General features: G+C 35.8%; 54 protein-coding genes (2 of these 54 running past the window's edge). 17 read left to right on the top strand and 37 right to left on the bottom strand.

All coding sequences use genetic code 11. The annotated features are described in order from the left end of the window. From ctaG to coxB, 5 genes are all read right to left on the bottom strand, one after another. Positions 1–196, bottom strand: partial view of a cytochrome c oxidase assembly factor CtaG gene (gene ctaG, locus NST00_RS14770; RefSeq protein WP_016837536.1) — the 5' portion only. 737 nt of this gene lie to the left of the window's left edge; the window shows 196 of its 933 coding nt (coding positions 1–196); the start codon lies at positions 194–196; its stop codon lies beyond the left edge, outside the window. Between the two features lie 174 nt (positions 197–370). Further along, positions 371–712 carry a cytochrome C oxidase subunit IV family protein gene (locus tag NST00_RS14765; RefSeq protein WP_016837537.1) on the bottom strand — a complete coding sequence of 114 codons (342 nt, stop codon included), beginning with the start codon at positions 710–712 and terminating at the stop codon, positions 371–373. A 1-nt stretch (position 713) separates the two neighbouring features. Continuing rightward, positions 714–1340: a cytochrome (ubi)quinol oxidase subunit III gene (locus tag NST00_RS14760; protein WP_026019003.1), complete on the bottom strand. Its 627-nt coding sequence runs from the start codon at positions 1338–1340 to the stop codon at positions 714–716. Next, complete coding sequence (locus NST00_RS14755) at positions 1337–3229, bottom strand: cytochrome c oxidase subunit I (protein WP_016837539.1); 1893 nt, start codon at positions 3227–3229, stop codon at positions 1337–1339. The genes NST00_RS14760 and NST00_RS14755 overlap by 4 nt, the downstream gene beginning before the upstream one ends. Before the next feature lie 45 nt (positions 3230–3274). After that, a complete protein-coding gene (gene coxB / locus NST00_RS14750) occupies positions 3275–4351 on the bottom strand; it encodes a cytochrome c oxidase subunit II (protein ID WP_016837540.1) in 1077 nt (358 codons plus the stop codon). An 806-nt stretch (positions 4352–5157) separates the two neighbouring features. Between coxB and NST00_RS14745 the strand changes: the two genes are divergently transcribed. Then, entirely contained in the window at positions 5158–6087 is a 930-nt protein-coding gene (locus NST00_RS14745) for a COX15/CtaA family protein (protein WP_016837541.1), read from the top strand. Positions 6088–6313: 226 nt separating this feature from the next. On the opposite strand, the gene pyc is transcribed toward NST00_RS14745, so the two are convergent. From pyc to NST00_RS14730, 3 genes are read right to left on the bottom strand one after another with little or no spacing between them, the layout of a single operon-like run. Then, on the bottom strand, positions 6314–9751 hold the full coding sequence (pyc, locus tag NST00_RS14740; RefSeq protein WP_016837542.1) for a pyruvate carboxylase: 3438 nt from the start codon (positions 9749–9751) through the stop codon (positions 6314–6316). Next, positions 9748–10935: an FtsW/RodA/SpoVE family cell cycle protein gene (locus tag NST00_RS14735; protein ID WP_016837543.1), complete on the bottom strand. Its 1188-nt coding sequence runs from the start codon at positions 10933–10935 to the stop codon at positions 9748–9750. Before NST00_RS14735 ends, pyc begins: the two co-directional genes overlap by 4 nt. 54 nt (positions 10936–10989) lie before the next feature. Further along, the gene (locus NST00_RS14730; protein ID WP_016837544.1) at positions 10990–11277 is read right to left on the bottom strand and encodes a YlaN family protein; all 288 of its coding nucleotides are present in this window, start codon (positions 11275–11277) and stop codon (positions 10990–10992) included. A gap of 178 nt (positions 11278–11455) precedes the next feature. Here NST00_RS14730 and NST00_RS14725 point away from each other — a divergent pair, with 178 nt between their 5' ends. Further along, a complete protein-coding gene (locus NST00_RS14725) occupies positions 11456–11956 on the top strand; it encodes a hypothetical protein (protein ID WP_016837545.1) in 501 nt (166 codons plus the stop codon). Positions 11957–11966: 10 nt separating this feature from the next. Beyond that, a complete protein-coding gene (locus NST00_RS14720) occupies positions 11967–12170 on the top strand; it encodes a YlaI family protein (protein ID WP_016837546.1) in 204 nt (67 codons plus the stop codon). Between the two features lie 97 nt (positions 12171–12267). Here NST00_RS14720 and NST00_RS14715 read toward each other — a convergent pair whose 3' ends face one another. From NST00_RS14715 to typA, 5 genes are all read right to left on the bottom strand, one after another. Further along, positions 12268–13062 carry an ABC transporter permease gene (locus NST00_RS14715; RefSeq protein ID WP_016837547.1) on the bottom strand — a complete coding sequence of 265 codons (795 nt, stop codon included), beginning with the start codon at positions 13060–13062 and terminating at the stop codon, positions 12268–12270. Beyond that, positions 13052–13816: an ABC transporter ATP-binding protein gene (locus tag NST00_RS14710; RefSeq protein WP_016837548.1), complete on the bottom strand. Its 765-nt coding sequence runs from the start codon at positions 13814–13816 to the stop codon at positions 13052–13054. The genes NST00_RS14715 and NST00_RS14710 overlap by 11 nt, the downstream gene beginning before the upstream one ends. Position 13817: 1 nt before the next feature. Beyond that, positions 13818–14807, bottom strand: coding sequence for an ABC transporter substrate-binding protein (locus NST00_RS14705; protein ID WP_339288941.1), 990 nt, complete (start codon positions 14805–14807; stop codon positions 13818–13820). Between the two features lie 578 nt (positions 14808–15385). Further along, positions 15386–15751, bottom strand: a complete 366-nt coding sequence (locus NST00_RS14700) for a YlaH-like family protein (protein WP_016837559.1) — start codon at positions 15749–15751, stop codon at positions 15386–15388. A 35-nt stretch (positions 15752–15786) separates the two neighbouring features. After that, a complete protein-coding gene (typA, locus tag NST00_RS14695; RefSeq protein ID WP_016837560.1) occupies positions 15787–17634 on the bottom strand; it encodes a translational GTPase TypA in 1848 nt (615 codons plus the stop codon). 126 nt (positions 17635–17760) lie between these two features. Here typA and NST00_RS14690 point away from each other — a divergent pair, with 126 nt between their 5' ends. After that, the gene (locus NST00_RS14690) at positions 17761–17946 is read left to right on the top strand and encodes a DUF5325 family protein (protein WP_016837561.1); all 186 of its coding nucleotides are present in this window, start codon (positions 17761–17763) and stop codon (positions 17944–17946) included. Between the two features lie 171 nt (positions 17947–18117). Here NST00_RS14690 and NST00_RS14685 read toward each other — a convergent pair whose 3' ends face one another. Both NST00_RS14685 and NST00_RS14680 read right to left on the bottom strand, forming a co-directional pair. Continuing rightward, positions 18118–18909 carry an inositol monophosphatase family protein gene (locus tag NST00_RS14685; RefSeq protein WP_096550562.1) on the bottom strand — a complete coding sequence of 264 codons (792 nt, stop codon included), beginning with the start codon at positions 18907–18909 and terminating at the stop codon, positions 18118–18120. Between the two features lie 339 nt (positions 18910–19248). Beyond that, complete coding sequence (locus NST00_RS14680; protein ID WP_016837563.1) at positions 19249–19446, bottom strand: hypothetical protein; 198 nt, start codon at positions 19444–19446, stop codon at positions 19249–19251. Between the two features lie 118 nt (positions 19447–19564). On the opposite strand from NST00_RS14680, the gene NST00_RS14675 reads away from it, so the two are divergent. Next, positions 19565–20194: a YktB family protein gene (locus NST00_RS14675; protein ID WP_016837564.1), complete on the top strand. Its 630-nt coding sequence runs from the start codon at positions 19565–19567 to the stop codon at positions 20192–20194. 222 nt (positions 20195–20416) lie between these two features. Here the strand turns inward: NST00_RS14675 and NST00_RS14670 are convergent, their stop codons facing one another. Further along, the gene (locus tag NST00_RS14670) at positions 20417–20707 is read right to left on the bottom strand and encodes a UPF0223 family protein (protein ID WP_340710298.1); all 291 of its coding nucleotides are present in this window, start codon (positions 20705–20707) and stop codon (positions 20417–20419) included. Positions 20708–20731: 24 nt separating this feature from the next. After that, positions 20732–21691, bottom strand: coding sequence for an NAD(P)H-dependent flavin oxidoreductase (locus tag NST00_RS14665; protein ID WP_026019005.1), 960 nt, complete (start codon positions 21689–21691; stop codon positions 20732–20734). A gap of 145 nt (positions 21692–21836) precedes the next feature. On the opposite strand from NST00_RS14665, the gene NST00_RS14660 reads away from it, so the two are divergent. Further along, positions 21837–23306 (top strand): aminotransferase class I/II-fold pyridoxal phosphate-dependent enzyme, encoded by a 1470-nt coding sequence (locus NST00_RS14660; RefSeq protein WP_016837567.1) that lies wholly within the window; start codon positions 21837–21839, stop codon positions 23304–23306. Between the two features lie 175 nt (positions 23307–23481). Then, entirely contained in the window at positions 23482–24993 is a 1512-nt protein-coding gene (locus NST00_RS14655; protein ID WP_340710297.1) for an IS1182 family transposase, read from the top strand. 101 nt (positions 24994–25094) lie between these two features. Here NST00_RS14655 and NST00_RS14650 read toward each other — a convergent pair whose 3' ends face one another. The 8 genes from NST00_RS14650 to pdhA form a co-directional block, all read right to left on the bottom strand. After that, positions 25095–25772, bottom strand: coding sequence for an LrgB family protein (locus NST00_RS14650; RefSeq protein WP_016837568.1), 678 nt, complete (start codon positions 25770–25772; stop codon positions 25095–25097). Beyond that, complete coding sequence (locus NST00_RS14645) at positions 25747–26202, bottom strand: CidA/LrgA family protein (protein WP_016837569.1); 456 nt, start codon at positions 26200–26202, stop codon at positions 25747–25749. The genes NST00_RS14650 and NST00_RS14645 overlap by 26 nt, the downstream gene beginning before the upstream one ends. A gap of 16 nt (positions 26203–26218) precedes the next feature. Further along, complete coding sequence (locus NST00_RS14640) at positions 26219–26386, bottom strand: hypothetical protein (protein ID WP_016837570.1); 168 nt, start codon at positions 26384–26386, stop codon at positions 26219–26221. Positions 26387–26777: 391 nt separating this feature from the next. Further along, positions 26778–29852: an efflux RND transporter permease subunit gene (locus NST00_RS14635; RefSeq protein WP_016837571.1), complete on the bottom strand. Its 3075-nt coding sequence runs from the start codon at positions 29850–29852 to the stop codon at positions 26778–26780. A 207-nt stretch (positions 29853–30059) separates the two neighbouring features. Beyond that, positions 30060–31472, bottom strand: a complete 1413-nt coding sequence (gene lpdA, locus NST00_RS14630; RefSeq protein WP_016838298.1) for a dihydrolipoyl dehydrogenase — start codon at positions 31470–31472, stop codon at positions 30060–30062. A 3-nt stretch (positions 31473–31475) separates the two neighbouring features. Continuing rightward, positions 31476–32792 carry a dihydrolipoamide acetyltransferase family protein gene (locus NST00_RS14625; RefSeq protein ID WP_096550558.1) on the bottom strand — a complete coding sequence of 439 codons (1317 nt, stop codon included), beginning with the start codon at positions 32790–32792 and terminating at the stop codon, positions 31476–31478. A gap of 20 nt (positions 32793–32812) precedes the next feature. Continuing rightward, positions 32813–33790, bottom strand: coding sequence for an alpha-ketoacid dehydrogenase subunit beta (locus NST00_RS14620; RefSeq protein ID WP_016838296.1), 978 nt, complete (start codon positions 33788–33790; stop codon positions 32813–32815). A 3-nt stretch (positions 33791–33793) separates the two neighbouring features. Then, complete coding sequence (pdhA, locus tag NST00_RS14615; RefSeq protein WP_016838295.1) at positions 33794–34897, bottom strand: pyruvate dehydrogenase (acetyl-transferring) E1 component subunit alpha; 1104 nt, start codon at positions 34895–34897, stop codon at positions 33794–33796. Positions 34898–35274: 377 nt separating this feature from the next. Between pdhA and def the strand changes: the two genes are divergently transcribed. Further along, entirely contained in the window at positions 35275–35829 is a 555-nt protein-coding gene (def, locus tag NST00_RS14610; RefSeq protein WP_340710294.1) for a peptide deformylase, read from the top strand. A gap of 115 nt (positions 35830–35944) precedes the next feature. On the opposite strand, the gene NST00_RS14605 is transcribed toward def, so the two are convergent. After that, entirely contained in the window at positions 35945–36715 is a 771-nt protein-coding gene (locus NST00_RS14605) for a Cof-type HAD-IIB family hydrolase (protein ID WP_096550556.1), read from the bottom strand. A 447-nt stretch (positions 36716–37162) separates the two neighbouring features. On the opposite strand from NST00_RS14605, the gene NST00_RS14600 reads away from it, so the two are divergent. From NST00_RS14600 to NST00_RS14590, 3 genes are all read left to right on the top strand, one after another. Continuing rightward, on the top strand, positions 37163–37372 hold the full coding sequence (locus NST00_RS14600) for a DNA-dependent RNA polymerase subunit epsilon (RefSeq protein ID WP_016838289.1): 210 nt from the start codon (positions 37163–37165) through the stop codon (positions 37370–37372). Positions 37373–37377: 5 nt separating this feature from the next. Then, positions 37378–39042 carry a ribonuclease J1 gene (rnjA, locus tag NST00_RS14595; RefSeq protein WP_016838287.1) on the top strand — a complete coding sequence of 555 codons (1665 nt, stop codon included), beginning with the start codon at positions 37378–37380 and terminating at the stop codon, positions 39040–39042. Between the two features lie 987 nt (positions 39043–40029). Beyond that, positions 40030–40689: a potassium channel family protein gene (locus NST00_RS14590; RefSeq protein WP_016838285.1), complete on the top strand. Its 660-nt coding sequence runs from the start codon at positions 40030–40032 to the stop codon at positions 40687–40689. 123 nt (positions 40690–40812) lie between these two features. Here the strand turns inward: NST00_RS14590 and NST00_RS14585 are convergent, their stop codons facing one another. Together NST00_RS14585 and NST00_RS14580 are read right to left on the bottom strand one after the other, a co-directional pair. Then, positions 40813–41256 carry a TlpA family protein disulfide reductase gene (locus NST00_RS14585; protein ID WP_096550555.1) on the bottom strand — a complete coding sequence of 148 codons (444 nt, stop codon included), beginning with the start codon at positions 41254–41256 and terminating at the stop codon, positions 40813–40815. A 41-nt stretch (positions 41257–41297) separates the two neighbouring features. Then, positions 41298–41840 carry a peroxiredoxin gene (locus tag NST00_RS14580; protein WP_168412870.1) on the bottom strand — a complete coding sequence of 181 codons (543 nt, stop codon included), beginning with the start codon at positions 41838–41840 and terminating at the stop codon, positions 41298–41300. Positions 41841–42142: 302 nt separating this feature from the next. Here NST00_RS14580 and NST00_RS14575 point away from each other — a divergent pair, with 302 nt between their 5' ends. Genes NST00_RS14575 through NST00_RS14555 form a run of 5 tightly spaced genes read left to right on the top strand, consistent with a single transcriptional unit; the run spans position 42143 to position 46479 of the window. Next, positions 42143–42685: a helix-turn-helix domain-containing protein gene (locus tag NST00_RS14575; protein WP_016838282.1), complete on the top strand. Its 543-nt coding sequence runs from the start codon at positions 42143–42145 to the stop codon at positions 42683–42685. A gap of 18 nt (positions 42686–42703) precedes the next feature. Beyond that, positions 42704–43804, top strand: coding sequence for an ABC transporter ATP-binding protein (locus NST00_RS14570; protein ID WP_016838281.1), 1101 nt, complete (start codon positions 42704–42706; stop codon positions 43802–43804). Beyond that, positions 43797–44603: an ABC transporter permease gene (locus NST00_RS14565; RefSeq protein WP_016838280.1), complete on the top strand. Its 807-nt coding sequence runs from the start codon at positions 43797–43799 to the stop codon at positions 44601–44603. The genes NST00_RS14570 and NST00_RS14565 overlap by 8 nt, the downstream gene beginning before the upstream one ends. Next, positions 44603–45406: an ABC transporter permease gene (locus NST00_RS14560; protein ID WP_016838279.1), complete on the top strand. Its 804-nt coding sequence runs from the start codon at positions 44603–44605 to the stop codon at positions 45404–45406. The genes NST00_RS14565 and NST00_RS14560 overlap by 1 nt, the downstream gene beginning before the upstream one ends. Next, the gene (locus NST00_RS14555; protein WP_016838278.1) at positions 45403–46479 is read left to right on the top strand and encodes an ABC transporter substrate-binding protein; all 1077 of its coding nucleotides are present in this window, start codon (positions 45403–45405) and stop codon (positions 46477–46479) included. The genes NST00_RS14560 and NST00_RS14555 overlap by 4 nt, the downstream gene beginning before the upstream one ends. Before the next feature lie 111 nt (positions 46480–46590). On the opposite strand, the gene NST00_RS14550 is transcribed toward NST00_RS14555, so the two are convergent. Continuing rightward, complete coding sequence (locus tag NST00_RS14550; protein WP_340710291.1) at positions 46591–47043, bottom strand: GNAT family N-acetyltransferase; 453 nt, start codon at positions 47041–47043, stop codon at positions 46591–46593. A 307-nt stretch (positions 47044–47350) separates the two neighbouring features. On the opposite strand from NST00_RS14550, the gene NST00_RS14545 reads away from it, so the two are divergent. Then, the gene (locus NST00_RS14545; protein WP_026019072.1) at positions 47351–48553 is read left to right on the top strand and encodes an MFS transporter; all 1203 of its coding nucleotides are present in this window, start codon (positions 47351–47353) and stop codon (positions 48551–48553) included. A gap of 116 nt (positions 48554–48669) precedes the next feature. On the opposite strand, the gene NST00_RS14540 is transcribed toward NST00_RS14545, so the two are convergent. The 8 genes from NST00_RS14540 to NST00_RS14505 form a co-directional block, all read right to left on the bottom strand. Then, positions 48670–49560 carry a LysR family transcriptional regulator gene (locus NST00_RS14540; protein WP_096550548.1) on the bottom strand — a complete coding sequence of 297 codons (891 nt, stop codon included), beginning with the start codon at positions 49558–49560 and terminating at the stop codon, positions 48670–48672. Positions 49561–49650: 90 nt separating this feature from the next. Further along, on the bottom strand, positions 49651–50097 hold the full coding sequence (gene cbpB / locus NST00_RS14535) for a cyclic-di-AMP-binding protein CbpB (RefSeq protein WP_016838274.1): 447 nt from the start codon (positions 50095–50097) through the stop codon (positions 49651–49653). Between the two features lie 110 nt (positions 50098–50207). Beyond that, on the bottom strand, positions 50208–50456 hold the full coding sequence (locus NST00_RS14530; RefSeq protein ID WP_232019915.1) for a short-chain dehydrogenase: 249 nt from the start codon (positions 50454–50456) through the stop codon (positions 50208–50210). 79 nt (positions 50457–50535) lie between these two features. Continuing rightward, positions 50536–51303: a 2,4-dienoyl-CoA reductase gene (gene fadH, locus NST00_RS14525; protein ID WP_168412448.1), complete on the bottom strand. Its 768-nt coding sequence runs from the start codon at positions 51301–51303 to the stop codon at positions 50536–50538. A gap of 394 nt (positions 51304–51697) precedes the next feature. Next, positions 51698–53338 carry a putative bifunctional diguanylate cyclase/phosphodiesterase gene (locus tag NST00_RS14520; protein ID WP_016838271.1) on the bottom strand — a complete coding sequence of 547 codons (1641 nt, stop codon included), beginning with the start codon at positions 53336–53338 and terminating at the stop codon, positions 51698–51700. A 97-nt stretch (positions 53339–53435) separates the two neighbouring features. Further along, complete coding sequence (locus tag NST00_RS14515; protein WP_340710288.1) at positions 53436–55613, bottom strand: RNA degradosome polyphosphate kinase; 2178 nt, start codon at positions 55611–55613, stop codon at positions 53436–53438. Beyond that, positions 55613–57160 carry a Ppx/GppA family phosphatase gene (locus tag NST00_RS14510; protein ID WP_168412447.1) on the bottom strand — a complete coding sequence of 516 codons (1548 nt, stop codon included), beginning with the start codon at positions 57158–57160 and terminating at the stop codon, positions 55613–55615. Before NST00_RS14510 ends, NST00_RS14515 begins: the two co-directional genes overlap by 1 nt. 176 nt (positions 57161–57336) lie before the next feature. Next, positions 57337–57671, bottom strand: the end of a protein-coding gene (locus tag NST00_RS14505; RefSeq protein ID WP_016838268.1) for a chemotaxis protein. It continues 568 nt past the right edge of the window; 335 of the gene's 903 nt are visible here — the last part of the coding sequence; its start codon lies beyond the right edge, outside the window; its stop codon occupies positions 57337–57339.

The following is a 57671-nucleotide window of genomic DNA, read 5'->3' as shown; positions in this document are numbered from 1 at the left end:
GCGATCCTTTTATTACATATAAAAGCACGATTCCTAAAACAAAGTAAATCGCCTCTCGTTTCTTCAATGGTTCACTCTCTTTAAAATCACTTCTCCAACGAATTGTAATGAGAAAATAGACAATGACTAAAAAAATCAATGTCCCAATCATATATGGGCTCCACAAAGCTTGAAACCCAAATATACTTAAAGGCATATTATCGCTCCTTAAAACCAAGTAGTAAAAATAGCAAAGTTCTATTGACATTATATCATTATTTCACTATACGAAATGTAATAAAAAGGCCATCTTTTTGAAGAAAATATGATATTTTTCAAAAGTAAATATATGTAAGAATGGCTGCCTAGAAATTCTAGACAGCCATTTTCATTACCACCAAATAATTGTGTTAAATGCCAAGAAGAATGTGAATGCAATGACAGCTCCTACCCATACAAAAGTGGAGATTACACCGATAAAAGGTGCATGTTTATCATCCATATGCATGAAGGAATATAGTTGTAATACAACTTGAATACCAGCTAATAGTAAGATCACTGGTTTAATAAAAGTTGGTGCAAAGTCAGCAACAACTGTTGCAAATGCAACGAATGTTAAGAAAATCATAATCGCAAAATTAATAACTTGCTTGCGCATTTGTACTGCGCTTTTTCTGCGATCAAATTCGTATTGGGACTGGCTTCTACCTTGAATCTCAGTATCGTGACTCATATTATCCTAACACCCCCATGAGGTATACTACCGTAAAGATGAATACCCAAACAACGTCAATAAAGTGCCAATAAATGGACGCTACAAAGTATTTAGGTGCGTTGTATAGATTCAGACCACGACTAGCATTACGGACGATTAAGCAGATCATCCAAACTAATCCGATAATTACGTGAAGACCGTGCGTTCCTACAAGTGTAAAGAATGCTGAAGAGAACGCAGATTGAGTATAACCAAAACCAATGTGTACATAGTGATAGAACTCATAAATTTCAAGGGCAAGGAAGCCAAGTCCAAGAAGAACTGTTACTCCAGTCCAAAGTTGAACCCCTTTGAAATTATAGTTTTTCAAATGATACATCGCATATACAGAAGTTAATGATGATGTTAAAAGGAACATCGTCATCACAAAGGCCAATGGTAATTCAAATAGTTCTTGAGATGTGAACTGCATACCTGCTGGACCTTTGTTTCTCAAAGAAATGTATGTTGCAAATAAACTTGCGAATAACACAATATCGCTACAAATGAAAATCCAAATACCTACGTACTTATTTTTACCTTCATGTGTTGCTTGTTCTGGGTGTTCTGGCCAAGTTTGAGGGGTGAATTTAGTATTTAACATTATTTATTTCCCCCTTTTCCATAAAGCTCATTTTCAATTTCAATAATTTCTTCTGCATGTAAGTGATATCCTAAATCATCTTTTACTGAACGAACAATCATTGCAAGTACAGTAATACCAAGTCCAATTACCATTACTGGTACTGACCAAGATTCTCCATCTGGATGATATAATGCACCAAATGCAGCGACGAATAATCCGATTGACATAATAAGCGGTAAAATTGAGTTATTTGGCATATGAACATCGCCAAGTGGCTCTGCATATGTCATGCCTTCAGGATTTCCTTCTTGTTTTTCAATCCAATATGGGTCAAATCCACGAACAAGTGGAGTTTGTTTAAAGTTATAGAATGGAATAGGAGTTTTTAATGCCCATTCTAAAGAACGTCCATCTCCCCAGTAGTCGCGGCAGTTTAATGGTTCAGATTTAATTGATAACAACATGTTTAGAACCATTAACACTACACCAATTGCCATCATAATCGCACCGATGGATGAAATGAAGTTGAATAAATCCCAACCTTGACCTTCCATGTAAGTGAATACGCGGCGTGGCATACCCATTAATCCAAGGAAGTGCTGTACAAAGAATGTTAAATGGAATCCGATAAAGAAAATCCAGAATGTCCAATAACCTAATTTTTCGCTCATTGCACGGTTGAAGAATAACGGCCAATAGAAGTGGAATGATGCAAAGATTGCCGTTACGATACCACCAACGATTACGTAGTGGAAGTGTGCAACGATAAAGTATGAATCGTGTAATTGATAGTCAAGTGGTGCAGTTGCCTGCATTACACCTGTTACCCCACCAGCAACGAAAGATGGGATAAATCCTAAAGCGTAAATCATTGGTACAGTAACTTTAATAGAACCGCCCCAAATTGTCAGAATCCAGTTAAATACTTTCATACCTGTAGGAACAGCAATCGCCATTGTTGCAACTGCGAAAATAGCGTTAGCTGTTGCACCAAGACCAGTTGTAAACATGTGGTGAGCCCAAACCATGAATCCTAAGAAACCGATTAAGATTGTCGCGAATACCATTGAAGAGTATCCAAATAAACGTTTACGAGCAAATACCGGAATAATTTCAGAGAATAATCCGAATGCTGGTAAAACTAAGATATACACTTCAGGGTGACCGAAAATCCAGAATAAGTGCTCCCAAATAATCGTATTACCACCCATTGTATGATCGAAGAAGTTTGCATCGAACATACGGTCAACTAACATCAAGAATAACCCTACAGTAAGTGGAGGGAATGCGAATAAAATTAATGTACTAGAGATTAGCGATGTCCAAGTAAATAAAGGCATACGCATAAATGTCATACCTGGTGCACGCATAGTGATAATAGTAACAATGAAGTTAATACCAGAAATTAATGTACCTGCACCAGAAATCTGTAAACCTAATACATAGAAGTCAATACCATGTCCAGGTGAATATAAAGATAATGATGCATATGAAGTCCAACCAGCATCAGGTGCTCCACCCATAAAGAATGATAAGTGCAAGAATGTAGCACCTAAGAAGAATAACCAAAATCCTAATGAGTTCAGGAATGGGAATGCTACGTCACGAGCACCAATTTGTAAAGGTACAACCATGTTCATAAAGCCGAATAATAGTGGTGTTGCTGCTAAAAAGAGCATTGTTGTACCGTGCATTGTTAATAACTCATTGAAAGTACCGGCAGAAATAAAGTCGCTATTTGGAAACATTAGTTGAATACGCATTAAAAGCGCTTCAAAACCTGCGATAGCAAAGAATAATAGCCCAGAGAATAGGTACAATACCGCAAGTTTTTTATGGTCAACAGTTGTTAAATAGTCCCAAATAACCGCACCCACGCCCTTTTTCTTTGTGACTGCTACTGAGCTCACAACTTTAACCTCCTTAATTAATCTCTATCTATATCTTTTAAATGATTATTTTTCAACTGATAAGCTCATTAAGTAATCAGCTACAGCACTTACTTCCTCATCAGTTAATTCTTTATACATGTCAGTCATTAAGTTGCCTGGTTTATATTTTTCAGGATTTTTAATCCATGCTTCTACATTCTCTTTTGTATGCTCTAAGATACCTGCAACACGGTTGCGATCACCAAATGTTGTTAAGTTTGGACCCATTGCTCCAGCAGGGCTAACTGCAGAAACTGCGTGACAACCTAAGCAGTTTTGAGCAAATACTGCTTCACCTAAATCTGTTGAATCAGTAGAAGCTGTTTGACCTTCTGTAGCTTGCATAGCAGCTACCCAAGCATCAAAGTCTTGACGATTTAATGATTTTACTTTGAAATCCATTAATGCGTGAGAAGGACCGCAAAGTTCAGCACATTTTCCGTACCATACACCTTCTCCACCATTTAAGCCTGCAGATTCTTTATCGAATACTAGATAGAATTTATTTACGTTTTCAACGTTAGTATCGATTTTTCCGCCGATTGCAGGAATCCAGAATGAGTGTTTAACGTCAGCTGCTTTTAAGTTGAAGTAAACCTTTTCATTTGTTGGAACAACTAGTTCTTGAGCAGTGACAATACCATATTCAGGATATTCAAATTCCCACCAATATAATTTTGCAGTAACATTTACTGTTAGCGCAGTTGGATTACCTTCCTCATCCACTTCATCCATAGCAGATACATCGGCAAATTTATAAGTAGCCAAAATAGTTGGAACAGATAAAATTAATAAAAGAATAATTGGGATAACTGTCCAAATTACTTCTAAAGTGTGGCTACCTTCCACTTGTTTTGGCATGTAATCTTCGCCGAGTTTAGAGCGACGGAATTTCGCGAAAGTAAGTAAATAAAGAACTGAAACTACTATAACTACTAACGTCATGATGCTTGTAGCTAGTAATAGTAGATTAAATTGCTCTTTTCCGACAGCACCAGATGGTCGAAGTGTTGAAATATACTCTTCACCACAGCCCGATAAAATAATAGCAAATGCTGCTAATAACGGGAAAAGAGACCATTTTTTAAGCCCTTTCTTCATAGCTTAATTAAACCCCTCTTTCTTTTGATTGTCTTGTCTAACAGGACATTATGGCTCTATCTATTTGAATTCTTTATTGAAGAAAGAATCCCTGATGGTATAAAACTGTTAATTAATGAGTGAAATTTTTACTGTAATTCATATCATCAATCAAACTAATACAACATATACTTAGTATAAACAGTACTTAATCTAATAATGGTGCTTAATAAGTGCAAAAACCGCTATTTAGCAGTTTATACATAAAAATGAAACAATAACCATATTAACATACAATTTTCATTAGATGAATGACATTTTTTTAAAATAAAAATTTAAATATAACTCCATGCATTTATTACATACATGTCCTAATGAAAACACAGTTTCCCCATGAGCTCCATTTTCACTAGCTCTGAGTTTACTATGACGATCATTATATTGGCAAGAAAATTCAATGCCTCAAAATTTCAGCCCGCTATTATTTCCCTCCTTTTTTTCCTTTCAAAATTGTAAGCTTTACTTACTAAATTCTACTATATCGAACTTTGTGCCAAATTTCTAGATTATAAGGTGAATTTTGTGTGAAACACCAAGTTCAATGACCTTAATTTCTACTTTACTACAAAGCATATTATAAGGAACTATCAATTAATAGTATTTTTGTGAAATCTTTTTCACATTTCTGTGAACAGTTTGTGAAATTTCATATCAATTATTTCGTGCGAATTCTTTGAAGTTGTCTTTTTTGTATGAATTCGCTATCATCATAAAAGCATAGCTTTTTTCATGCAATTTTTACAGAGTATAAAAGTAGGTGTCAATTAATGCAACACAGGTATTATTGGATATTAAAATGGGTTGCAGTAGCTACTACCCTTGGTATGTTGCTTATTCTATTAGGGGGAGCTCTCGTAACAAAAACGGATAGCGGTTTAGGCTGTGGTCGAAATTGGCCAGATTGTAACGGATCATTGATTCCGAAAGAAATTACTACTGAAGTGTTGATTGAGTTTTCCCATCGCTTTGTTACCGGGGCAGTCTCCATCCTAGTTTTAATATTAGTTTTTTGGACATGGAGATCTCTCAGTCACGTTAAGGAAGTTAAATTTTTAGGATTTCTAGCAATCTTTTTCCTTGTATTGCAAGCATTAATTGGTGCTGCCCAAGTACTTTGGGGACAAGGCGATTTTATTTTAGCCCTGCACTTTGGTATTTCCCTTATTTCCTTTGCAGCCGTAATGTTGCTCGCAATGATTGTTTTCGAAGTCGATCAGAAATTTGATGCTGATCGGGTTATTATTCGTAGAAAATTAAAGTGGCATACCATTGGTGTTACCCTTTATTCATACATAGTAATATATACCGGAGCGCTAGTTAGACATACAGGATCAAGTTTAACATGCCCTAGTTGGCCGTTTTGCTATAACGATAAACCATTTAGTTTACCTAGCAAAATGTATGAATGGGTGCACATGGGGCATCGTTTAGCCGCATTATTAATTTTCATTTGGATTTTATATATTATGATTCATGCCTTTAAACATTATAAAGATCAACGGGTTATTTATTGGGGCTGGATTATCGCGTTTATTCTTGTTGCTTTGCAAATTATTGCAGGCATGTTCATTATCTTGACTCAATTAAATTTAGTCGTGTCCTTACTGCATTCATTGTTTATTACACTATTGTTCGGACTGTTATGTTATATGATTTTATTAGTTGCCCGTAGTTCTTATAACGAAAATAAAAGATAATTTTCATGTGGATTGTTCTCTTAATGAGAGGCAATCCATTTTTATTTCATTACTATTGAATCGAATCTTCAAATCCTTAAAGATATTCCCCAAGCAATAATTGCTATACTACTATATTTCTTACGCTCTAGAGAATTTATCAACCAAATATTAAAAAAAAATGAGCGAATTAGAAAACATATCGCTTTCTAAATTCGCTCCATTTATGAAATTTCATATTCTTACATTATTCAAGTTCAATTAATAAGTCACCAGTTGAAATGGCATCGCCTGGTTTCGCGTAAATTTCTTTTATAACCCCATCGTTAGGTGCTTGTACAGTCGTTTCCATCTTCATTGCTTCTGTAATTAATAAATGATCTCCACGTTTTACACGACTACCATTTGATACAAGAACTTTTAATACCGTTCCAGGCATTGTTGCACCAATTTGATTCGGATTATTCGGATCTGCCTTAATAGCAATTGTTCCATCTGCTTCAACCGTTAAATCTTCAACTACGACTTCACGAGGTTGACCGTTAAATTCGAAGTAAATAACTCTCGTTCCATCGTGTTCTGCTTCACCAATCGATACTAATTTAATAATAAGTGTTTTTCCTTTTTCAATTTCTACTTCAATTTCCTCTCCGATTCTTAAACCATATAGGAATGAAGGCGTATCTAAAGCAGAAAGGTTGCCATATTTTTCAACAGCTTTAAAGTAATCTTCAACTACTTTTGGATAAAGTGCATAGGAGATAACATCTTTTTTCGTTAACGATTTGTTAACTTTTTTCTCCAGTTCTTCTTTCAATTTGTCAAAATCAACTGGTTCTAATAATTCACCAGGTCGAACTGTAATCGGTTTTCGATCTTTTAATATTACTTTTTGTAGTTCTTCAGGGAAACCACCGTGAGGCTGACCTAAATATCCTTGGAAAAATTCAACTACAGAATCAGGGAAATCAATCGTTTTTCCTTTTTCTAAAATGTTTTCCTCATTTAAATCATTTTGAACCATGAATAATGCCATGTCGCCAACAACTTTAGATGATGGCGTTACTTTAACGATGTCGCCAAATAATAAGTTAACACGAGAGTACATCTTTTTCACTTCATCCCAGCGATCAGCAAGGCCAACTGCTTTCGCTTGTTGCTGTAGGTTACTATACTGACCACCAGGCATTTCATGAACATAAATTTCTGAATGCGGGCTTTTCATGCCGCTCTCAAAATCTCGATAAAACTCTCGAACATCTTGCCAATAATAGGATAATTGCTCAAGAGAATCGATATCCGCACGTACTTGTCGATTTGAGCCGCTCATGGCATAATAAAGTGTATTTGCACTAGGCTGAGATGTTAAACCTGCCATGGAACTTAATGCCGTATCAACAATATCAACACCCGCTTCAATAGCTTTTGCATATGTGTAAATTCCATTGCCGCTCGTGTCATGAGTATGCAAATGGATTGGCAAGTCTACAGCTTCTTTTAGTTCAGAAATAAGCACATAAGCAGCTTCTGGCTTCAATAATCCCGCCATATCTTTGATGGCTAAAATATGTGCTCCAGCTCGCTCCAATTCCTTCGACATTTCTTTATAGTATTGAATTGTATATTTCGAACGAGTTGGATCTAAAATATCGCCAGTATAACAGATCGCAGCTTCTGCGATTTTGCCTGTGTTTCGAACTTCATCGATGGCAATTTCCATACCTTTAATCCAGTTTAAGCTATCGAAAATTCGGAATACGTCAATTCCTGCATTTGCAGCTTCTTTAATAAATTCGCGAATTAAGTTATCTGGATAGTTTGTATAACCTACCGCATTAGCACCACGGAACAACATTTGGAATAATATATTCGGAATTTGTTCACGGAGTTTCACAAGTCTTTCCCATGGATCTTCTTTTAAGAAGCGGTAACTCACGTCAAATGTTGCGCCACCCCAAAGTTCTAATGAGAAGAAATTATGCAACATGCGAGCATTATAATCTGCAATTTGATACATATCTTGGCTGCGAACTCGGGTTGCTAAGAGCGACTGGTGAGCATCACGGAATGTTGTATCCGTTAACAATACATCTTGTTGCTCCTTAATCCAACGAACAACCCCCTCTGGACCTTGTTCGTCTAAAAGTTGTTTTGTTCCCCGTGGTATCTCAGTGTTTTTAATATCCAATTTCGGTTTTGTCGGTTTGACAAAAATCGGTTTCTTCTTTTTCTCAATTCCAGGGAAGCCATTTAATGTTACATCCCCGATATATCTCAATAACTTTGTACCGCGGTCTTTGCGTGTAGCAAAGTTAAATAATTCAGGGGTTGAATCAATAAAACTTGTATCAAAATCACCAGATAAAAACTTCTCATGTAAAACAACATTTGTTAAAAATGGAATGTTCGTTTTTACACCACGAATTCGGAATTCACGCAAGTTTCGATCCATTTTCGCAGCAGCTTCTTTAAATGTTCTACCCCAAGTGGAAATTTTGACAAGCAAAGAATCGTAATAAGGGGTTACAACAGCTCCTTGGAATCCGTTGCCTGCATCTAAGCGCACCCCGAATCCACCGCTTGAACGATAAACCATGATTTTTCCTGTATCCGGCATAAAATTATTTGCTGGATCTTCTGTTGTAACGCGAGATTGAATCGCATGTCCAAATAAAGGAATTTCACTTTGTTCAGGGATTCCGATTTCTTTGGAATGAAGATTGTACCCTTCTGCAATTTTAATTTGCGCATGAACAATATCAATGCCCGTAATCATTTCAGTGATCGTATGTTCTACTTGAATACGCGGATTCACTTCGATGAAATAGAAGTCGTCACCGGAAACTAAAAATTCTACTGTTCCAGCATTCACGTATTCAACGTTTTTCATCAACTTAACTGCAGCTTCACAAATGGAGTTTCTCAAATATTCTGAAAGCGAAATCGATGGCGCAATCTCTACCACTTTTTGATGACGACGCTGAATAGAACAATCACGCTCATATAAATGAACGATATTGCCTGTTTTGTCCCCTAAAATTTGCACTTCTATATGTTTCGGTTTAATAATCGCTTTTTCCACGTATACTTCATCGGAACCAAAAGCAGCCTTTGCTTCTGATTTTGCCCTTTCATAGGCACTCTGTAATTCGTCTTTTGAATGCACCAATCGCATTCCTCGACCGCCACCGCCAAGCGCCGCTTTAATCATCACTGGATAACCTACATCATCTGCAAAGCGCTCTAATTCCTCAAAGGATGAAACAGGGCCATCGCTACCAGGAATAACTGGAATTCCCGCAAGAATTGCTTGTTCCCTTGCTTTCACTTTATCTCCAAAAATTTCTAAATGTCTAGAATTTGGACCGATGAAAATAATACCTTCTTCTTCACAGCGTTTCGCAAATTCAACATTTTCAGCTAAAAAGCCATAACCTGGATGGATGGCGTCTGCTCCTGATTCTTTTGCGATTTCAATGATGCCTTCAATATCTAAATAAGCATCGATTGGACCTTTCCCAACACCAACGATATAGGCTTCATCAGCTTTATAACGATGGTGTGAAGCACGATCCTCTTGAGAATAAATCGCAACTGTCTTAATGTCTAATTCATTGCAAGCTCGTAAAACACGAATTGCAATTTCCCCTCTGTTTGCCACTAATAATTTACGAATTTTTCTCATTGTGTCCCCCTAAGTTTTCTTTTTTCTAGTTTCTCATACATAGAAACATTGATTAATATGCCCATTGCGAAAGATAGAACCAATATAGATGATCCACCGTAACTAATGAATGGCAACGTTACCCCAGTTAATGGAATTAGTCCCGATAAACCACCTAGATTAGTAAAGGTTTGGATGGCAATCCAGCTAGCAATGCCCGCTGATATCATTCTTGCTAAAGGATCTTTCGTAAGCAAAGCAATCAAAATTCCTTTAAATACGATAAATCCTAAACCACCAAGTACAATAATAACGCCTAACAAACCCAATTCTTCCGCAATTACAGCCATTATAAAATCAGTTTGCGGTTCCGGTAAATACCCCAGTTTTTGTACGGATTGACCAAGACCTACACCTTCTAATCCACCAGAACCAATCGCCATATAGCCTCGAATGACTTGAAGGCCTGAACCTTGCTCATACTCAAATGGATTTAAAAAAGCTTTAATTCTCCCAATTCGATTTTCTGTAAAAATTGAATCCCTTTTAAATAACGCTAAAATTCCAATAATGGCTCCACCAAAAAGTGCTAATTCCGCAAAAAATTTAAAAAAGGTTCGTATGCGAATTCCACTTGCGGCAACAACTGCTATAGCGATGCCAGAAATAATAAGCACAGCTCCAATGTCAGTTTCATTTGCCACAAAAAAGATAATCGCAATCCATACTATAATGGGATAAATAATATGGTTTGGGTGTAAGTCTACCATCGGTGTTTTTAAACTTTTGTTATAAAAGGCACCGGCAAAATACAGTATGATTATCAGTTTTGCGAGTTCTGAAGGTTGGAATGACATAATTCCAAATAAATTAATCCAACTTCTTGATCCCGTCTCGGCTTCACCCGTACCAAATAGCAATAGCCAAAACATTAAAGTGATAATTAAGCCAACCATAAACATCATAATTTTTTTCCTACTATAATGTTTATACGGGAAAAAAGCACCGAGAACAAAGGTAAAAAATGCAACCACTAAATTAAATAATTGTTTTTTATAATAATAATCCGGTTCTTTACCGTTGACAATAGCTACCATCATACTGGAACTATAAATCATGACAAGTCCAAATAAACATAGGAACACATATACGAAAAATAATGGATAATCAAAATTTCTAATATAGTATGAAATATATTTTCTCATAGTAAAGACCTCTTTTAGAAAAAAAACTCAAATCAAATCGATTTGAGTCTTCTGTTACTTGTTTGTGTTTGTATATGCTTCATGTAACAAGGACAATTCCTTTTCTAATGTATCCAAAATCTTCCTGCCTTGTTCACGTTCAATCAATCCCAACTTTACGGCGAAATCGATTTCACGGGATAAGCCAAACATTTGTGTATCCAACACTTCTTCATACAAAGGACACTGTGGCATCGTTAAATGGTCCATTTGCACTTTAATTAAACGAGCTATTTTATCTGCATCTTCCAATAACAATTCTAAAGCTTTTTCTTGGAAGGAAGCTTGTGTTTTTTTCTCCATGAGGACGCCCCCATTAATGTGATTTCTTCTATTCTATCTTTATAAAGTTTAGCTTTTAGCACATAAAAATGCAAGTAGCAAACAATAGGTAGAACCGTGATAAATGATTATTTCTTTATTAAGATAGAATCTAGCTGTATACTGATATATGTAAAATAGTTAAGGGGGATATTTAAAAATGGAAAGCATCATTCCAATTAAAGGTAAAGTCAAGTATAAATTAACATTAGATCCATCCGTATGGATTTTTGATGATCGCAGAATTGATTTAAAATCTTATTTCACCAATCCGAAACAAGAAGAAGATGAAGATTTAAAATACTTATTTAACATGGGAAAACACTGGTCCCGTGAAATCATGGAAGGTGCAACATTCCCTCCTACATTAAAAACTGAAAGAAAATTTGACCGCCAAGGTATGAAAACTGGTACATTCGGAATGGAAATTAAATATTTTTTAAATCACGCTGAAATTGAAAAAGATGCAACTACAATTGTATTTGAATGCAAAGATGGTTCGGAACATGCTTTTCCAATTGAAGAAGCATACAAATTTATTTTTAAATATAGCCAAGATGGTAAGCCGCTAACAGAGGATGGACCTGTTCATTTAATTTTTGGAGATGGTTCAAACGTGGACAATCCTATCAAAAATATTTCCGCTATCCGAGTGGAATAGGATTGAGTGTATGCGTGTCCAATGTGTACTTTGTGATACCATCCACGAACTGGAAGACGACTCACCATTGGCTAAAAAATTAAGAAATCGACCAATACACACATATATGTGTGAAACATGCAATGATCGCATTACAACGAAAACCCTTGAGCGATTAGCAACTGGAAAATTTCGATTTTTCCGCAGCTCATCCAGCATTGATGAAGAATTATAAAAAATATCCAATTAAACAACATATGACCTATTATGAAATTTACTCTATTTTCATAATAGGTCATTCTTTATCAAGAAACAGTGATTCCCTGTTGCTGTTATTCATTTTTAATTAATCTTTTCTCTAACATTTCAACCAATTGATACATGAGTGTTGCAAAAATCGCGATAATGAGCAACGACATTAACACGAGATTGAAATTAAACACTTGGAATCCGTAAATAATTAAATATCCAAGTCCTCGGGAAGAAACAAGGAACTCCCCAACAATAACCCCTACCCAAGAAAGGCCAACGTTTACTTTTAATGTAGAAATGATCGTTGGGAAAGAAGCTGGTAAAATCGCTTCCTTAAACATTTGCCATTTGGTTGCATTAAATGTTTGCAATACTTTTAAGTAATTGGCATCCACATTTCGAAAAGATGTGTAGATTACAATGGTTGAAATGATAACTGAAATGATTGCTCCCATCGTGATGATGGAAGTCATTCCTGGACCAAGCGCTACAATTAATATAGGTCCGAGTGCCACTTTTGGCATGGAATTTAAAACGACGAGATAAGGATCTAAAATTTTTGAAACAGTTGGGAACCACCAAAGTATGGCCGCTAAAATTGTTCCGATCAACGTTCCAAGAATAAACCCAAGAACCGTTTCAAATAAAGTATAGTTTATGTGAATAAATATCGTACCGTCTGATACCATATTCGTTAACAACTTAAATATTCTGGAAGGTGCACTAAATATGAGCGGATCAATCCAGCGTTTAGAAGAAGCCATCTCCCAAAGTACAAAAAATCCTACTAAAATGAAGAGCTGGTAAAACTTGATCCACCGTTTTTCCTTTGCTAACCGTTTTTTATATTGTAAATGAAGTTCTTTAATGTTCAAGATGTTCAAGCTCCTTCCATATTTGTTGGAATAATGGGGAGTAGCTTGAATGACTGCGAGCTTCAAATGGAGTTAACGTTCTAATTTCTTCAGGTATATCAAACACTTTATGAATTTTACCGGGTCTTGCGGAAAATAGATAGATACGGTCACTCATAGCTATAGCTTCACCTATATCGTGCGTAACAAGAATGGCCGTTTTATTATATTGCTTTAACATTTTTGAAACGAGATCCTCAAGCTTTAATTTTGACTGATAATCCAGTGCAGAAAAAGGTTCATCTAATAGCAAAATTTTCGGATCTACCGCAAGCGTCCTGGCTAGCGCCACCCTCTGTCTCATTCCACCAGATAGTTCTCTCGGATATTTTTTCTCCACTGGCGGTAACCCAACATCTTGCAATAATTTCGATGCAATGCTCATATCAACATGTTTGTTTAGTAGTTTTAATCCGAGTGTAATATTCTCTTCAATCGTCTTCCAAGGAAATAAATAATCTTGCTGAAGCATATAGCCAATGGATAACTCTTTATTTCCATACACTTGCTGATTTTCTATGAACACGTTTCCATAGGTCGGTTGAAATAATCCTGCTATTATGGATAACAATGTTGTTTTTCCACAACCACTCGGACCAATAAAGGAAACAAACTCTCCTTCTTCTATCGTTAAATGAATATCCCGTAACGCTTCCGTTGCCGCATCCTTTGAAAAATACGTATGGCTGACATGTTCTACAACTAAGAAGCTCATATTACTTCGAAACCTTCTCTGCGAAAGTTGTATCTACTAGTTTCGAATAATCCATGCGCATCGGAAGTTCCCCTGCTTCATCCATAATGTCTTGCAAGTTATTCCACTCTTCTTCATCTAAAATTGGATCTTTGGCATAGGATTCTTGCTGGCGATAACGTTCTACAACTTGTGCAATCAATTCAATGTCCGTATCTTCAAAGAATGGCTGAATCGCTTTTGCCACCTCTTCTGCAGGTGCTTCATATACATAGTCTTGTGCTTTTTTAATAGCTCTTGTAAATTTCTCTGCCACTTCCGGATTTTTCTTTAAGTAGCTTTCTTTCGCCATAAACACCGTATATGGCACATGGCCGGATTCTGTACCAAAGGATGCAACTACATGGCCAATCCCTTCTTTTTCAAACACACTTGCTGTCGGTTCGAATAGCTGTACGAATTCACCAGTACCGGATGCAAAGGCTGTTGCAATATTGGCAAATTCAATGTTTTGGATTAAATTCAGATCCTTATGTGGATTGATTCCGTGTTTTTCAAGAACAAATTCTCCAACCATTTGCGGCATACCACCTTTACGTTGGCCAAGGAAAGTAGAACCTTTCAACATATCCCATGAAAATTCATCAATTTTCTCTCTAGACACTAAAAACGTACCATCTGTTTGAGTTAATTGAGCAAAGTTTTTTATCGGATCGTTAGCACCTTGAGCTGTCACATATATAGAAGTTTCAGCCCCTACAAGGGCAATATCTATCCCATCAGAAAGAAGTGCAGTCATTGTTTTATCCCCACCAGGGATAGTAGACAACTCTATTTCCAATCCTTCTTCTTCAAAATATCCATTGGAAATCGCAACGTATTGTGGTGCATAGAAAATCGAACGCGTTACTTCCCCTACTTTCACTTTTGTCATCTCTTTTTCTCCACAAGCAGCAAAGATAACCATTATCCCTACCAACATGACAGCAAGACTAATTTTCCACCATTTCATCCCTCTTACCTCCTTATTTCGTAGTTCTTTCAATTATCAAGAGTAGGTTATGCGAAGGAGAAAAGATGTGTGATTACCTAAAGATGGGAGAAAAATTCAATTTTGAGCGGATATTTTCTCCTCTTGAGAGGATAGCACACCGATTTGTGTAGATACGCTCCTTGCTTGTGCGAATACTCTCTTCACTCGTATAGATAGTACACCAGCTCGTGCGGATACTCTCTCTGCTCGTGAAAATATGCTCTCCTCTCGTACAAATAGCATACTCTGGTAGATACTCTCTCCCCCACACATAGAAATTCCTTATTTCTATGAAATCTCTAACTACTTATAATGTTTAACATTTACTCTATTTACCAAAAAAGAGCGAATTGGGAAAACACAATGTTTTCTCAATTCGCTCTTCATCTAAGCTCATTTTTTCTGTGACGTGACAGGGATTCTTCTATTACTTAAAAGACACTGCTACTTGCAAATTAATTCATAGGTATTGTAATTGAATAGCGATAGGATCCCTAATCAATAATAAACTACCTAATATTCTAATGCATCTGGAATCACATTTTTCCACATACAAATTAAGCTTCTTGTTCTTCCTTCTTCTCTCGCCATAAACGAATTTTATAAAGAATTAATACAAGTGCTGCAACAATTAATCCTTCAATCATTGGCAAGAAAATCGCGAAGAATGTCAGAAGAATACAACCTAAAAATAGGAAAATATAAATAATTATATTTTTACCTAAACTAAGTTTTTTCGCAAAGCCGAGTTTATACACTATTGCAGATAAGATGAAAACTAAGAAAAAGATAATATATCCTGCAGTTGTATTGCTTGGAGCACTTTCGTAAACATAACGAGTAATCGGTGACATGCGATTAAACACTCGTTCTGTATCACTAAGTACTGGTGCAGACGCTAATATCAAACTGAAAAGCTTCAATTCGAACAACACCTTTCATACTTTAAAAGAAAGAATTATACTTGTTCAGCGTATTTTTTCTTTTTCGCTACTTTTTCTCTTTCGTTTTTATCTAATATTTGTTTACGTAAACGAATCGATTCTGGTGTTACTTCTAAGTATTCATCATCGTTTAAAAATTCCAATGCTTCTTCCAACGTTAAAATGCGTGGCTTTTTAATCACTGCAGTTTGATCTTTTGTTGCGGAGCGGATATTTGTTTTTTGCTTTTGTTTTGTAATATTCACAGCAAGGTCATTATCTCGGTTATTTTCTCCAACAATCATGCCTTCGTAGATTTCTGTTCCGGGCTCTACAAATAGAGTACCACGATCTTCAATTTGCATCATCCCATAAGTCGTTGCTTTTCCTGTTTCCATTGAAACCAGCGCTCCATTATGGCGTCCGCCAACACGACCAGGAACAACCGGTTGATAGCTATCAAATGAATGGTTAATAATACCATATCCTTTTGTAATGGACATAAATTCCGTTGTATATCCAATTAGACCTCGAGAAGGCACCATGAAAATTAGACGTGTTTGTCCATTTCCGTTATTTGTCATATCCATCATTTCGCCTTTACGATGTCCTAATGATTCAATGACTGCACCCACGTATTCTTCAGGAACATCCACTTGTACTCTCTCAACTGGTTCACATTTGACACCATCGATTTCTTTAATGATTACTTGCGGTTTCGATACTTGTAATTCATATCCTTCACGGCGCATGTTTTCAATTAAAATTGATAAATGTAACTCCCCACGGCCAGAAACGATCCATGCATCTGGAGAATCCGTATCTTCTACACGTAAAGAAACGTCTGTTTCTAATTGTTGTTTTAACCGTTCTTCTAGTTTACGAGCCGTCACAAATTTCCCTTCTCGACCTGCAAATGGAGAATTATTTACAAGGAAAGTCATTTGCAATGTTGGTTCATCAATGTGAAGCGGTGGCAATGCGTCTTGATGATCAATCGGACATACCGTTTCTCCGACGTTAATATCTTCCATTCCTGACACTGCAACAATATCTCCAGCGCTCGCAGATTCAATTTCTTCTCGTTTCAATCCTGAATAACCTAATAATTTCGTAACTCGATATTGCTTTACACTGCCGTCTAATTTCATTAGTGCAACTGATTGGCCAACATGAATTTTTCCTCGGAATATACGGCCTACCCCAATTCGGCCTACGTAATCATTATAATCGAGCATCGTTACTTGGAACTGTAAAGGCTCTTCTGAATTATCAACTGGTGCTGGGATGTGATCTAAAATTGTATCAAATAAACATTGCATATTTTCTTCTTGATTTGCTGGGTCCGGATCAAGACTTGCTGTACCATTGACTGCAGAAGCATATACGACAGGGAAATCTAATTGATTTTCATCGGCACCTAATTCAATTAATAAATCTAATACTTCATCTACGACTTCAAGAGGGCGGGCAGAATCTTTATCAATTTTATTCACCACAACGATTGGCGTTAACTTTTGTTCTAATGCTTTTTTCAAAACGAAGCGAGTTTGAGGCATACATCCTTCAAACGCATCAACAACAAGTAAAACTCCGTCAACCATTCTTAAAATTCGCTCTACTTCGCCGCCGAAATCCGCGTGTCCTGGAGTATCTAAAATATTGATTTTTGTACCTTTATAGTGAACGGCTGTATTTTTTGCTAAAATAGTAATGCCGCGTTCACGCTCTATATCATTCGAGTCCATTACTCGTTCTTCTACATGTTCATTTATTCGAAAAGTTCCAGATTGTTTTAATAATTGATCCACTAATGTTGTTTTTCCGTGGTCAACGTGTGCGATGATTGCAATATTGCGAATATCTTCACGTAATTTCGTCATATTTCCACTCCAATTTCTTTGTTCATAAGATTAACTGTGTTATTATATCACAAGACCGTAAAAAATTGTCCTTTTCTGAAATATTACATTTTTTTAACATTCGGAACATTAAAGGGGGCGCTATGCATGAATAAAGCGAAAATCGTGATGTTTATATTTTCCTTAGCCGCACTTTTGTCAATGATCTCCATCGGTTATGCAATTGCTACGGAAAGCGTTGTAACAATCATTGCAAGTATCATTGCATTATGTGCTGTCATGGGACTTGGATTTCGCATGAAAAAAAAGTTTCGAGAAAAGGGGCTTTTATAAAATAAATGGCCTGACTAAAAAGTTTTGCACTTTTTGGTCAGGCTTAACTATTTTTTATAGTTCTTTCTCTGCTATGGTCACATCAATTGCGTCTCCTCGTCGAATTTATCAGCGACGAAAGCGATAGCGGCAGTCGTAATTAACGCTCATTCTTTTTGTTACCTCAATATCCTATTTTAATTCGATAAATTCATCTAACAACTTTTGATGAATGGATGGATTTGCAATTAAAAATGTATCATTGGACAATAAATTGAATGGTTCACCTTTTAAATTTGTTACAACGGCTCCTACCTCTTGTGCAATCACCATTCCTCCTCCAATATCCCATGGCGCTAATCGCATTGATAGATAAGCATCAAGTTTCCCAGTAACAACTAAAGCGATTTCCATGGCAGCAGAGCCATAAGATCGAGTTCCTCTAACCGTTCGAATGAGATTGGCGATTTTTTCATGATTGATTTTTCCATTTTGAATCACCCAACTTGAATTGATGCCAATAATCGCTTCTTCAATTGTCAAAGGTTCTAATTTGCGAATTGGATGATGGTCAATATACGCTCCTTCTCCTCGTATTGCATATATCAGCTCATTCCGCATGACGTCATATAAATATCCTAGCTTCCCTACTCCATCAACAAAAAAACCAACTGTAATCATGAAATTGCGATGTTGTTTAATAAAGTTCATTGTGCCATCAATCGGGTCAATAATCCAAATGGGGCCATCAAGTGTGACGATTTTGTCGCCCAACCCTTCTTCTCCCATAATTTTATGGGATGGATCTAATTCTTTTATTTTCTTTACAAAAAATTGCTCGATTTGACAATCAATATTTGTCACTAAGTCATTCGCATCTGTCTTCGTTTCTATAATCAATTCCTTCGAAAAGGATTCTCGTATTTGTTCGCCAGCATCATAAATCAATTTTATCGCAAATTCATTTATTTTTTGTAAATCCATTCCACTAACCCTACCTTCTTTATCAGCAATCGAATTCTTCTATTCTAGTATATTATTTACAAAATTCAGAAATTTACTTCGGATAAAATAAACGAAATATTCTAATACTTTAACATTTTAACATGAATTCTTCAAATGGACCCCTGTTTATTTTAGTTGTATATTTCATGTAAAGTCTTTATTTTTTTCATTTTCAAATTGTTATTATATACTTTTTGAGAAGGAAAGAGGGATAGCAGGGAGTAATTTTTTCAAAAATATTAAGGAGTTATATTTTCAAAATAAAAAATCACTTGCTCTACAAATGAAAGCAAGTGACTTTAATGGAAGGGAAAATGTTTACGCATATGCGTGCAGACCATTTAGCTCATCCTGAATTTCTTTTAAACGTTTTTTACATCTTTCCATTTCTTTCGTATCGTTTTCCTGCATCGCGGAATATAAGGAAGCCAACTCATAATCTAATTCTAACCGTAAAACATGTTCATATTGCTTTTCAATATCGACTTTGCGGATGATCTTAACCATTTGTTTCATGAACATCACTTTCCTTTCCCAATTATTTTTTGTCAAAAGGATAAATGCTATTGTTACAAGATTTTTCCCAAAAAACGTGAAAAATAAACATTTGATTCAAAAAGGAGGAAAACAAATCATGGTCGATATAAAATGGACAAATTCCGATTTCAATGTCTTTACCATTGACGGCTTAGATCATCGGATGGATGCACTAAAAACCATCGTACGTCCAAAATTCGAAGCATTAGGTAACCATTTTGCCGGTTATTTCAGCGCTAAAACTGGAGATGAATTTTTTGCCCATATAGCAAAACATGCAAGAAGAACAGTCAATCCGCCTAACGATTCATGGGTAGCATTTGCACCTTACAAACGAGGTTACAAATCACTTCCTCATTTTCAAATTGGGCTTACGCACACCCATTTATTCATTATTGTTGCAATTATTTATGAAGCCCCACAAAAATCTGCCATGGCAGATCGTCTATTAAATTCAATCGATGTTTTTTACGAATTGCCAGATGATTTTATTATTTCAGGGGATCATACATCTTTAGATGCTATTCCGCTAAAAGAAGCATTGAACGGTCAATTGAATGAACTTCTTATTCGTTTAAGAGACGTCAAAAAAGGAGAATTTTTAGTTGGGCGTCATATTCCTCGGGAACAATGCATAAATCTATCTTCGGAAGAGTTTTTAAAAGTCGCTGAAAATACTTTTGAAGCCCTTTTCCCAATTTACGATATCATCATTGGGAAAAATTAGGATTTACAATCGGATATATTTACAGATATAATTTCCTGTTTTGAGGAAAAGTCGATTTTCTGCTATATGTTGTATAATTAATATGCTCAGGACGACTTTAATCATTACATTTTTCTTCCGCTTTTTTTCATCAAATTCATTTATAAACTCCATTAATGATTCATATATTGATGTTTGGGAAAGGAAAAAAGGAGCGTAAATGACCGCTCCTTTTTGTTGTCTTTATCTTCGTTTTTTTTTTGATTCAAGTACAATTGTTTCCCCATTTTCCAGTTTTCTTGCCTGTTTCACTACCGGGTAACTAGCATATCCACTGACCTCTTCAAATTCACGAAACAGTGTTTTTTCTTCTGCTTTCGATGGAACGATTTCTTTAAAACGCCGATACTTTTCTAACATCACTTCTCTTTTAATGCCTTTTTCATATGCTTGTTCAATTCCTTCAAAAAATTTTACTACCGTGATAATTTCTTCCGTTGTCCAATCCGGCGAAATAGGATACGCATATTCCATTGACAGTACCTCTCTTTTTTCTCTTTATCTTCCCCACTTTAATCGAATTTCTTCCGCTTCCCGGATCATTCGATCAATCAGTTCTTTTACGGTTGGTACATCTTTTATTAAACCAGTTACTTGTCCTGCCCAACCGAATCCGTTCTTTGCATCTCCATCGTAAATGAAGCGTTTATTGGCCTTTCCGCTTATGTATTCTTTTAACGCTTCATAAGTAGGGGTTTCCTTTTCAATTTCCAAAATTTTTTCAGTAAATTCACTTTTTAATGCGCGAGCTGGAGTTCCTAATGAGCGTTTGATAACCGTAGTATCTGTTTCTGTACTGTTGATTAGCGCGTCGATATAGGCAGGTGATGCATGCACACACTCTTTTGTCGCAATGAATCGTGTCCCCATTTCGATTCCTTCTGCCCCAAGGGACAATGCTGCCATCAAACCACGGCCATCCCCAATTCCCCCAGAAGCAATTACTGGGATTGAGACGCTATCTACTACTTGCGGAACGAGCACCATTGTCCCCACATCATCTCGACCTAAATGCCCTCCACCTTCTTGTCCTACAACCATCACTGCGTCCGCACCAAGTTCTTCAGCTTTTTGTGCTTGACGGCGTGCCGCTACTAATACTAACTTTTTCACATCAACACCTTCAAGTAATTTGAACATCGGTGCTGGATTTCCTCCAGTCATCGATATAACGGGCACTTTTTCTTCAATGGCTACTTCCACCATTGGCTCATATCCTTTCCCGTAATTGCCAAAAGCAAAATTGACGCCGAAAGGTTTATCCGTTTTCTCTTTCGTTTTTCGAATTTCTTCTCTTAATTGTTCTGGTGTTTCTAAACTGAGAGCAGTAATTTGTCCAAGTCCACCAGCATTAGATACGGCTGCAGCTAAATCTGAGTATGCTAAATAAGCTAAGCCACCTTGTATGATTGGATATTGTATTCCTAATAATTTCGTTACTCTTGTATCCCAATTCAACATTTACATCCCCTTTTCATCATAATTATTTATATAGTTCTTCAATAAAACTTGAATTTCCTTTAATTTTTTATAGCATGTGTAGCCTATAGATGCTATAATTTCTTTGTTTTGAATATTAATTAAAAGCGAGGTGGTACCTGCGTTGTCACAGTTAGAAACTCCTTTGTTCGACGCATTGCTAAAACATCGAAACAGACATCCAATCCAATTCCATATTCCCGGACATAAAAAGGGACAAGGAATGGATCCTGCGTTTCGAGAATTCGTCGGAGACAACGTTTTATCAATTGATTTAATCAATATTGCTCCACTAGATGATTTACATTCACCAAAGGCTGCTATTAAAGAAGCTCAAGAACTTGCTGCACAAGCTTTTGGTGCTGATTATACATTTTTCTCTGTTCAAGGAACTAGTGGTGCTATCATGGCGATGATTATGTCTGTCGTCGGTCCAGGAGATAAAATTTTGGTACCACGAAATGTTCATAAATCAACAATGTCAGCGATTATTCTTTCAGGTGCTATTCCGATATTTATTTATCCTGAAGTGGATGAAGAATTCGGTATCACCCATGGAATCTCAGCAGAATCCGTTGAAAAAGCAATCGAAACATATCCTGATGCAAAGGCTGTACTTGTCATTAATCCAACATATTTTGGTTTTGCTGCTGATTTAAAACGCATTGTGGATATCGCACATACTTCAAATATACCAGTAATCGTTGATGAGGCCCATGGCATTCATTTAAAATTCCATGATGAACTACCAATCTCAGCAATGGAAGCTGGTGCAGACATGGCCGCAACAAGCGTACATAAGCTGGGAGGGTCTTTAACGCAAAGTTCTGTATTAAACGTACGAGAAGGTCTTGTGAGCGTAAGTCGAGTTCAATCAGTGTTATCAATGTTGCAAACGACTTCCACTTCATATCCGCTATTAGCATCCCTCGACTGTGCTAGAAGACAATTAGCAGTTCATGGATATGATTTAATTGACCAAGCCATTCGCCTGGCAAAAGAAGCAAGAAAACGAATTAACAAAATTCCTCACTTAAAAGTTGCTGGAAGAGAAAAATTGCATTCTTCTGCTACATTCGATATGGATCAGACAAAATTGTTAATCAGCGTAAAAGATTTAGGAATTACAGGTCATCAAGCGGAGGAATGGCTTCGTCAAAATGCGAATATTGAAGTAGAGCTATCTGACCTATACAACATCCTTTGTCTTGTAACATTAGGCGATACAAAAAAAGAAATTAATTTGCTAATTAACGCGCTCCAACGTATGTCTCAAACCTTTGATTCTGAAGCTTGCGTGAAAGAAACAGAAGTCAATGTACCGGACATTCCTGCTCTTGCCATGACACCAAGAGATGCCTTTTATTCCAGTACGGAAGTAATTCCTTTTAAAGATTCCGCTGGTTATATTTGTGCTGAATTTATTATGGTATATCCTCCAGGCATTCCAATCTTTATTCCTGGGGAAGTCATTACAGAAGAAAATATAAAGTATATTCAAATGAATATTGAAGCAGGATTGCCGGTCCAAGGTCCAGAAGATGCGAGCCTACAAACCATTCGGGTTATTAAAGAACGCAAACCGATATATTAGTATGCATTAAAAGATGAAAGAGGTTGGGACAAAACCCACCTCTAACTAAAAATAGCCGCTGGCATTTTACACAAGTAAAATGTCGGCGGCTTAATTTTATTGCATCATAAAAGGACACTTTCTGCTAAAATTTAAGTATCTGACCCCAAAAATTTTAGCCAAAGGAAGTGTCCTTATGTTTAAATATTATAACATGAATCAACTAGTTTTGCCTTTAGATTTAGAAGTAAAATTACAAGAAAATGATATTGCCTTCCACATTCATCATTTAGTAGAAAGTATTCCACATGAAGCCTTTGAGCCATTTCTTCGAAATACAGGTTGTCCTGCTTATCATCCACGCATGATGTTAAAAATTATTTTGTGTGCTTATTCTCAATCTGTCTTTTCAGGTCGTAAAATTGAAGCACTATTAAAAGACAGTATTCGCATGATGTGGTTAGCCCAAGGATATGAACCCAGCTATCGTACAATTAACCGTTTCCGTGTTCAACCTGAAGTAAAAGAGTTAATCCGTCAGTGTTTTGTCCAATTCCGTTGCCAACTCGTACAAGAAAAATTGATTGATCAGGAAGCCATTTTTATTGATGGTACAAAGATTGAAGCGAATGCGAATAAGTTTACATTTGTATGGAAAAAATCGATTGAAAAAGAAATCATACCTGAAATTGAACGTGAAAGCGAGGATGAACTATTAATAGAAGAACTCGCTCAAATGGTTCAAAAAGTAGATGATGTGATTACAGAATATGACCAAAAAATTGAAGCATCGTCAGATGCCTCAGAACGAAAAGCATTAAGAAGCAAGCGAAAATATCCGAAGAAAGCATATAAACAGTTAATTGACTTTATCATACGTAAACAGAAGTACCAAAAAGACTTTGAAATCTTTGGTGAACGGAATAGTTATTCCAAAACAGATTCTGATGCGACGTTCATGCGAATGAAAGATGATTATATGAAAAATGGCCAACTGAAGGCGGGATATAATGTACAAATCGCAACAGAAGGTCAATACGCACTAGCCTATGGAATTTATTCTAATCCCACAGACTCGCGTACTCTAATTCCTTTTTTGGATGAGATTGAGAAACATTTTTTTAATTTACCGAAGCATATTGTCGCAGATGCAGGTTATGGTAGTGAACAAAACTATGATGAGATACTTTCGAAACGAAGACGAGAAGCACTGATTACGTATAACATGTACTTGAAAGAGCAAAAGAAAAAGTATAAACAAAACAAATTTAATCCAGACAATTGGCAGTATGACAAGGAAAGTGATACATACACTTGCCCGAATCAGCAACGCCTCGTATTCAAATATGTATCAGTACGTACAGATAAAACAGGTTTCAAACGAGAGTTTAAAATCTATGAGTGTGAAGATTGTTCGGGATGCCCCCTTCGTTCATCTTGCACGAAAGCAAAAGAAGGCAACAATCGAAAACTCATGGTGAATGAGAAGTGGAAAAAACAAAAAGAATATGTAAGAGCGAAGCTTTCAGAAGAGAAAACGAGTTCAATTTATCGTCAACGCAAAATTGACGTAGAACCAGTTTTTGGATTCTTGAAGGCTAATTTGCGTTTCACTCGATTTTCTGTACGTGGAAAATCGAAGGTTGAAAACGAAATAGGTATCGCATTAATGGCCGTGAATTTACGAAAATACACAGCACAGGTATGAGTTAACAAAAGATAGTAGTAAAAAAAGCAAAAAAGGCGAATTTGAGTGAGCTCAAATTCGCCTTTTTCTCGTTTTGAAGCTAGTTATGTCCCAGCCTCTTTTTACATAAAAATATATGCAAATATTGGACATAAAATCGCACCAATTACCGCACTAAGCCCCAAAGATAATGAGCCAATCGACAAATCCAGTTCACTATAATCCACAAGCTTAGACGTTCCAACTCCGTGACTAGCGCTCCCCATCGCAATTCCACGACTAATGGATGATTCAATTTTCCCAATGGAAAACACAACAGAACCAAGTAATGCTCCTGTAAATCCTGCAATCATGACCAATACGGCAGTAAGAGGTGGGATCCCGCCAATTGTTTCACTCACTTGCATTGCTACAGGTGTCGTAATGGATTTTGGTAAAGCTGTTAATATTAATTCTTTATCTAATTTAAAAATAACAAGCAAAGTATAAATACTAATTAAACCACTCACCATGGCTATCAAGATACCAGATAGAATCGTATATTTATATTTCAACACCATTTCCCACTGATTGTATAAAGGATAAGCTAATGCCACAACTGCTGGACCCAGCAAATGTTGTAAATAACGTCCGCCTTCCATATACACTTCGTAAGGAATATTCAATAAAAGCAGTCCTGCAATAATAATAATCGACGAAGTTAAAATTGGCATGAAAAACTGATAAGGGAATCGTTTATGTAATTTCACCATTAATAAAAATATGATAACGGTGCTAATGATGGATATACTTGCTTGCATGATCCATTTCTCCCTTCTCCTTCTTCTCTTTCATTGCTAGCTCTTTTTTCTCAATCCATTGACAAATCAAACTTGTTGTGATTAGTACAAATAGTGTACTAACAATAACGGATGCCATTAATAATGAGCCAGACAAGGAGAAAAGCTCAGGATAATTAATTATGCCAATCATCGGTGGAATAAAGAACAACATCATAAAACCAATTAAAAAGGATGCACCATCTTTTATATAATCTACTTTTATCCATTTTAACTGCAAGCATATAAATAAAAGCACTAACCCTATAACACTAGCTGGCAATGGTAGTTTTGTTAAATTACCAATTAATACACCAGCATAATAAAAAATATACAGAATCAAAATTTGAGCGATTATCCGAACAACTCTCATAGAATCATTAGAAAAAGGAAATCCTTTTTCTAAACTCACCTCCGTATCCGTTATTTTATACCTGTGACAAAATAATGTCTATTCTTTTAAATTTATAAAAATCAAAACTATCTAAATATTGAAGATAAATTCCTAATTTATGAGGATGAATTCTCGAATAAACGGATAAATGCATTTTTACAATGAAGGAGCTGGCATCTTTTTTTTGATGTAATTGCTCCACTAAATAAGAATCTCCTTCTTGTGCAGATAACACTCTAGCTTGTGCAGATTAATACTGCTCTTGTGCATATTCCTTATTTAATTGTGTGGATGTTTCACCTGCTCGTGCGAATAAATCAACCTTTTACATAAATAGCTCTCCTCTTGTGTAGATAACTTATCTGCTTGTGTGGATACATCAGCAGCTTGTGCGGATAGCTCCCCTACTTGTGTGAATGGCTTCCATTCTTGTGTAGATAACCACACATCTCGTGCGGATAACCTTCAAGCTTGTGTGGTTAGCATATAATCTTGTGCGAGTTTCCCCACAATACGTTTCCTCCTCATTATATGGATAAACAGAAAAGCTGTACGAAAGACATTGTATATTGGCTTTCGTACAGCTTTTTCATTTAATCTAGCCGAATCGCTCTTCGATTTTTTCCAAAAAGTCTTGATAATGATTCGTATACAATTGGAACGATAAATAAAGTGAGAACTGTTGAACTAAATAAACCACCGATTACGGTAATGGCTAATCCTTTTGAAATTAAACCGCTTCCTTCTTCCTCAAATATAAGCGGAATTAATGCCCCCATTGTTGCAATAGCCGTCATCAATATCGGTCTTAATCGAGTGCTACCCGCCTCTAATATTGCTTCTCGCATCTTCATTCCGTCATATTCCATATGAACGATGCGGTCCACTAAAACAATCGCATTCGTTACAACAATTCCGATTAACATAAGAAGTCCCATCATCACTGAAACGGATATCGTTTCATCAAAAATCCATAGCAATCCTAAGGCTCCTATCACGGTAAAAGGTAAAGAAAATAAAATGGCAAATGGAGCGAGCCCTTCGCTGAACGTTACTACTAATATAAAATAAACAATCGCCACTGCCGCAAGACATGCAAGACCAAGTTTCACAAAAGCTTCTTCCATATCTTTTGTTACTCCTGCAGCTTCAATCTCAACGCCTTTTGGTAATTTTAATTTCTCAAGCCTTTCTTCCACTTCCGTAGAAGCTTTCGTAATGTCCTTACTTGTAATCGTACCAGAAACTGTTGCATAAAATTTCCCTTTACTTCGCGAAACTGTATTGGCAACCGTTCCTTTTTTCACTTCAACTATATCTCCAATTGTCACAACACTTCCTGTTGGAGTAGAGAGTGGAGTTTGCAACAACGCTTCAAAGTTTTGTGGTATGATTTTATCTTTGCGAATAATAACATTGACGTCTTCTCCATCTTTTTCAATCGTTGTTAATACTTGTTCCGGCATATGAGGATTTAATAAATAAGCGATTTGTGCAGCTGATAAGTGATATTGCAAGAGGGTTTGTTGATTTACTTTCAATGTATATTCATCAAATCGTTCCGCCAGACTTGTCGAAACATCTTTTACATACTTTGAATCCTGCATTATATCTTCTATTTGCATAACAGCTTCTTCTAAATCAACTTGATCGTTGCCGTAAACTGTATAACTTAATTCGTTATTCGAGACGGACATATTGAAATTTTGATTTTTCCATTTACCAGAATGATCTAAATTGGCTAAGTAATTTTCGATCTCTTTTGTCACTTCATCAAAGTTTTCTGTTTCTTCATTAAAAATTAAGAACATTAAAGCTCCATTATTGCTGCCCATACCCATCATCATATTATCGCTTGAACCGATGGAAAGTTGAACAACCTCCACATCTTCTCTTGCCATCATTTCCTGTTCTACTTCAGACACATTTTGTAATATCGTATCTTCCGTTTCACCCGGCTCTGGTGTATAGGTGATATAAAGCATTTTTTGTTCTTCTGTTGGCAAAAAACTAAAGCCGAGAATAGGAATTAAACATAAGCTTCCAACAAGTAATAAAAAAGCAACAAATGAAGTAATCAGTTTATGATTTAATGTCCAATTTAAAAATTTCCTATAATATTTTGCCAACATGCTTTTGGTGGATCGATGCCCTGTAACTCTATTTTCCTTATATAATTTTTTCTTAAAAAGTGAATGTGAAAATGCTGGTACCACGGTAATTGCTACAAGCAAAGATGCGAGCAATGCAAAGGTTATTGTCAGTGCAAATGGGAGAAATAATTCCCCAATCATCCCTCCAACAAATACTAGTGGTAAAAATACTGCAATGGTAACCAATGTAGAAGATAATATTGGTTTAAACATTTCAATCGTTGCAGAGCTTATTAATGCTCGTCCATATAAAGGTTCGTTTCTTAAATGGAGCCTTCTGTAAATATTTTCAACGACCACAATCGAGTCATCAATAACCCTCCCAATTGCTATCGTCATCGCACCTAATGTCATCATATTTAACGTAATATCTAGAGAATACAAAATCATAAAAGCAATCAATAAAGATAATGGTATGGAAATTACAGAAATCAATGTTGATTTGATATCTCTTAAGAAGAATAAAATGACAACAATTGCTACCACTGCGCCGATAAAGGCTTTATTTAACATGGTTCTGACAGACTGTTCAATTGGTGCACCTTGGTCTAAAGTAACATCAATGATTAACCCTTGAACGGATGACGTTAATTCATTCGCTAACGCTTTCGCTTCCTTAACGACTTCCAGCGTATTGGCATCTTGCGCTTTAACAATTTGTAAAGTGATTGCCTCTCTACCATTCGTTCTTGATACAGACTCCACTTTCCCAACAAAATGAATAGTTGCAATTTCACCTAACGTAACAAAAGGATAAGGGTAAATCTGGGAAGGGGTAATTGGTATAACTATATTCTTTAATCCTTCAATTGTCGTCACTTTACCATCAATTACGATTGATTGCTCTTCATCCTGAAACGGAAATAATCCAAGAGGCACTCGGACATTGCTCGATTGAATCATTTGTTTTACATTTTCCTCTGTTATCCCAAGAGAAGCCATTTTCTCTTCATTAAAATGTAACTCAATTTCATTTACATGTTGACCTGAAATCGAAACAGACGCCACACCATCAATTCCTTCAAATTTTGGTGCGACAATTTCTTCTACCGTCGTTGTAAGTTCTGCAATATCTTCTGTTTCACTTGAAATACTAAAAGCCAATATTGGAAATGCATTAATTGTTACTCGTGTAATATTTGGCTCCTCTGCATGATCTGGAAGTTTTATTTGTTCAATGGCTGACTTGATTTCCCGTTCGGCATTAACAAGGTCAATACCATACTCAAATTCAATTTGCACATTTGATAAATTGGCATAGGAATTAGAGTATACATTTAGAACTCCTTCTAAGTTTGCAACAACTTTCTCCAAAGGTTCTGAAATTTCTTCCATCACCTGTTTTGGAGTTGCTCCAGGATACACTGTCGTAACCGTAATAACTGGAATTGATATATCAGGAATAGTCTCCATATTCATTTTAGATGTAGAGTATATTCCTGTACCTAAGAAAATGAATGTTAGTAACCAGACAGCTAGTTTATTCCTTAGCACAAATCGAAGAATCCCATTCAATGGTCATTCACCTATCTTTGATGGTTAATTATTTATTTTTATTTTGTGCAATCTCATTTTTTCAATGCTGAAAATTCATCATTTTACGAGCTAGAGAATCAATTCATCATTTCCTATCAATTCGACCAGATATTTGCCAGCATAGAACGAGAAGCTTCAAAATAAAAAAAGCCCTTGTAATGAGTTACAAGGGCTCTAAACTAGTGATTATTTTGAAATAATGTGGATTGGGTTGCCAAGTAATACTTCCGCAGTTTCCATTGTGATTTCGCCTAAAGTTGGATGCGGGTGAATTGTAAGAGCGATGTCTTCAGCTGTCATACCGCCTTCGATTGCTAGGCAGATTTCAGAAATCATGTCAGAAGCACCAGCACCTACAATTTGTCCACCGATGATAAGGCCATCTTCTTTACGTGCAACAAGTTTCACAAAACCTTCTGTTTGATTTAATGCTAATGCACGACCGTTTGCTGCGAATGGGAATTTCGCAACAGTTACTTCGATACCTTCAGCTTTCGCTTGCTCTTCGCTATATCCAACAGATGCCATTTCTGGGTCTGTGAAGCAAACAGCTGGAATTGCTAAGTAGTCAACTACAGATTTATGTCCTGCAATTGCTTCAGCAGCAACTTTTCCTTCATAAGAAGCTTTGTGAGCAAGTTGTGGACCAGGAACAATATCACCAATTGCATAGATATTTGGAATATTTGTACGGCATTGTTTATCAACTTTAATTAATCCTCTTTCGCCGAACTCAATACCGATTTGTTCAAGACCAAGTTCATCTGTATTTGGTCTGCGTCCAACTGTTACAAGTACGTAATCTGCTTCAACTTTCTTCTCTTCGCCGTTTACTTCATAAGTTACAATTACGCCATCTTTAGTTTCTTCTACACCTTTAGCAAGGGCGTTCACTTCAATTGTAACACCTTTTTTCTTCAGACCTTTTTTCACGATTTGAGTCATTTGTTTCTCAAATCCTGCTAAGATGTCGCTTGCACCTTCAAGGATTGTTACTTCAGTACCAAAGTTTGCATATGCTGTTCCTAATTCTGTACCGATGTATCCTCCACCGATTACAACTAATTTTTTAGGTAATTCTTTTAAGTTTAACGCACCAGTAGAGTTAATTACACGATCAGAATATTTGAATGTTGGGATTTCCACAGGACGAGAACCTGTTGCAATAATTGCATTTTTAAATTTATAAGTTTGAGCTTGGTCGCCATTTACAACGCGAACAGTATTTGCATCAACGAAATAAGCTTCACCTTTTACAACATCAATTTTATTTCCTTTTAATAGACCAGCTACTCCACCTGTAAGTTTTTTTACTACGCTGTCTTTGAAAGCTTGCACTTTTTCAAAATCAAGTTTTACATCAGAAGTAATAACACCCATATCATCTGAATGTTTTGCTTGTTCGTAGCGGTGAGCAACTGAAATTAACGCTTTTGATGGAATACATCCAACGTTTAAGCATACTCCGCCCACTTCATTTTTTTCAACAACTGTTACTTTTTGTCCAGTTTGTGCTGCACGAATTGCTGCAACATATCCACCAGGACCTGCTCCAACTACAAGAGTGTCGATTTCGATTGGAAAATCTCCTACTACCATTTGTTACGCCTCCATTAATAAAAGTTCAGGATCACTTAGTAAACGCTTCAAATAATTTAAAGCATTTTGAGCTAAAGCTCCATCGATCATACGATGATCAAAGCTCAATGATAATGCTAACATAGGTGCTGCTATAATTTCACCTTCTTTTATTATAGGCTTTTCTGAAATTCTTCCAAGTCCTAAAATTGCTATTTCTGGATGATTAATCACTGGTGTGAACCATTGGCCTCCAGCAGAGCCTATATTTGTGATGGACATTGAGCCGCCTTTCATCTCGTTTGGAGCAAGTTTTCCTTCACGCGCTTTTGTTGCTAAATCATTGATTTCGGACGCAATTGTAAAAATTGATTTTCTGTCCGCATGTTTGATAACTGGAACAAGCAACCCACGTTCAGTATCGGCAGCAATTCCAACATTATAATAATGTTTTTGAATAATTTCTTGTGTTGCATCGTCAAATGAACGATTAAATTCTGGGAATTCTCTCAACATTGCCACTAACGCTTTTACCACATAAGGTAAATATGTTAACTTGACGCCTTTTTCAGCCGCAACATCTTTGAATTTTTTGCGATGAGCGACTAAATTCGAAACATCTACTTCGTCCATTAAAGTTACATGAGGAGCCGTTTGTTTGGAATGAACCATTGCTTTTGCAATCGCTTTGCGAATTCCAGATATTTTTTCTCTCGTCTCTGGGAATTCACCTTCCAACACAGGAATTTGTGGAATTTCTGCAACCGCTTCTTGTTTTTCTTCCACAACTTTCGGCGCTTCTTGAACAGTTTGCCCGCCTTCCATATAACGAATGATATCCTCTTTTAAGATACGACCGTTTTTCCCTGTACCTTCCACTAATTGAATATCAACACCGTTCTCTCTAGCAAACTTGCGAACGGAAGGCATCGCGATTACACGTTTAGCAACTTCAATTTCAGAAGATAGTGGTACTTCCTTTGTTTCCTGTTGTTTCGTATCTTCTACTTTTCCATCTTCTGCTGTCGCTTGAACTTGCGCTTCAGTTTTAGATGAATCTTCCTCAACGTGCGCATCACCTTTAAATTGCATGTTTTCATAACCTGGTGCATCTAAGCGAATGAGCACATCTCCAACGACAGCTACACTGCCTTCATCGACTAAAATTTCTTCTACTTTACCTGCAACAGGAGAAGGAATTTCCACTACTGCTTTATCGTTTTGAATCTCACATAAAATATCGTCCTCATTTACCTCATCACCTGGTTTCACAAACCATTTTACGATTTCACCTTCGTGGATTCCTTCGCCGATATCTGGCATACGAAATTCAAACGCCATTACGTCCACCCTTTCATCAATTAGAATGTTAAAACTTTTTTCGCTGTTTCGATAATGTCTTTGTAATTAGGTAACCAAACATTTTCAGCTTGCGGGAACGGATAAATTGTATCTGGTGCTGCCACTCGAAGTACCGGAGCTTCTAAACTTAATACCGCTCTTTCCATGATTTCCGAAACGACATTTGCCGCGATTCCAGCTTGCTTTTGTGCTTCTTGAACAACAATTGCACGATTTGTTTTTTCTACAGAAGCAATGATTGTGTCAATATCAAGTGGTTGCACTGTGCGAAGGTCCACTACTTCTACAGAGTATCCTTCTTTCTCTAATTCTTCTGCAGCTTTTAAGCTTTCATGCACCATTAATCCGTAAGCGAAAATGGATAAATCTTTTCCTTCTCGTTTTACATCTGCTTTACCAATTGGAATTGTATAAGCTTCTTCAGGCACTTCTTGACGGAATGAACGATATAGTTTTAGATGCTCTAAAAAGATAACCGGATCATTATCGCGAATAGCTGAAATTAACAACCCTTTCGCATCATATGGCGTTGAAGGAATCACAACTTTTAAGCCCGGTTGTTGAGCCATTAATCCTTCTAAACTATCAGAGTGCATTTCAGGCGTGTGTACACCGCCCCCAAATGGCGAGCGAATCGTAATTGGCATATTAAACGTACCGCCAGTGCGGAAACGATAACGAGCAATTTGTCCGCTAATGGAATCCATTACTTCATATACGAAACCGAAGAATTGAATTTCCGGAACTGGACGAAATCCTTGTAAAGCTAAACCGATTGCAAGACCACCGATTCCTGATTCAGCAAGAGGAGTATCGAATACCCGATCCACTCCAAATTCCTTTTGTAAACCTTCAGTTGCTCGGAATACCCCGCCGTTTACACCGACGTCTTCCCCGAACACTAACACATTTTCATCATTTTTCAATTCTGTGCGTAAAGCATCAGTAATCGCTTGAATCATCGTCATTTGTGCCATAGGTTACTTCGACTCCTTTGCTTTATAGATTTCGTATTGTTCTTTTAGATTGAAAGGCAGCTCCTCATGCATGATGGAGATTAAGTCAGTTACTGTTTGTTTTGGAGCTTGGTCCGCTAATTTAATAGCTTCTTTAATTTCTTCTTTCGCTCTTTCAATCACTTCTGTTTCTTTCTCTTCAGACCAGAGTCCTTTGCCTTCTAAATATTTACGGAAACGTACAATTGGGTCTTTTTTCGCCCATTCATTATCAATATCTTCTGTACGATAACGCGTTGGATCGTCCCCTGACATTGTATGCGGTCCGTAACGGTAACAAATTGTTTCAATTAATGTCGGACCTTCACCAGCTACAGCACGCTCACGTGCATCTTTTGTTGCTACATAAACAGCTAATGGATCCATTCCATCTACTTGAACACATGGAATACCTGCTGCAATTCCTTTTTGTGCAAGTGTTTTTGCAGCTGTTTGTATGTCACGAGGAGTAGAAATCGCATATTGGTTATTTTGAATAAAGAAGATTGCTGGCGCTTTGTATGCCCCTGCAAAGTTGATACCTTCATAGAAGTCACCTTGAGATGAACCACCGTCACCTGTATATGTTACTGCTACATTCTTTCCGCCGCGCTTCTTAATTCCTAAAGCAACCCCAGCTGCTTGAATGTATTGGGCACCAATAATAATTTGAGGAGGTAAAATATTTACACCTTCAGGAATTTGGTTTCCAATGAAATGTCCACGGCTAAATAAGAATGCTTTCCATAACGGTAAGCCATGCCAAACGATTTGAGGAACATCTCTGTAACCTGGTAAAATCCAGTCATCTTTTTCCAATGCAAAGTGGGAAGCTAATTGGGAAGCTTCTTGTCCTGCAGTTGGCGCATAGAATCCAAGTCGTCCTTGTCGATTTAGAGAAATAGAACGCTGGTCTAAAACTCTTGTGTAAACCATGCGAGTCATCAGTTCTACCAATTCTTCATCAGACAATTTTGGTTCATACTCTGGGTTCACAACTTCTCCGTTTTCATTTAAAATTTGAAACATTTCAAATTTGCTTTCAACATCTTGTAATACACCTTTTGGATCAAAAACTTTCCCACTCATAAAACACCTCTCCTTTATCTGTATCATTTTTTATAACCCGAAAATTGATACAACCTTCAATTTACTACAGTATATATTACCATAATACAATCGGTCAATCGTTGTTTTTTCTTTTCAATTCAAAATTATGCTAGTTATTTGAATTTATCACAAAAACATTCTGTTATACCACAAAATAAACTTGTATTATAACAGTTTAATTTTTTGACAAAATTAATATGATATGCTCATAAAATAATCCGTTGTACGAAATTCATTATCGCCTATAAATGACATATAATATTCATTGAAACATCTATTAGAAAAAGAAATTGACATATGGTATTTTTAAATAGAAAAACCTTCATTTTGATAGAGAAATTGAAAGGAAGTAAAATATGATTTTAATGAAAGATATTGTCCGTGAAGGTCACCCTGCTTTAAGAACGAAAGCAGAAGAGATGAAATTCCCGTTATCAGATGAAGAGCGTAAATTAGCAGAGGATATGTTGCAGTTTTTAAAAAATAGTCAAGATCCGGAAATAGCAGAAAAATATGAATTGCGTTCTGGAATAGGGCTTGCAGCAAACCAAGTAAATTGTTTAAAAAGAATGTTTGCCCTTCATATTGAAGAAGAAAATGGAGAAACACTCAGCTTTGTCGCAATCAACCCAAAAATCGTCAGCCATTCTGCTGAAAAAACTTACTTACCTAATGGTGAGGGTTGCTTATCCGTTGACCGCAATGTTCCTGGGTATGTTCCTCGATATGCACGGATTACGGTAAAATTCTTCACTGTTGATGGCGAAGAGAAAAAAATGCGTTTAAAAGGTCTTCCAGCGATATGTTTTCAACACGAATTGGACCATTTAAACGGGATTATGTTTTATGATCATATTAATAAAGAAGATCCGTTTGCTCCTATTCCAGATGCTTTTCCTTTTGAAGGTTAATAAGCATAAAAAAGAAAACCCTAAAAGCACCAATTTTGTCTTCAGTGCTTTTGGGGTTTCTACTTGTATGAGACAAATGCCGAGACTTCGAAAAGTCATCATGCATATAAATAGATTAGATGATTTCTAATTTTTTCATCACTTTTGCAAGCCCATCATTGTCAACATGTTCACCTACAACATCAGCTACTTCTTTTACTTGTTCTTTGGCATTACCCATTGCTACCCCTATACCAACTGCTTGAAGCATTTCAATGTCGTTTAATCCATCACCAAAAGCAATGGCATTTTCAATGGGAATATTCATTTTTTCCAATACTTTTTTAATCCCTCTCGCTTTTGAACCGTCTTTTGGAAGGATATCGCAAGAGTACGGATGCCAGCGAACAAATTTAACATTTGAAAATGTTTCGTGATAAATCGCTTCCTCTTCTTCTTCCATAAAAATAAGTGTTTGATAGACAGCATTTTCTTTATAAAAATGAGGATTAATTTCGGGATACGGGTAGCGTAACGATAGTAAACTTTGTTCGATTTTTTTGTTTCCTTCTGTTGTAGCAATCATTTTTTCGTCATCAATAAATACAACAGGATGATTGCGCATAGATCCGAATTCAATGATTTCCGTTAAATCGTCTTGTGGAACACTATCTGTAAAAATCACTTCATTTTTATAAACAACATATTGTCCATTAAAAGTTATAAAAGTATCAATCTCTAACTCTTTTAAAATCGATTGAATCATAAAAGGAGCTCGACCTGTAGCAATGGCAATTTCATAACCGTTCCTCTTTGCTTGATAAATTGCATCCTTCGCAGATGGAGGCAATCTTTTCTTACTATTATAAAGTGTACCATCTACATCAAAAAACAGAACCTTCTTCATTGTCACTAACCCTTCTAATGCATATTTATATGTAAATGAAAAATACTTTACATATATATAATTCTACCTTATACTTTAAACTAAGGAGTGATGTGCCATGTTAAAAAGACTCAAAAAGAAACTTTTGAAGCGTCTTAATGGCATCCTCGGTAAAAAATCAATCGCTTAAGCCCTTCAAAAACGGAGGGCTTTTCTTTATTTTAAAAGATTCACATGATAATATAAAGGAAATGCATTTTATTTCGCCATGTTACAAATTTGAAATTTTGGTATATAATGAATATTTCTTAATAAATTTTGTCACTTTAACTAATAGGCCACTTCATGCAGATGGTTGTGAAGATATAAACCATTTGCGTTAATATAATAAATACCAATTGATTATATTCGTAAAAAGTGGAAAAATAATAAATGCAAAAAATGTTCGGTTAAAGAGGGAGAGAAAAGATGATTTACAAAGTGTATTATCAAGAAAATCCAGATGAAGTACCAGTTCGCGAAAATACGAAAAGCCTCTATCTAGAAGCTAATTCAGAACGAGAAGTCCGCGAATATTTAAAAGATCGCCACATTTTGATTGAATATATCCAATTACTTGAGGGCAATTATTTAGAATATGAAAAAAATAGCCCGAATTTCCGTTTGGAGAATGCATAATCTATATGAAATTTGTAAAAAATGATCAAACTGCCGTTTTTGCTCTTGGCGGACTGGGCGAAATCGGCAAAAATACTTATGGAGTACAATTTCAAGATGAAATTATTATCATCGATGCAGGGATTAAATTCCCTGAAGATGATTTGCTAGGAATCGATTATGTAATTCCTGACTATACTTATTTAGTACGTAATGCCGATAAAATTAAAGGCCTATTTATAACTCATGGCCATGAAGACCATATCGGTGGAATACCGTATTTATTGCGCCAAGTAAATGTACCTGTGTACGGTGGAAAACTTGCCCTTGGGCTTTTGCGCAATAAATTAGAAGAACACGGTTTACTACGTCAAACGAAACTGATTGAAATTAAAGAAGATGATGTCATTAAATTCCGAAAAACATCTGTTAGTTTCTTTAGAACAACACATAGTATTCCAGATGCATTTGGAATCGTTGTAAAAACACCGCCTGGAAATATCGTTCATACTGGTGACTTTAAATTTGATTTTACACCAGTGGGTGAACCAGCCAACTTAACGAAAATGGCAGAAATCGGACGCGATGGCGTGCTTTGTTTATTATCGGACAGCACAAACGCAGAAGTACCTAACTTTACAATGTCAGAACGAAAAGTTGGTGAAAGCATCCACGATATTTTCCGTAAAGTTGAAGGACGTATTATTTTTGCAACGTTCGCTTCCAATATCCATCGACTTCAACAAGTAACAGATGCAGCTGCTCAATATGGAAGAAAAATTGCAGTTTTCGGACGATCGATGGATAATGCTATTTCCATTGGTCGAGAATTAGGATACATTACTGCACCAAAAGAAACGTTCGTTGACGCTCAAACAATCAATCGCCTACCAGCAAATGAAGTAATGATTTTGTGTACAGGCTCTCAAGGCGAACCAATGGCGGCTTTATCGCGAATTGCTAATGGTACTCACCGTCAAATTCAAATTCAGCCAGGAGATACAGTTGTATTCTCCTCTTCGCCTATTCCTGGCAATACGATTAGCGTCAATAAAATTATTAACTTATTATACCGTGCTGGTGCAGAAGTCATTCATGGATCTATTAACAATATTCATACTTCAGGTCACGGTTCCCAAGAAGAACAAAAATTAATGCTTCGCTTAATGAAGCCAAAATTCTTCATGCCAATTCACGGTGAATATCGCATGTTAAAAATGCATACGAAACTTGCTATTGATTGCGATGTACCGGCTGAAAATACATTTGTAATGGAAAATGGAGATGTACTTGCACTCAGCTCAAACGAAGCTTACGTTGCAGGACGCATCCCTTCAGGCGATGTTTACATTGATGGAAGCGGAATTGGTGATATCGGAAATATCGTGTTGCGCGATCGCCGAATTCTTTCCGAAGAAGGATTAGTCATTGTTGTTGTTAGCGTAGATATGAAACAACAAAAAATTGTAGCAGGTCCTGATATTATTTCTAGAGGTTTTGTTTATATGCGTGAATCTGCTACACTAATTAGCGAAGCACAGAAAATGCTTGCAGATCATTTAGCAGAAATGATTCAAGAAAAATCTCAATGGACAGAATTAAAAAATGAGATAACAGATATTTTATCTCCATATTTATTTGAAAAAACTAAACGTAGACCAATGATTTTACCAATCATTATGGAAGTATAAAAATCTGAGGCTGTCTAGAAAAATTAACCTTCTAGACAGCCTTATTTCTTCGATTCATGTTGTCATTCAATTTTATATATTGCTAACTCGCTTCCTTCTTTCTTTATCGATTGACTATTATGTCGGTTATTTTGACTATTATCCTCTGGCGCATGACTATTAACTTCGAAAGTTTGACTATTATCCTCCCTCACACGCGGCTTTTTTTATCGCTTGGCTATTATGTTCGCTTCTTTGACTATTATCCTCTTACGTATGGCTAATATCTTCTGAAATTTGACTATTATCGCCCATCGCTTGCGGCTTTTTTTATCGCTTGGCTATTATGTTCGCTCCTTTGACTATTATCCTCTGGCGTGTGACTAATATCTTCTGAAATTTGACTATTATCCCTCTCTGCTCCCGGCTTTTTTTATCGCTTGGCTATTATGTTCGCTCCTTTGACTATTATCCTCTGGCGTGTGACTAATATCTTCTGAAATTTGACTATTATCCCTCTCTGCTCCCGGCTTTTTTTATCGCTTGGCTATTATGTTCGTTCCTTTGACTATTATCCTCTTGCGTATGGCTAATATCTTCTGAAATTTGACTATTATAGCCCATCGCTTGCGGCTATTTTTATCGATTGGCTATTATGTTCACTACTTTGACTATTATGCTCTTGTGAATGACTATTATCTTCGGAAGTTTGGCTAATTTCTCCTATCGCAAACTTTTTAATCGATTGACTATTATCTCAGATCAATGGAATCCATTACTTCTATTCGATTAAATAAATGAAGAAAGTAGACTTGAAATCATTGAGAACGAGGAAAAAGCTTTAAAGCCTTCATTTGTGATAATGGTGTTTGGTTTGCTTATTATAAACGTATACGATTCACGAAGTAAACCATATGGAAACAACTAAAAAATAACCTTTCCCTCTATTTGTGGATTTCGAAATAGTAAGCTAAAATAATGTCATCGATGCATGTACGGAGGTAACAAATGAGAAAAGAATTTGTAGTTATTGGGTTGGGACGATTTGGAGGAAGTATCTGCCGGGAATTAGTTCGACTTGGAGCAGATGTGATGGCAATTGATTCTTCATCTGATCGAGTGGAAGAATTTTCTAAAATTGCTACCCATGCGGTTATTGCAGATTCCACAGATGAGGAAGCATTAAAATCACTCGGTATCCAAAACTTTGAACATGTGATTGTGGCAATTGGAGACGATATTCAAGCAAGTATACTCACGACATTAATTATAAAAGAATTAGGTGTACCCCAAGTTACTGTAAAAGCGCAAAACGATTATCATGCAAAAGTATTACAAAAAATAGGGGCGGATTTAATCGTACACCCAGAACGGGACATGGGTATTCGCATTGCCAATAACATAATGTCGTCCAATGTCCTTGATTATTTAGAATTATCCGATGAGCACTCCATTATGGAAATTAAATCAAACCATCGCATTGCTGGATATTCTATTAAAGATTTAGATATTCGTGCGAATTACGGAATTAACATTATCGGGATTAAACGAGGCGAACAAATCATCATTTCTCCTAGTGCCGATGAAAAAATATTATTAGGCGATATATTGCTTGTCATCGGAGCTGTAGTGGATATTAACCGCTTCGTCAATCGGGCGATGACATAATAAGTGATATATTTCATGAAGCCTTGATGAAGCTTTTCTTTCCAAAAAACAACTCTTTTGAAACAATCATGATACAAAAAAAGCTGTCTGAAGAGTTTTCTTACCTTCAGACAACTTTACCTTTTATTTTTCCTCTATAATCCTGTTTACCCGCTGTTCTAACATTTTCATTCCTTTTCCACCAGCTTGATAGTGCCGCAAAAAACCGGAGCGGTCAAACAAATAATAGGAAGGCACATATTCATTTTCAAATAAATCCGATAATAATAAATCATTATCTACAAATATAGGCTGTGTCATATTTAACTTTTCCGCTACTTGTTTAATTGTTTCAATATCCGTATCTTCTTTTGAACGAGGCATATGCACTGCTACGACACTCAAGTAATCTTTATACTTTTCACGAAATCGATTAAAATCGGGCATAGCTTCTTTGCATAAGTAGCAGCTGATTGACCAAAAGTGGATTAACGTGAGTTTTTCTCCTAATAATTCTTCTTTTCGCACTTTCCCATTAATCCATATTGTTGCACCATCCAATTCTGGTAATGGTGAACGCAATTTCATCAACTTTCCCCCTTAAAAATATCTCCCATGCCTCTGTAAAATCATAATGTAGATTGACCAGGGCGCCAATTGGCTGGGCATAACCCGCCCGTTTGAAGAGCCTGTAATACGCGCAATACTTCATCAACATCCCGACCAATATTATTGTGATGTATGACTTGATATTGAATCTCACCATCTGGACTAATAATAAATAATCCGCGAAGCGCTACCCCTTCCTCTTCTATTAAAACACCAAACTTCCTTGAAACTACGTGATTGTGATCCGAAGCTAAAGGGTAATTTAGCTGTCCAATACCATTTTTCGTCCGCTCTGTATTGATCCATGCTAAATGAGTATATATTGAATCTGTCGACACACCGATTACTACTGCATTTAATTCTTCAAACTCATCATAGCGATCGCTCAATGCTGTAATTTCCGTGGGACATACAAAAGTAAAATCCATTGGATAAAAAAATAGAACAGTCCATTTCCCTTCATTCATGATATCTTCCAAAGCAACTTTTCCAAAGGTCTTATCCGGCATTGCTGCATTCAATTCAAATAACGGAGCCTGTTTATTCACTAAACATTCTGCCATGTGAGATTCCCCCTAACCGCCAAAATGAAGATAATACTTTCCTTTTTTTACGTTAACAAATGCATTCCGTATTTTCAATTATTTTGGGTACAACGCTTCCTAATATCTTACTGAAAAGTTAAAAAAATATTGCATTTTTTCTTTATATAAATATGAAAATTTTATAAAAAATTGTTGCATTTCAATTAAAATTAGGTATAATCATTATCTGTAATTGTAAACTAAAAGTTTTGTAAAAGTAAACTTTCTTACAAAAAGTTTAGAAAAAATAAACTACTTGTCGAAAAAGAGGAGTTTTATCTATGCAAATCGGAAAGAAAATTAAAGCATTGCGCATTAAGAAAGGGTTAACTCAAGAAGAGCTCGGAGAAAGAACGGACTTAACTAAGGGTTACATTTCACAACTTGAACGCGATTTAAACTCCCCTTCCATCGACACGCTTTTTACCATTTTAGAAGTATTAGGTTCCACCCCTAAAGAATTTTTTGATGATGATTTTGAAGAACAAAAAGTGGTTTACAGCGAGGAAGACCAAACCTCTTATATAGATGATGAAAAAAAATATGAAATCAAATGGCTTATACCGACTTCCAATGATAAAGAAATGGAACCGGTCATCATCACATTTCAAAAGGGTGGCGAATATAAACAATTCGAACCTTCTCTAGCTGAAACATTTATTTATGTATTAAAGGGTCGGATTCGAGTTGTTTTAGGGGAAGAAGAATACATCGCCAGTGAAGGAAATTCAATCTATTATGAAGCTTCAAGCAATCACCAAATATTTAATGCCAATGATGGTGAGTCACAATTGCTTCTTGTAGCAACAGAATCTTATCTATAGTGTTTAGGAGGCTTGGATATGAGTAACACAATTATTCAATTTGAAAATGTATCAAAATCTTATGACGATGGGACAGTAGTATTAAAAAACATAAACTTTGAATTGGAGAAAGGAAAGTTTTATACCTTACTTGGACCATCAGGTTGTGGAAAAACAACGATTCTTAGAATAATTGCGGGTTTTACAGAGCCTTCTAGCGGAAACGTCTATTTTAATGGAAAAAAAATCAACAACGTTCCTGCTCACCAACGACAAGTAAATACAGTATTTCAAGACTATGCGCTATTTCCACATTTAAATGTCTTTGAAAATGTCGCATTCGGATTGCGCATAAAAAAGATAAAAGAAAGCGAAATTAAAGAGCGTGTTATGGAAGCGCTGAAATTTGTCAATTTGGAAGGGTTTGAAAGCCGTGAAATTTCTGAGATGTCAGGTGGTCAGCGACAACGTGTAGCCATTGCACGAGCAATTGTGAATGATCCCGAAGTGATTTTACTAGATGAGCCACTATCTGCCCTTGACTTAAAATTACGTTCTGAAATGCAATACGAACTCAGAGAATTACAGCAGCGACTTGGAAAAACCTTTGTTTTTGTCACTCACGACCAAGAAGAAGCCTTAGCGATGTCTGATGAAATTTTTGTATTAAACGATGGTGAAATTCAACAATCAGGTTCCCCTGTTGACATATACGATGAACCAATCAACCGATTCGTAGCGGATTTTATAGGAGAATCAAATATCGTTGAAGGCATTATGTTAGAAGATTACAAAGTGCAATTTGCCGGAAGAGTTTTTGATTGTGTTGATAAAGGCATGAAACCAAATGAAAAAGTAGATATTGTCATCCGACCTGAAGATTTGGAAATTACATCAGTGGACAAAGGAAAACTCGTTGTAACAGTCGATACTCAATTGTTCCGCGGTGTGCATTACGAGTTATCGACTTATGATAAAGACGGTAATGAATGGCTCGTTCATTCTTTGAAAAAGGCAGAAGTTGGCGAAGAAATCGGCTTAAACTTTGATCCAGAAGCAATCCATGTAATGCGTTTAAATGAGACGGAAGAAGAATTTGATAAACGATTAGAATCATATGGAGAGGGTAACAATGCGTGATCGTGTAGCAAAAGGGCCGCTCATTCCCTATCTCCTTTGGATTGCTTTCTTTGTCATTGCGCCAATTGCCTTAATCGTTTATTATTCCATGCTAGATTTAAACGGCAATTTCACATTGGAAAACTATAAACGATTCTTTTCGCCTGTTTATATCCAGATGACACTTACTAGCTTTTTTTACGCTGTCATCATAACTTTCTTTACATTGCTTATTTCTTATCCGATGGCATTTATTTTAACGAAAACGAAACACAAATATCTTTGGCTCATGTTTATCATTATTCCATCATGGATTAATTTACTATTAAAAACTTATGCTTTCATCGGAATATTTGGTTTATATGGACCGATTAACGCAGTGGTCAGCGTATTTGGAATTGAGCCACAACAAATTTTATTCACTGATTTTAGTTTTATATTTGTTTCTGTTTATATCTTTATTCCATTTATGATTATCCCGATCTTTAACTCCTTAGATAAGTTAAATCCAACATTAGTGGATGCAGCAAGAGATTTAGGTGCATCACCTTTTACTACATTCCGCCGAGTAATTTGGCCATTAACAATCGAAGGCGTGAAGTCGGGAATTCAAGTTACATTTATTCCTGCATTATCACTCTTCATGATTACTCGCTTAATTGCAGGAAACCAAGTGATTACATTAGGGACAGCTATTGAACAGCAATTCCTCGTTGCCCAAAACTGGGGAATGGGTTCAACAATTGCCGTATTCCTTGTATTAATCATGTTAGTAAGTATGTTATTCACTGGTAGAAAAGCAAAAGGAGGTCGCGTGTAATGAATAGATTATCTACACCAGCAAAAATATATGTCGCCGTTGTATTCATCATATTATACGCGCCGATCTTCTATTTAATTTTCTACTCATTCAATAGCGGTGGTTCCATGCATAATTTTGAGTCATTTACATTGGAACATTATCAAGCTGTTTTTGAAGATTCTCGGTTGTTAGTCATATTAATTAACACAATCATCATCGCCCTGTTATCTAGTTTAATTTCTACGATTCTCGGTACTTTAGGGGCAATTGGAATTGTGTCAATAAAAAACCGAAAAATGCGAAATACGTTGCTTTCATTAAATAATATTATGATTGTAAGCCCAGATGTAGTGATTGGTGCAAGCTTTTTAATTCTCTTTACGATGATTGGAGTAAAACTCGGATTTACGTCAGTCCTAATCTCACATATTGCTTTTAGTATTCCGATTGTTGTTTTAATGGTATTGCCGAAGTTATTAGAAATGAATCCAAATTTAATTGATGCAGCACAAGATTTAGGTGCCACTAAACGGGATGTTTTATACCGTGTAATCGTCCCTTACATTAAACCTGGCATTTTTGCAGGCTTCTTTATGGCACTCACCTATTCATTAGATGATTTCGCTGTTACGTTTTTCGTAACCGGAAACGGATTCTCTACATTATCTGTAGAAATTTATTCCATTGCTCGCGTTGGTATTTCATTAACAATTAATGCCCTTTCCGGAATTATCTTTGTCGTGACGGTTCTTATTGTAATTGGTTACTATTTCGTAACCCGCCGCACGAAGCTTGCTAACGGGGGGTTAGGACGATTATGAAATCATTAATTAACTTAAGTATCGCTATTTTGCTACTATGTGCGGGGCTTTACTTCGTTGCTGATCAATTGGAAGCTTCCGGCGGCAAAGGAAGTAAAGACACGATTACAATTTACAACTGGGGAGACTATATCGACCCTGATTTATTAAAACAATTTACTGAAGAAACTGGAATTAAGGTCATTTATGAAACATTTGATTCCAACGAAGCAATGTTGACAAAAATCCAACAAGGTGGAACGACATATGACATCGCCATCCCATCTGAATATACTATTGAGATGATGATTGAAGAAGATTTACTCCACCCAATTGATCATTCAAAAATACCGAATTTACAATATATTGATCCCTATTATTTAGACTTACCTTTTGATCCGAAAAACAAGTATTCTATACCATATTTCTGGGGTACGGTTGGCATTGTCTTTAATCCAAATTTAATTCCAGATCATATAACTTTTGAATCATGGAACGATTTATGGGATCCTTCCCTGAAAAGAAAAGTATTTTTAGTGGATGGTGCACGCGAAGTAATGGGAATGGGTTTAAACTCCATTGGCGAATCGTTAAATGCAAAAGATGAGAAATTGTTGCGTCAAGTAACTGATAAACTCGTCACCCTTTCTCCAAATATTAAAGGGATCATCGGTGATGAAATCATACCTTTAATGATTAATAATGAAGCAGCTGTTGCCCTCACATGGTCGGGATCAGCAGCTGATATGATGTCAGAAAATGAAGAATTAGATTATGCAGTACCACAGGAAGGATCAAATTTGTGGTTTGATAACTTTGTCATTCCGAAAACAGCAAAAAATATTGATGGTGCACATGCCTTCATTAACTTTATGCTGGATCCTGAAGTAGCAGCGCAAAATGCTGAATATGTTGGTTATTCCACACCAAATAAAGCTGCATTAGACATAATGGATCCAGAAATTGTTAACGATGAACGTTTCTACCCTCCTGAAGAAATAAAAGATCGGTTAGAAGTATATGAAAATTTAGGCTTAGAATGGCTAGGAAAATATAACGAATACTTTTTGGAATTTAAAATGTCCATCAGGTAGCTCTTTTGTCAATGACAAAAATGAATGATTGAGAGTTTCTTTTTAAGAAACTCTCAATTTTATTCTTTTTCAGGGTTTTATTAATATAATCTTTTTCTTCTCATAGTCGTTCTATAATTCTTGGGATAGCCGAATCATATCCCTGCATTGAATGCCATTTTCAAAAATCTCTATAGAGTAGTGCCTTATAAAATAATCTCTGTCGATACCGGTAATTCGAAAACCGCATTTTTGATAAAGAGCTAGTTGGGAGATGCTTGAGTTTCCGGTTCCAATTTCAATTGTTTTAAAACCTTTTTCTTTTGCTGTATTCACTGCATGCATAACCAAAAGTTTTCCTATTCCTTTTCCTTGATAGTTTTCAGCAACAGCAACATTCACGACTTCCATTGTTTTGGGTCTTGTCGCAAGCAGGACATAAACTCCTACAATTTGATGATTCATTTCCGCAACATAGCATTCACCTCTTTTTAAATATTCTTCCACATTGTCCACAGAAGGATCCGCCAATAACAACAAATCCATTGGCGGATTTTCATTGTTATTTAATAATCGTATAATCATAAAATCCCCCTTTTAAATTAATTAAGGAAGTAAAATGCCAAAAGGTTATAAATAATAATTTGTCCACCTTCACAATTGGTTGGACCATATAAAATTTTACTGTTTTCTGTTGTAAATATCATGCTTAGCAATTTTAACTACGCTGTTCAGAGGAGGCAGATACAGTGATTGCTTTATATTTATATAGCAGATTGTTAAAATAATCGATTGATTAAAATTCTTTCTCCTATATTTTCCTTATTGTAATATGATAAAATAGTTCATTATTTCATAGTAAGTTTTTTGAATTAAATGGAAGGTGATCGGAATGTCACAGAGAAAGAAAAAGTTGGTCATGTTTATGTTAATGTTTAACTTATTCATTACAATGGGAGGCATTGGAATGGTGGTTCCGGTGTTACCTTCCTACCTGGATCTTTTTGGAGTTGGGGGTACCATCCTCGGATTTTTAGTTGCTGATTTTGCCTTTGCCCAATTTATTTTTTCTCCGATCGCAGGGAATTTATCGGATTTATATGGACGAAAATTCTTTGTCATTTTGGGATTAATCGTTTTTGGATTTTCACAAATCTTCTTTGGGATAGCAAAAGCAATTTGGATGCTGTTTTTTGCCCGTTTCTTGTCAGGAGCTGGCGCTGCCTTCATCATGCCACCGGTGATGGCCTATGTAGCGGATATTACAACAGTGGAAGAACGGGGAAAAGGAATGGGATTTCTCGGAGCAGCCATATCTCTTGGATTTATGATTGGGCCAGGGATTGGTGGATTTTTAGCTAAAGTGAATTTGCATTTTCCCTTTTATTTTGGAGGGATCGTTGCTTTAATAGCAGCCATCGTTTCTTTTATCGTGTTACCGAATATTAAACAACAACAGAAAGAACGATTAATAACAAAAGGGAAAGATAACATCTTTCAACAATTATTACGTTCCCTTCATACGCCCTACTTCGTCATGTTATTAGTCGTCTTTGTTTTTAGTTTTGGTATCGCAAATTTCCAATCGACGTTGTCTATGTACTTAACTTATAAATTTGGCTATACGCCTATGGATATCGCTATCGTTATGATAATCGGCGGTTTTCTTGGTGTAATTTTACAAGTATATATTGTCGACCAGCTATTTAAACGATTCGGTGAGATGAAAGTTATATTAGTCAATTTGATTATTGCTGCACTTTCCATGGTTGGTATGGTGTATATAAAAGGATTTTTCATTATTATTACCATTACGTCTATTTTCCAAATTGCCACAACTTTTATTCGGCCAGCAGTCAACACATTAATTTCGAAATTGGCAGGGGCTGAGCAAGGTTTTGCCGCTGGAATGAATAATGCATATATGAGTTTAGGTAATATGGTTGGTCCCGCCCTCGCAGGAATAATGCTTGAATGGAAATTATCTTCACCATTTATTCTTGGTGCATTCATCTTATTTGCCTGTTACATATTAGCTCACCTTTGGACAATGAAAAAAGCACCACAATTATTGAAAGCAAATGAAGAATATTAATAGAAAAAGAGCGGATGGAATAAAATCGTTCCATTCGCTCTTTATTTGTTTATTGAGAATTAGTTTTTCAAATACATACTATTGTTCATATTTCGCCATTGTTTTTCATCAATAAATTATCGTTGGGACTCATCTACTGAATCAGCATGTTTTTTCACTACTTCAACAAAAGCTTCCACTTGACGTAATCGGAAGGAGGATTCATAACCAATCAGCCAAGTATCCCGAGTTAGCCCAATATCTGTATCTCCAGATGTTAATGCAATTTTATTTACATTTTCTCCTCCATTTAATGTAATAGAAGGTAAAATCGCATATCCAATACCATTGAGCGCCATTTGCTTACATGTTTCAATTTGATCTACAATGATTTGTCTTTTAGGGCTAGATGCAAAGTGTCCTTGCCACCAAACTTGAATTTCTTGATAATAATTGGAATCGCTTTTAAATTGAATAAATGGCCGTTCCGTCGTTAAAATTTCTTCTAATCTTTCAATTTCTTTATCTACTAGATACATTGTATCGCGGAATAAGTGCATCTTTTTCCCTTTCCACTCTGACTGGCCTCTGACAATACCAACTTGGGCTTCCCCATCATAAAGAGCTTTCACAATTTCAGAACTCCAACCGGTAATTAATGAAATTTTAACATCTGGATAAGTTGTGACAAATTCTTTTAACACTTTTGGTAACCAGTTAATTCCAACGATGGAGGCACAAGCGATTTTTAATGTACCATGCACTTTTGAATCTAGAGCTTGAATCCTTTCAAAAACTTCTTCTTTTTTTTGCAATGTCTCAATTGCATATTGAATAACTAATTCTCCTGCAGGTGTAGGCATCAATCCCTTTTGAGAACGAATGAATAATTGAGTACCCCAATATTTTTCAATCGATTGCAATCGTTGAGATAACGCAGGTTGTGTAATAAATAGCCGTTCTGCTGCCTTGCGCATATTTCGTTCTTCCGCTAATATTTTTATAATTTCTGCTTCTGTCGTTGTCATCCAATCACTCCAAAAAAATACGATACATAAAAATTCAATAAAAATCGACAAAATCCTTTTCATCCATGGATTTTGCCGATGATTGTTCAATTAATAATCTAATACTTGATAAATATATTTTTTTAATTGCTTTAAAATCACTCTTCTCGTTAATATCCCTGCAAAAGTGCCTTCATGATCTACAACGCATAAAAAGGCATGGTTAATGACTAAATCTAATGCCCTTTGAATCGTATCATCGATTTTTAAATATGTGACATTTCGATCCATGCAGTCATCAACTTTAATATGAGCTAATTTTTCATACTCAATCCGCTCTAGCCCAAGTATTGATTCGGTAATCATCTTTGAACTTACCAAACCATGAATTCGAAACTTCGTATCCAATACCGGTACTTGAGAATAACCTGTTTTAGTAAGAACTAACAATGCATGTTCAGCACTATTTCCAACTAAAACATGAGCTACTTTTTCTGCCGGAATAATAAAATCACTAATCGGCGTTTCCAAAAAGGCTCTTGTCTTTGTTGAAATCAAATCCTTCAACCCCTTCCATGAGGACCCCAGTTACCACTATCATATCATATTTGACAGTTTTATGACCATGACAATGACACATGAATTTTTGGGTTGAAGGATTTTTTGTTTTAATAAGAAGCAGATTTTGCCCAATAGTAAAAAATCATGATACCAGTAAATATACCGAAAATAATGTACATAATAATGATTGGATTCATTAAAATTGGATGTTCTCGAACAGTTTTACTAATAGGTGTATCCATAGCGGAAGCTCGCTCTTCTGTTTTCTTCATGACACTTACAGTCATGACATACGAAACACCAACAATAATTAAGCCTACAATAATTGTCGGAATGGTCCATCCACCCATCATCATACTCTCCCTTCTAGTCTTAAGAAGAGTATGTTTCTTTTTTTTATTTTTTATTCTTCTTAATAAAAACGACAGATTTCAATTAAAATGGAAATTGGTTGAGCCATTGGCCGCCATCCAACGTTACACATTCTCCGTTCATATAGGCACACTTTTCAGATAACATGAATGCTGCCAAATCCGCAATTTCTTCTGGTGTACCTAGACGTTTTAAAGGGACGGATTCAATCGTGCGTTTTACTTGTTCTTCTGATTCCCAAAGTTTTTCTGCACCACCCGTTCTGTCAATCGGTCCTGGTGCAATGGCATTTACACGTATTCCATATTTGTGTCCCCATTCAACAGCAAGAGTACGAGTTAATGACAATACTCCTGCTTTGGCTGCTGCGGAGTGAACGACCCCTGCACCTGCTTGCCAAGCATATGTGGCTACCATATTTAAAATTTTTCCTTTTATCCCTTGTTCAATCCAATATTTTCCTACTTCTTGTGAGCAATAAAATGTTCCATTTAAAACAATATCAATAACCGCTTTCCAACCATTTGGCGATAATTTTTCTGCTGCAACAATAAAGTTTCCTGCTGCATTATTTACTAATCCATCAATTTTTCCAAATCGTTGAATGGTATATTGAACCGTTGCCTTTACTTGTTCCACATCTCGAACATCCATCTGAAACGTTTCAATTGTATTGCCAAACTGTGAAATCTCATTTTTTGCCTTTTCAAGACGCTCTTCATTTCGACCAGTTATAACGACATTAGCACCTTCTTGCACAAATTTTTTTGCCATAGCCAGTCCCATTCCACTAGAGCCGCCTGTTACGATAATCGTTTCATTGTTTAACATAAACATTCCTCCCATCGTATATGAATGAATAACCATTCATTTCTATTGTACAAGAAAAGAAGTGCAAAGTTTGTCGAAAATTCAACTTTTGCTATTTGTAAATAAAAAATAAATATACTATATTTTTACATATTTAACATTTAGTATAATTGTTGTATAATATTTTCTAGGTTTTGTTTTCTTAAAATTATTTCAATTATCAAAATCTTCGACATATGTAGTGTCGAAGATTGTATTTGATTGGTAGAAAAGTAATCTTTACTTATTCATTAATCTACTTTTTCCTTTGTTTTTTATTCCAACAATGGAAGTTTGAATAATCCCGAATAGTGATCATGTCACTATTCGGGTTATTGAAATTGGAAGCTATGTAGCAATCCTAAACGAATTGCATTTATTTACATTCTAAATATTTTTTAATAACTTCTTCCACCGGCATCGGTTTATTATACAAATAACCTTGTCCTTTTTTACAACGATTTTCCTTTAAAAATAATTCTTGATATTTTTCTTCCACACCTTCTGCGACCACATCCATCCCTAAATGATGTGATAAAGAAATAATCGCTTTTATTATGGCTTCATTTTTTTCATCTTTGTTAATATCCGAAATAAAAGATTGATCGATTTTGATGATATCAATCGGGTATTTTTTTAAATAACTTAAAGAAGAATAACCTGTACCAAAATCATCTACAGATACATAAACACCGAGCTTTTTTAGCTTTTTCAATATTTCTTCCGTTTCTTCTACATTTTCCATTGAACTTTCTGTAATCTCCAGTTCAATAAATTGTGGGTCAACCTCGTACTTCTTTAATACGGATTCAATTTTATTCGGGAAGTTTAGTTGTTTAAATTGCATTGGTGAAATATTTACTGCAATTCTTACAGGACGATATCCTTTTTTTCTCCATTCTCGCTGATAACTACAAACTTGTTCCAACACCCAATCTCCTATTTCAATAATTAAACCGCTTGATTCAGCTAAAGGAATAAATTGGGATGGTGGAACATAACCAAACTTCGGGTTGTTCCAACGGAGTAAAGCTTCAAAACTATCAATCTCATTCGTTAAATAATTTACTTGCGGTTGCAAGTGGATGGATAATTCATTAAACTCGATCGCCCGTTTTAAATGAGCTTCCATCAGCACTTCATTTTTAAAATCTTTACTCATTTCTTCACGATAGAAACGATAATGAGCACGGCCATGAGTCTTCACATAAAATAGTGCTTGTTCTGCTTGATGCAACAATGAGTTAAAATCTCTTTTTTGCTCAGAATTTAATGTAGCAATCCCAATGGATGCAGTTACAAAATATTCTTGTCCATCTATAATAAAAGGTACTTTTAACTCCTCTAACACTTGGTTAGCAAGAAGTTCCACTTCTTCTCGAAGATAATGCTTCATTAAATAAAGGAATTCATCACCATTATAATGATATAATTCAATGTTTTTTCCTTTTAATCGCTTAAATCGCTCACTAATTTGCTTAATCATTATATCTGCATTTTGTTTTCCTAACGACTCGTTATACTTTTTAAAGCGATCAAGATCTACCAATAAAATTGATAGATTCATATCATGATTATAGTTACGATATTTCTCATCCCAACGAAAATTTAATGCTCTTCGATTTAGCAATCCTGTATTTTCATCAATAAACGATATATAGCTAAATTCCTTCCCTTGACTCATGATGACCGCATAATACAATTCGTCATGAAACTTAATCGGTTCCACATACATTTGCAATTCTTCATCCATATTCATTGTTATGTATTGAATTTTCTCTTGCTTTTCTAATATCACTTTTTTGATTTCATTCCAATTTAATAGCTCAAAAAAATGTTCAGCGTCCATCCCTTTTTCAAAAGTATTGGGCGTTAATTTGTAAGCACTGGAATTAATCATTTCTACAGAAAATTTTCCAGCCCTTAACTGTTTTAATATGACAATCGCATTAAAAGGGTTAAGTTTCATGACATATTGTAAGTAATCTTTTTCTGTATTGGCTGGAAAGTTGATCATCGATGTTCCTCCATTACTATGTAAATGTATAAAAAGGTGTAGTTTATGTGTCCGGTCATTTATTCAATTAAACTACACCATGCATTCAATACAGTTCTTATTCCTCCATCATGACTGTACTAGTTGCTTCTAAAATAAATAGCTCCTGGCTATTGATTACCGGCTCGCCTTCTTTACGTTCCTTATATCGAAATTTTCCTGTTGAATCTTGAACACGAGCCTTTACATTATCAGCTAGTTGTGTTGAAAAAATATGCATTATTCGTTGTTTAATTTCAGCAGAATAGATTGGGAATAGTATTTCCACTCGACGCACCATATTCCGAGTCATCATATCGGCTGAAGATAAATAAATTTTATTTTCTCCGTTATGATGGAACCAATAAATGCGCGAATGCTCTAAGAATCGACCGACGATACTAGTGACCGTAATATTTTCACTAATGCCTGGTATACCAGGTCTCAAACAACAAATACCTCGTATTAGTAATTCAATTTTAACACCATTTATGGAAGCTTCATACAATTTCATAATTAAATCTTTGTCAGTTAACGCATTCATTTTTGCACGAATGAATCCATTTCCATATTTTTTATGAAACTCAATTTCTTGATCAATCATTTCAATAAATTTATCACGAATATCATAAGGTGATACGACAATATGGTGGAACCTAGGCTTTTCCGTATAACCACTTAAATAGTTAAAGAAATTCGTTGCATCTATACCAAACTCTTTATTCGTTGTAATAATCCCCATATCGGTATATGTTTTAGCTGTCGCATCATTATAATTCCCTGTTCCTAAATGGACGAAACGCTCTATTTTTCCATTTTTCCGTCGAACTACAAGGGTTATTTTTGAATGGGTTTTTAAGTTATGCATTCCATAAATCACAAGGCAACCTGATTGTTCCAGCTCCTTCGCCCAATGCACGTTGTTTTCTTCATCAAAACGTGCTTTTAACTCTACTAAAACTGTCACTTGTTTCCCATTTTCAGCCGCTTGTTTTAGAGCTTGAATAATCGGTGAATTACCGCTTACTCGATATAAAGTCTGTTTGATTGCTAACACTGTCGGATCATTCGCCGCTTCTGTAATAAATTCCACAATAGGCTCAAAGGATTCATATGGATGATGAAAAAATAAATCCTTTTCTAGCGCCTTTTCGTAAATATCTTCATCAGACTCTAAATCTAATGGACGTTGAGGAATAAAACTTTCAAATAATAAATGCTCTCTTCCTTGAGACAACTTCTTCACAAAACTAAATAAAAACGTTAAATCAAGAGGGCCATCAATTTTAAAAACATCGGATTCACTAATTTCAAATTCTTCTAATAAATATTCTAAAACGTCATCATTCATTTCTCCATCGCGAACTTCAAGACGGCTTCCAATTCCCCATTTTCTTTTTTTCAATTCCTTTTCGATTTCAACGAGTAAATCTTGAGCGCCTTCTTCATGAATTGTTAAATCAGCATTTCTCGTTAATCGGAAAGCCTGTACCGATTTCACATTATAGCCATAAAATAGTCGATCTACATGTGAAGTAATGACATCTTCTAATAGAACAAATACTTTTTTATCAGGGCCTGCGGGTACTTCAATAAAGCGATCTAATACAGATGGAACTTGTATAATAGCAACTTTTTCGTTAAACTCGCTTAACACTTTTGTATCTTCTAACAAAACAAGCAAGTTTAATGTTTTTCCGAGTAATGTAGGAAAAGGGCGATAAGCATCTACTGCTATGGGTGTTAGTACAGGGAAAATGGTTTCTTCAAACATTTCATTGATGTATTGCTGCTGTTCTTTCGATAATGATTTGATATCTGTTAAGTAGATATTTTCCTTTGGCAATAGCTCGAATATTAAATGACGAAAAACTTCCATTTGCCTACGAACAAGCGCTTGTGTTTTTTCAGCAATTTTCTCCAATTGTTCCTTGGGCGTTAAGCCCGCTTTATTTTCCGGTTTATGAAATCCCGCGCGAACTTGGTCTTGAAGTCCAGCCACACGCACCATAAAAAATTCATCTAAATTCGAACTAAAGATTGCGATAAATCTCAACCGCTCCAGTAATGGATTTGTTTCATCTTCCGCTTCTTCTAATACTCGTTCGTTGAATGCTAACCAACTTAATTCACGGTTATTATAATACTCAGGTTTCGATATTTCATCCAATATTTTCCTTCTATCGATATCCGTTAATTGATGATTATTTATAAGATTTTCCCTTTCAGGAGAGTTCAGCCCTGTTTCATCTGTCATTACTCATTCCACCCTTCATAGATTAACTCAATTTTTACCCTCTTCTTAAATAATCGTTCAATATGCTTCTTTTGGCTTTGTGCTCGATGGATTTCTGCCACTGCACGCCCTTTCGAAACAACAAATAGAGTAATGATATCCTTTTCTTGTAATTCCATTTTAATACTTTTTACGATATTTCTTTTTGAACTATTTAAGGAATATACAAATTTTAATAAAGCACCGAAATTTCGCAAAATTTTTAACTCTTCACGGGTAAACCATGTCAGAAACGGTTGACTAAGACGTCTGAAATAATCTCGGTTTTTATAAGATGCAAGCAATGCAATTTTTACCCGATTTTTATGGTTTAATCCGGGAATAGATTGATTGGCAATTAGATAAAAAGTGTGTTGATTCGATGAATCTAATTCGATATAATCTCCAATTGAAAATACTCTTGCTGCTTTTTTTAGTAAATTCAGATGTTCTTCATTAAATTGAAATAAGTTCCATTTACAACTTTCTATATATATATTCTCTATTAATGTAACTAATGTACCTACTTCAGCCTCCGTTCTCCCATATTTGAATGCTAGATGATTCGCATAATCTTCAAATACGTTAAAGGGTTGAAAAACTTCAGGATTCGATTTCATCACGATATCCATGATTAACCCTTCCCGCAATCCTCTTTTACTAATGTAAAATGAATTCGAATCCACAACTTCCATTAAAGTTTTAAAAATGACTAAAGCAATTTCAATAATGTCCGCTCGATCGGAAGACAATCCATCAATTTGCTTTAATTGTTCAAAAGATTGTTTTCCTAAGTAACCACTCAAATTTTTTAGCGTTTCTTCATTCATTTCATAATGATGGACGCCAGATATTGGATAATCAATTAGATGCTGATGAATTTGCGCGAGATTTCGAGCACTGCCACCAATCCCCACAATTGGTAATTTAACATTTTTTAACCATGCTACATTTTCAAAATATTTCTTTATATTTTGATATAGTTGATATTTTTCCTTTTCGTTTATTTTATCACCGGTAACAAAACTTTGTTTTAACGATACAGTACCAAAAGGAAAACTTATAGAATGTTGTAATTCTTTATTTATAAACAACGTAATCTCCGTTGAACCTCCACCAATATCAATTGTAACGGCAGAAGGGATCTCCATCGAATGAACGACTGCTAAATATCCGAAATAGGCTTCCTCATCTTCCGATAATAAATCGATTTTTATGCCAGTATCTTTTTCCATTTGTAAAAGGATTTCTTGATTATTTTTTGCTTGTCGAATAGCAGCTGTTGCAGCAGCCTTTACGGTCGTCACACCGTAATCTTGCATTATTTCCTTGAACGAAATTAACGTATTTTTTAATACTTCAATGCCTTCTTCAGACATATATCCATCAGTTTGAATATATTTCCTTAGCCTAGCAACCGTTTTCATATTTCCAATTTCACGTAATCCTTTTTCGTGACTATATCTGTATAGCACTAGGCGAATTGTATTCGAACCGATATCTATAACCGCCATGTTTACTTCATTCACCGAATAAAATCCCTACTCTCTATATACGAATTCTAAGTTTAAGAATATTTTGTCATATGTTTAATGTTGGTTCAACGAATAAAAATTAATCAAAAACGTCGGAGCCTTTAAAGGCATCCGACAAATGTGAATTGAAAAAAGCTATTGAATTGATGGATACCTAAAATTGTGCTATGTTACAAAATCAATTCATCAATTTTTAAAATTAAATCTCCAATTTCAGGTTTCGAAATTTGATCATCTGCACCAACTCTTTCCCCTTTATGGCGAAGATCATCGGTAATTAAACTTGAGAAGATAATAACCGGTAACTTTTGTAGCTCTGAATGAGTTTTTATTCTTTTTGTTAAATGGTGTCCATCCATTTGTGGCATCTCAATATCCGTTACCACTAATTGTACATGCTTCGTAATATCATCATTCGTTTCTAATAAGTGTTCCAGATATTCAAAAGCTTCTTTACCATTCTCAAAAAACTCTAAATTAACATACCCTGCTTCTGTTAATGTAT

It is taken from the genome of Ureibacillus sp. FSL K6-0165 (assembly GCF_038004285.1).
In the GTDB taxonomy this organism is placed as follows: Bacteria; Bacillota; Bacilli; order Bacillales_A; family Planococcaceae; genus Ureibacillus; species Ureibacillus thermosphaericus.
This window is presented reverse-complemented; position numbering and strand designations above follow the sequence as displayed.

Bases quoted from the DNA above. Each gene is read 5' to 3' on its own strand.
- NST00_RS14765 (WP_016837537.1), bottom strand. From the start codon at position 712: ATGAGTCACGATACTGAGATTCAAGGTAGAAGCCAGTCCCAATACGAA.
- coxB (WP_016837540.1), bottom strand. From the start codon at position 4,351: ATGAAGAAAGGGCTTAAAAAATGGTCTCTTTTCCCGTTATTAGCAGCA.
- NST00_RS14745 (WP_016837541.1), top strand. From the start codon at position 5,158: ATGCAACACAGGTATTATTGGATATTAAAATGGGTTGCAGTAGCTACT.
- pyc (WP_016837542.1), bottom strand. From the start codon at position 9,751: ATGAGAAAAATTCGTAAATTATTAGTGGCAAACAGAGGGGAAATTGCA.
- NST00_RS14735 (WP_016837543.1), bottom strand. From the start codon at position 10,935: ATGAGAAAATATATTTCATACTATATTAGAAATTTTGATTATCCATTA.
- NST00_RS14730 (WP_016837544.1), bottom strand. From the start codon at position 11,277: ATGGAGAAAAAAACACAAGCTTCCTTCCAAGAAAAAGCTTTAGAATTG.
- NST00_RS14725 (WP_016837545.1), top strand. From the start codon at position 11,456: ATGGAAAGCATCATTCCAATTAAAGGTAAAGTCAAGTATAAATTAACA.
- NST00_RS14720 (WP_016837546.1), top strand. From the start codon at position 11,967: ATGCGTGTCCAATGTGTACTTTGTGATACCATCCACGAACTGGAAGAC.
- NST00_RS14710 (WP_016837548.1), bottom strand. From the start codon at position 13,816: ATGAGCTTCTTAGTTGTAGAACATGTCAGCCATACGTATTTTTCAAAG.
- NST00_RS14705 (WP_339288941.1), bottom strand. From the start codon at position 14,807: ATGAAATGGTGGAAAATTAGTCTTGCTGTCATGTTGGTAGGGATAATG.
- typA (WP_016837560.1), bottom strand. From the start codon at position 17,634: ATGACGAAATTACGTGAAGATATTCGCAATATTGCAATCATCGCACAC.
- NST00_RS14690 (WP_016837561.1), top strand. From the start codon at position 17,761: ATGAATAAAGCGAAAATCGTGATGTTTATATTTTCCTTAGCCGCACTT.
- NST00_RS14685 (WP_096550562.1), bottom strand. From the start codon at position 18,909: ATGGATTTACAAAAAATAAATGAATTTGCGATAAAATTGATTTATGAT.
- NST00_RS14680 (WP_016837563.1), bottom strand. From the start codon at position 19,446: ATGAAACAAATGGTTAAGATCATCCGCAAAGTCGATATTGAAAAGCAA.
- NST00_RS14675 (WP_016837564.1), top strand. From the start codon at position 19,565: ATGGTCGATATAAAATGGACAAATTCCGATTTCAATGTCTTTACCATT.
- NST00_RS14670 (WP_340710298.1), bottom strand. From the start codon at position 20,707: ATGGAATATGCGTATCCTATTTCGCCGGATTGGACAACGGAAGAAATT.
- NST00_RS14655 (WP_340710297.1), top strand. From the start codon at position 23,482: ATGTTTAAATATTATAACATGAATCAACTAGTTTTGCCTTTAGATTTA.
- NST00_RS14650 (WP_016837568.1), bottom strand. From the start codon at position 25,772: ATGCAAGCAAGTATATCCATCATTAGCACCGTTATCATATTTTTATTA.
- lpdA (WP_016838298.1), bottom strand. From the start codon at position 31,472: ATGGTAGTAGGAGATTTTCCAATCGAAATCGACACTCTTGTAGTTGGA.
- NST00_RS14625 (WP_096550558.1), bottom strand. From the start codon at position 32,792: ATGGCGTTTGAATTTCGTATGCCAGATATCGGCGAAGGAATCCACGAA.
- NST00_RS14620 (WP_016838296.1), bottom strand. From the start codon at position 33,790: ATGGCACAAATGACGATGATTCAAGCGATTACTGATGCTTTACGCACA.
- pdhA (WP_016838295.1), bottom strand. From the start codon at position 34,897: ATGAGTGGGAAAGTTTTTGATCCAAAAGGTGTATTACAAGATGTTGAA.
- def (WP_340710294.1), top strand. From the start codon at position 35,275: ATGATTTTAATGAAAGATATTGTCCGTGAAGGTCACCCTGCTTTAAGA.
- NST00_RS14605 (WP_096550556.1), bottom strand. From the start codon at position 36,715: ATGAAGAAGGTTCTGTTTTTTGATGTAGATGGTACACTTTATAATAGT.
- NST00_RS14600 (WP_016838289.1), top strand. From the start codon at position 37,163: ATGATTTACAAAGTGTATTATCAAGAAAATCCAGATGAAGTACCAGTT.
- rnjA (WP_016838287.1), top strand. From the start codon at position 37,378: ATGAAATTTGTAAAAAATGATCAAACTGCCGTTTTTGCTCTTGGCGGA.
- NST00_RS14590 (WP_016838285.1), top strand. From the start codon at position 40,030: ATGAGAAAAGAATTTGTAGTTATTGGGTTGGGACGATTTGGAGGAAGT.
- NST00_RS14585 (WP_096550555.1), bottom strand. From the start codon at position 41,256: ATGAAATTGCGTTCACCATTACCAGAATTGGATGGTGCAACAATATGG.
- NST00_RS14580 (WP_168412870.1), bottom strand. From the start codon at position 41,840: ATGGCAGAATGTTTAGTGAATAAACAGGCTCCGTTATTTGAATTGAAT.
- NST00_RS14575 (WP_016838282.1), top strand. From the start codon at position 42,143: ATGCAAATCGGAAAGAAAATTAAAGCATTGCGCATTAAGAAAGGGTTA.
- NST00_RS14570 (WP_016838281.1), top strand. From the start codon at position 42,704: ATGAGTAACACAATTATTCAATTTGAAAATGTATCAAAATCTTATGAC.
- NST00_RS14565 (WP_016838280.1), top strand. From the start codon at position 43,797: ATGCGTGATCGTGTAGCAAAAGGGCCGCTCATTCCCTATCTCCTTTGG.
- NST00_RS14560 (WP_016838279.1), top strand. From the start codon at position 44,603: ATGAATAGATTATCTACACCAGCAAAAATATATGTCGCCGTTGTATTC.
- NST00_RS14555 (WP_016838278.1), top strand. From the start codon at position 45,403: ATGAAATCATTAATTAACTTAAGTATCGCTATTTTGCTACTATGTGCG.
- NST00_RS14550 (WP_340710291.1), bottom strand. From the start codon at position 47,043: ATGATTATACGATTATTAAATAACAATGAAAATCCGCCAATGGATTTG.
- NST00_RS14545 (WP_026019072.1), top strand. From the start codon at position 47,351: ATGTCACAGAGAAAGAAAAAGTTGGTCATGTTTATGTTAATGTTTAAC.
- NST00_RS14540 (WP_096550548.1), bottom strand. From the start codon at position 49,560: ATGACAACGACAGAAGCAGAAATTATAAAAATATTAGCGGAAGAACGA.
- NST00_RS14530 (WP_232019915.1), bottom strand. From the start codon at position 50,456: ATGATGATGGGTGGATGGACCATTCCGACAATTATTGTAGGCTTAATT.
- fadH (WP_168412448.1), bottom strand. From the start codon at position 51,303: ATGTTAAACAATGAAACGATTATCGTAACAGGCGGCTCTAGTGGAATG.
- NST00_RS14520 (WP_016838271.1), bottom strand. From the start codon at position 53,338: ATGATCAACTTTCCAGCCAATACAGAAAAAGATTACTTACAATATGTC.
- NST00_RS14515 (WP_340710288.1), bottom strand. From the start codon at position 55,613: ATGACAGATGAAACAGGGCTGAACTCTCCTGAAAGGGAAAATCTTATA.